The sequence below is a fragment of the Superficieibacter electus genome, from assembly GCF_002915575.1.
Classification (GTDB): domain Bacteria; phylum Pseudomonadota; class Gammaproteobacteria; order Enterobacterales; family Enterobacteriaceae; genus Superficieibacter; species Superficieibacter electus.
This window is the reverse complement of sequence record NZ_PQGD01000018.1, coordinates 1-57,671: the sequence shown is the minus strand read 5'-3', so window position 1 is coordinate 57,671 and position 57,671 is coordinate 1. Positions and strand designations below refer to the sequence as shown.

General features: G+C 53.7%; 52 protein-coding genes and 1 rRNA gene (1 of these 53 running past the window's edge). 20 read left to right on the top strand and 33 right to left on the bottom strand.

The genetic code is table 11. From position 1 onward, the window contains the following. From iscS to trmJ, 3 genes are all read right to left on the bottom strand, one after another. Positions 1-558, bottom strand: the 5' end (the start) of a protein-coding gene (gene iscS / locus CHU32_RS20305) for a cysteine desulfurase (protein ID WP_103677684.1). The gene continues 657 nt to the left of window position 1, outside the view; only the first 558 of its 1,215 coding nucleotides appear in the window; its start codon is at positions 556-558; its stop codon lies off the left edge, out of view. Between the two features lie 149 nt (positions 559-707). After that, the gene (gene iscR, locus CHU32_RS20300; protein ID WP_103677683.1) at positions 708-1,202 is read right to left on the bottom strand and encodes a Fe-S cluster assembly transcriptional regulator IscR; all 495 of its coding nucleotides are present in this window, start codon (positions 1,200-1,202) and stop codon (positions 708-710) included. A gap of 474 nt (positions 1,203-1,676) precedes the next feature. Then, on the bottom strand, positions 1,677-2,408 hold the full coding sequence (gene trmJ, locus CHU32_RS20295) for a tRNA (cytosine(32)/uridine(32)-2'-O)-methyltransferase TrmJ (RefSeq protein WP_103677682.1): 732 nt from the start codon (positions 2,406-2,408) through the stop codon (positions 1,677-1,679). Positions 2,409-2,528: 120 nt separating this feature from the next. Here trmJ and suhB point away from each other — a divergent pair, with 120 nt between their 5' ends. Together suhB and CHU32_RS20285 are read left to right on the top strand one after the other, a co-directional pair. Then, positions 2,529-3,332 (top strand): inositol-1-monophosphatase, encoded by an 804-nt coding sequence (gene suhB / locus CHU32_RS20290; RefSeq protein WP_103677681.1) that lies wholly within the window; start codon positions 2,529-2,531, stop codon positions 3,330-3,332. A gap of 53 nt (positions 3,333-3,385) precedes the next feature. After that, positions 3,386-4,234, top strand: a complete 849-nt coding sequence (locus CHU32_RS20285) for an alpha/beta hydrolase (protein ID WP_103677680.1) — start codon at positions 3,386-3,388, stop codon at positions 4,232-4,234. On the opposite strand, the gene CHU32_RS20280 is transcribed toward CHU32_RS20285, so the two are convergent. Then, positions 4,231-5,211 (bottom strand): nickel/cobalt transporter, encoded by a 981-nt coding sequence (locus CHU32_RS20280; RefSeq protein WP_103677679.1) that lies wholly within the window; start codon positions 5,209-5,211, stop codon positions 4,231-4,233. The genes CHU32_RS20285 and CHU32_RS20280 overlap by 4 nt on opposite strands. Beyond that, positions 5,196-5,840 carry a DUF1007 family protein gene (locus tag CHU32_RS20275; protein ID WP_103677733.1) on the bottom strand — a complete coding sequence of 215 codons (645 nt, stop codon included), beginning with the start codon at positions 5,838-5,840 and terminating at the stop codon, positions 5,196-5,198. The genes CHU32_RS20280 and CHU32_RS20275 overlap by 16 nt, the downstream gene beginning before the upstream one ends. Positions 5,841-6,075: 235 nt before the next feature. Here CHU32_RS20275 and csiE point away from each other — a divergent pair, with 235 nt between their 5' ends. Next, a complete protein-coding gene (gene csiE / locus CHU32_RS20270) occupies positions 6,076-7,353 on the top strand; it encodes a stationary phase inducible protein CsiE (RefSeq protein WP_103677678.1) in 1,278 nt (425 codons plus the stop codon). On the opposite strand, the gene CHU32_RS20265 is transcribed toward csiE, so the two are convergent. Next, positions 7,332-8,489, bottom strand: coding sequence for a 3-phenylpropionate MFS transporter (locus tag CHU32_RS20265; protein WP_103677677.1), 1,158 nt, complete (start codon positions 8,487-8,489; stop codon positions 7,332-7,334). The genes csiE and CHU32_RS20265 overlap by 22 nt on opposite strands. A gap of 144 nt (positions 8,490-8,633) precedes the next feature. Between CHU32_RS20265 and CHU32_RS20260 the strand changes: the two genes are divergently transcribed. Next, positions 8,634-9,155, top strand: a complete 522-nt coding sequence (locus CHU32_RS20260; protein ID WP_103677676.1) for a DUF4274 domain-containing protein — start codon at positions 8,634-8,636, stop codon at positions 9,153-9,155. A 120-nt stretch (positions 9,156-9,275) separates the two neighbouring features. On the opposite strand, the gene glyA is transcribed toward CHU32_RS20260, so the two are convergent. Beyond that, positions 9,276-10,529, bottom strand: coding sequence for a serine hydroxymethyltransferase (gene glyA / locus CHU32_RS20255; protein ID WP_103677675.1), 1,254 nt, complete (start codon positions 10,527-10,529; stop codon positions 9,276-9,278). Positions 10,530-10,801: 272 nt separating this feature from the next. Here glyA and hmpA point away from each other — a divergent pair, with 272 nt between their 5' ends. The 5 genes from hmpA (at position 10,802) to CHU32_RS20225 (ending at position 19,096) form a co-directional block, all read left to right on the top strand. Continuing rightward, positions 10,802-11,992, top strand: coding sequence for an NO-inducible flavohemoprotein (gene hmpA / locus CHU32_RS20245; protein ID WP_103677674.1), 1,191 nt, complete (start codon positions 10,802-10,804; stop codon positions 11,990-11,992). A 157-nt stretch (positions 11,993-12,149) separates the two neighbouring features. Then, positions 12,150-13,649 (top strand): lysine decarboxylation/transport transcriptional activator CadC, encoded by a 1,500-nt coding sequence (gene cadC / locus CHU32_RS20240; RefSeq protein WP_103677673.1) that lies wholly within the window; start codon positions 12,150-12,152, stop codon positions 13,647-13,649. A gap of 352 nt (positions 13,650-14,001) precedes the next feature. Beyond that, complete coding sequence (gene cadB / locus CHU32_RS20235) at positions 14,002-15,327, top strand: cadaverine/lysine antiporter (RefSeq protein ID WP_103677672.1); 1,326 nt, start codon at positions 14,002-14,004, stop codon at positions 15,325-15,327. A gap of 87 nt (positions 15,328-15,414) precedes the next feature. Further along, the gene (gene cadA / locus CHU32_RS20230) at positions 15,415-17,559 is read left to right on the top strand and encodes a lysine decarboxylase CadA (RefSeq protein ID WP_103677732.1); all 2,145 of its coding nucleotides are present in this window, start codon (positions 15,415-15,417) and stop codon (positions 17,557-17,559) included. Positions 17,560-17,650: 91 nt separating this feature from the next. Beyond that, a complete protein-coding gene (locus CHU32_RS20225) occupies positions 17,651-19,096 on the top strand; it encodes a POT-type proton-dependent oligopeptide transporter (protein WP_103677671.1) in 1,446 nt (481 codons plus the stop codon). 173 nt (positions 19,097-19,269) lie between these two features. On the opposite strand, the gene glnB is transcribed toward CHU32_RS20225, so the two are convergent. From glnB to purL, 5 genes are all read right to left on the bottom strand, one after another. Further along, positions 19,270-19,608 (bottom strand): nitrogen regulatory protein P-II, encoded by a 339-nt coding sequence (gene glnB / locus CHU32_RS20220; RefSeq protein WP_002438074.1) that lies wholly within the window; start codon positions 19,606-19,608, stop codon positions 19,270-19,272. Positions 19,609-19,692: 84 nt separating this feature from the next. Then, positions 19,693-21,027 (bottom strand): two-component system response regulator GlrR, encoded by a 1,335-nt coding sequence (gene glrR, locus CHU32_RS20215; RefSeq protein ID WP_305144193.1) that lies wholly within the window; start codon positions 21,025-21,027, stop codon positions 19,693-19,695. After that, positions 21,017-21,775, bottom strand: a complete 759-nt coding sequence (gene qseG / locus CHU32_RS20210; protein ID WP_103677669.1) for a two-component system QseEF-associated lipoprotein QseG — start codon at positions 21,773-21,775, stop codon at positions 21,017-21,019. The genes glrR and qseG overlap by 11 nt, the downstream gene beginning before the upstream one ends. Next, entirely contained in the window at positions 21,772-23,205 is a 1,434-nt protein-coding gene (gene qseE / locus CHU32_RS20205) for a two component system sensor histidine kinase QseE/GlrK (RefSeq protein WP_103677668.1), read from the bottom strand. The genes qseG and qseE overlap by 4 nt, the downstream gene beginning before the upstream one ends. Positions 23,206-24,068: 863 nt before the next feature. After that, on the bottom strand, positions 24,069-27,956 hold the full coding sequence (gene purL, locus CHU32_RS20195; protein WP_103750921.1) for a phosphoribosylformylglycinamidine synthase: 3,888 nt from the start codon (positions 27,954-27,956) through the stop codon (positions 24,069-24,071). A 258-nt stretch (positions 27,957-28,214) separates the two neighbouring features. On the opposite strand from purL, the gene mltF reads away from it, so the two are divergent. Continuing rightward, the gene (gene mltF / locus CHU32_RS20190) at positions 28,215-29,756 is read left to right on the top strand and encodes a membrane-bound lytic murein transglycosylase MltF (RefSeq protein WP_103677665.1); all 1,542 of its coding nucleotides are present in this window, start codon (positions 28,215-28,217) and stop codon (positions 29,754-29,756) included. Here mltF and tadA read toward each other — a convergent pair. From tadA to murQ, 3 genes are all read right to left on the bottom strand, one after another. Then, positions 29,753-30,295, bottom strand: coding sequence for a tRNA adenosine(34) deaminase TadA (gene tadA, locus CHU32_RS20185; RefSeq protein WP_103677664.1), 543 nt, complete (start codon positions 30,293-30,295; stop codon positions 29,753-29,755). The two genes, mltF and tadA, sit on opposite strands and share 4 nt — an antisense overlap. 19 nt (positions 30,296-30,314) lie before the next feature. Then, positions 30,315-30,950 carry a phosphatidylglycerophosphatase C gene (yfhb, locus tag CHU32_RS20180; RefSeq protein WP_103677663.1) on the bottom strand — a complete coding sequence of 212 codons (636 nt, stop codon included), beginning with the start codon at positions 30,948-30,950 and terminating at the stop codon, positions 30,315-30,317. Positions 30,951-31,074: 124 nt separating this feature from the next. Then, positions 31,075-31,977 (bottom strand): N-acetylmuramic acid 6-phosphate etherase, encoded by a 903-nt coding sequence (murQ, locus tag CHU32_RS20175; protein WP_103677662.1) that lies wholly within the window; start codon positions 31,975-31,977, stop codon positions 31,075-31,077. 106 nt (positions 31,978-32,083) lie between these two features. Between murQ and CHU32_RS20170 the strand changes: the two genes are divergently transcribed. Both CHU32_RS20170 and CHU32_RS20165 read left to right on the top strand, forming a co-directional pair. Then, entirely contained in the window at positions 32,084-32,932 is an 849-nt protein-coding gene (locus tag CHU32_RS20170) for a MurR/RpiR family transcriptional regulator (protein ID WP_103677661.1), read from the top strand. A gap of 56 nt (positions 32,933-32,988) precedes the next feature. After that, positions 32,989-33,249, top strand: coding sequence for a YfhL family 4Fe-4S dicluster ferredoxin (locus tag CHU32_RS20165; protein WP_103677660.1), 261 nt, complete (start codon positions 32,989-32,991; stop codon positions 33,247-33,249). Here the strand turns inward: CHU32_RS20165 and acpS are convergent. The 12 genes from acpS to rseD all read right to left on the bottom strand — a co-directional run bounded on the left by acpS (position 33,246) and on the right by rseD (position 42,583). After that, on the bottom strand, positions 33,246-33,626 hold the full coding sequence (gene acpS, locus CHU32_RS20160; protein WP_103677659.1) for a holo-ACP synthase: 381 nt from the start codon (positions 33,624-33,626) through the stop codon (positions 33,246-33,248). The genes CHU32_RS20165 and acpS overlap by 4 nt on opposite strands. Continuing rightward, on the bottom strand, positions 33,626-34,357 hold the full coding sequence (gene pdxJ / locus CHU32_RS20155) for a pyridoxine 5'-phosphate synthase (protein WP_103677658.1): 732 nt from the start codon (positions 34,355-34,357) through the stop codon (positions 33,626-33,628). Before pdxJ ends, acpS begins: the two co-directional genes overlap by 1 nt. Before the next feature lie 45 nt (positions 34,358-34,402). Then, positions 34,403-35,110, bottom strand: a complete 708-nt coding sequence (gene recO / locus CHU32_RS20150) for a DNA repair protein RecO (RefSeq protein WP_103677657.1) — start codon at positions 35,108-35,110, stop codon at positions 34,403-34,405. An 11-nt stretch (positions 35,111-35,121) separates the two neighbouring features. Continuing rightward, positions 35,122-36,027 carry a GTPase Era gene (gene era, locus CHU32_RS20145; RefSeq protein ID WP_103677656.1) on the bottom strand — a complete coding sequence of 302 codons (906 nt, stop codon included), beginning with the start codon at positions 36,025-36,027 and terminating at the stop codon, positions 35,122-35,124. Then, positions 36,024-36,704: a ribonuclease III gene (gene rnc / locus CHU32_RS20140; RefSeq protein ID WP_103677655.1), complete on the bottom strand. Its 681-nt coding sequence runs from the start codon at positions 36,702-36,704 to the stop codon at positions 36,024-36,026. The genes era and rnc overlap by 4 nt, the downstream gene beginning before the upstream one ends. Before the next feature lie 225 nt (positions 36,705-36,929). Further along, positions 36,930-37,904 (bottom strand): signal peptidase I, encoded by a 975-nt coding sequence (gene lepB / locus CHU32_RS20130; protein ID WP_103677654.1) that lies wholly within the window; start codon positions 37,902-37,904, stop codon positions 36,930-36,932. 16 nt (positions 37,905-37,920) lie between these two features. Further along, positions 37,921-39,720: a translation elongation factor 4 gene (gene lepA / locus CHU32_RS20125; protein ID WP_103677653.1), complete on the bottom strand. Its 1,800-nt coding sequence runs from the start codon at positions 39,718-39,720 to the stop codon at positions 37,921-37,923. 139 nt (positions 39,721-39,859) lie between these two features. Then, entirely contained in the window at positions 39,860-40,318 is a 459-nt protein-coding gene (gene rseC, locus CHU32_RS20120; protein WP_103677652.1) for a SoxR-reducing system protein RseC, read from the bottom strand. After that, positions 40,315-41,268 (bottom strand): sigma-E factor regulatory protein RseB, encoded by a 954-nt coding sequence (gene rseB, locus CHU32_RS20115; protein ID WP_103677651.1) that lies wholly within the window; start codon positions 41,266-41,268, stop codon positions 40,315-40,317. Before rseB ends, rseC begins: the two co-directional genes overlap by 4 nt. Beyond that, on the bottom strand, positions 41,268-41,912 hold the full coding sequence (gene rseA / locus CHU32_RS20110) for an anti-sigma-E factor RseA (protein WP_103677650.1): 645 nt from the start codon (positions 41,910-41,912) through the stop codon (positions 41,268-41,270). The genes rseB and rseA overlap by 1 nt, the downstream gene beginning before the upstream one ends. Positions 41,913-41,942: 30 nt before the next feature. Further along, positions 41,943-42,518 (bottom strand): RNA polymerase sigma factor RpoE, encoded by a 576-nt coding sequence (rpoE, locus tag CHU32_RS20105; RefSeq protein WP_103677649.1) that lies wholly within the window; start codon positions 42,516-42,518, stop codon positions 41,943-41,945. Beyond that, positions 42,515-42,583 carry a rpoE leader peptide RseD gene (gene rseD, locus CHU32_RS28635; RefSeq protein WP_245880248.1) on the bottom strand — a complete coding sequence of 23 codons (69 nt, stop codon included), beginning with the start codon at positions 42,581-42,583 and terminating at the stop codon, positions 42,515-42,517. Before rseD ends, rpoE begins: the two co-directional genes overlap by 4 nt. Positions 42,584-42,936: 353 nt before the next feature. Here rseD and nadB point away from each other — a divergent pair, with 353 nt between their 5' ends. Next, the gene (gene nadB, locus CHU32_RS20100; protein ID WP_103677648.1) at positions 42,937-44,553 is read left to right on the top strand and encodes an L-aspartate oxidase; all 1,617 of its coding nucleotides are present in this window, start codon (positions 42,937-42,939) and stop codon (positions 44,551-44,553) included. Here nadB and trmN read toward each other — a convergent pair. Beyond that, entirely contained in the window at positions 44,538-45,275 is a 738-nt protein-coding gene (trmN, locus tag CHU32_RS20095) for a tRNA(1)(Val) (adenine(37)-N(6))-methyltransferase TrmN (protein WP_103677647.1), read from the bottom strand. The genes nadB and trmN overlap by 16 nt on opposite strands. A gap of 131 nt (positions 45,276-45,406) precedes the next feature. Here trmN and srmB point away from each other — a divergent pair, with 131 nt between their 5' ends. After that, the gene (srmB, locus tag CHU32_RS20090; RefSeq protein WP_103677646.1) at positions 45,407-46,750 is read left to right on the top strand and encodes an ATP-dependent RNA helicase SrmB; all 1,344 of its coding nucleotides are present in this window, start codon (positions 45,407-45,409) and stop codon (positions 46,748-46,750) included. 45 nt (positions 46,751-46,795) lie between these two features. Here the strand turns inward: srmB and grcA are convergent, their stop codons facing one another. Continuing rightward, positions 46,796-47,179 (bottom strand): autonomous glycyl radical cofactor GrcA, encoded by a 384-nt coding sequence (gene grcA, locus CHU32_RS20085; protein ID WP_103677645.1) that lies wholly within the window; start codon positions 47,177-47,179, stop codon positions 46,796-46,798. Positions 47,180-47,492: 313 nt separating this feature from the next. On the opposite strand from grcA, the gene ung reads away from it, so the two are divergent. Next, on the top strand, positions 47,493-48,182 hold the full coding sequence (gene ung, locus CHU32_RS20080) for a uracil-DNA glycosylase (protein WP_103677644.1): 690 nt from the start codon (positions 47,493-47,495) through the stop codon (positions 48,180-48,182). A gap of 50 nt (positions 48,183-48,232) precedes the next feature. Here the strand turns inward: ung and CHU32_RS20075 are convergent, their stop codons facing one another. Further along, positions 48,233-49,315 (bottom strand): tRNA/rRNA methyltransferase, encoded by a 1,083-nt coding sequence (locus tag CHU32_RS20075; RefSeq protein ID WP_103750920.1) that lies wholly within the window; start codon positions 49,313-49,315, stop codon positions 48,233-48,235. A gap of 205 nt (positions 49,316-49,520) precedes the next feature. On the opposite strand from CHU32_RS20075, the gene trxC reads away from it, so the two are divergent. From trxC to CHU32_RS20050, 5 genes are all read left to right on the top strand, one after another. After that, positions 49,521-49,940, top strand: a complete 420-nt coding sequence (gene trxC / locus CHU32_RS20070) for a thioredoxin TrxC (protein WP_103677642.1) — start codon at positions 49,521-49,523, stop codon at positions 49,938-49,940. A 69-nt stretch (positions 49,941-50,009) separates the two neighbouring features. Next, on the top strand, positions 50,010-50,708 hold the full coding sequence (locus CHU32_RS20065; protein WP_103677641.1) for a tRNA-uridine aminocarboxypropyltransferase: 699 nt from the start codon (positions 50,010-50,012) through the stop codon (positions 50,706-50,708). Between the two features lie 35 nt (positions 50,709-50,743). Continuing rightward, complete coding sequence (locus tag CHU32_RS20060; RefSeq protein WP_103677640.1) at positions 50,744-53,404, top strand: bifunctional acetate--CoA ligase family protein/GNAT family N-acetyltransferase; 2,661 nt, start codon at positions 50,744-50,746, stop codon at positions 53,402-53,404. Between the two features lie 114 nt (positions 53,405-53,518). Further along, on the top strand, positions 53,519-54,874 hold the full coding sequence (pssA, locus tag CHU32_RS20055) for a CDP-diacylglycerol--serine O-phosphatidyltransferase (RefSeq protein ID WP_103677639.1): 1,356 nt from the start codon (positions 53,519-53,521) through the stop codon (positions 54,872-54,874). Between the two features lie 42 nt (positions 54,875-54,916). Then, entirely contained in the window at positions 54,917-55,240 is a 324-nt protein-coding gene (locus tag CHU32_RS20050; RefSeq protein WP_103677638.1) for a YfiM family lipoprotein, read from the top strand. Here CHU32_RS20050 and CHU32_RS20045 read toward each other — a convergent pair. From CHU32_RS20045 to rrf, 3 genes are all read right to left on the bottom strand, one after another. After that, on the bottom strand, positions 55,237-56,538 hold the full coding sequence (locus tag CHU32_RS20045) for an MFS transporter (RefSeq protein WP_103677637.1): 1,302 nt from the start codon (positions 56,536-56,538) through the stop codon (positions 55,237-55,239). The genes CHU32_RS20050 and CHU32_RS20045 overlap by 4 nt on opposite strands. Positions 56,539-56,642: 104 nt before the next feature. Further along, on the bottom strand, positions 56,643-57,098 hold the full coding sequence (locus CHU32_RS20040; protein WP_103677636.1) for a DUF4385 domain-containing protein: 456 nt from the start codon (positions 57,096-57,098) through the stop codon (positions 56,643-56,645). Positions 57,099-57,292: 194 nt separating this feature from the next. Next, positions 57,293-57,408: ribosomal RNA gene (gene rrf / locus CHU32_RS20035) — 5S ribosomal RNA — on the bottom strand. Positions 57,409-57,671: the final 263 nt, after the last annotated feature.

Genomic DNA, 57,671 nt, shown 5'->3' with positions numbered 1-57,671 from the left:
GCCCACGCTCTGGGTGGCATCAACGTGATAGATAATCCCACGCGCACGGCACATTTCACCGATGGTGGCGATATCCTGCACCACACCGATTTCGTTGTTTACGTGCATGATGGAAACGAGAATGGTGTCGTCACGCATCGCCGCTTCGAGTTCTTTCAGATCGATAATGCCGTTGCGCTGCGGTGCCAGGTAAGTGACTTCAAACCCTTCGCGCTCCAGTTGGCGGCAGGTGTCCAGCACGGCTTTGTGTTCGGTTTTGCTGGTGATGATGTGCTTGCCTTTTTTCTGATAAAAGTTGGCTGCACCTTTGATCGCCAGGTTGTCAGATTCGGTCGCCCCAGAGGTAAAGACGATTTCACGCGGATCGGCACCGACCAGATCGGCAATCTGGTTACGGGCGATATCTACCGCTTCTTCGGCCTGCCAGCCGAAACGGTGTGAACGGGAGGCCGGATTACCAAAGGTCCCGTCTAAGGTCAGGCACTGCATCATTTTCTCGGCAACACGCGGGTCCACCGGCGTGGTTGCGGAGTAGTCGAGATAAATCGGTAATTTCATTGCTCTTAAGCTCCGTACATCACTCATCAATGCAAGGAATCAGGCAACCGGCGAGATAGTTGACCGTGTTACGAGGTTTCACGACCCCGGCCTGATTCAGAAAACTTTTTAGCTCCGTCGGTCAGCACACTGCCGACGGGCTATTTTTATTAGGCGCGTAACTTAACGTTGATCTGGTCCTGCGAACGGGCCGTACGCGGCGCGTCATGGGTGTGCTGCTGACGATCGGACACATCCAGAATTTCCTGGTTATTCACCAGTTCACCCAGGGTAATATTATTCAGGAAACCGGTCAGACGGTCGCTCAGATCGCGCCACAATGCATGGGTCAGGCACTTCTCACCGCCCTGGCAGCCGCCTTTACCCTGACAACGGGTGGCGTCAACGGATTCATCAACGGCGCTAATCACTGCACCCACAGCGATGCTGCTCGCATCTTTACCCAGCAGATAGCCACCACCCGGTCCACGCACGCTGGAAACCAGACCATTTTTACGTAGACGGGAGAAGAGTTGTTCCAGATAAGAAAGGGAGATCCCCTGACGTTCAGAAATATCAGCCAACGGTACCGGGCCGGATTCGGAGTTGAGCGCAACGTCCAGCATTGCGGTCACGGCATAGCGCCCTTTAGATGTCAGTCTCATGTCTTACTTAACCTCAAACCTGGCCCTGCCTGGGCATTTTTATTAAAATGGGATGTGTTGCATAGCAGAGCCAAGTCTGTCATTCCTGACTAAAACAGTCAACTATTTACTTGACTGTTTTAGTCAGGTATTTAAACGTTCCGTGCGTTTGACTTCTTTACCTTATCCGATGGCGCTGTCACGGAGCCTGAAATGCCGGGTGGCGCTGCGCTTACCCAGCCTACATACTTATCCGATGGCGCTACCACGGAGCCTGTGATGCCGGGTGGCGCTTCGCTTACCCGGCCTACATACTTTCCGATGGCGCTACCACGGAGCCTGAAATGCCGGGGGGCGCTTCGCTTGCCCGGCCTACATACATTATGTACGATCCAGCATTACGTATGGTAATCCACCCTCCGTAGGCCCGTGCAAGCGCAGCGCCGCCGGGCAAAGCAACGCAGGAGCCGCGTTCTGTTGCCGGGCCGACAAATATTACTCGTCTTTATGCTTTTGCTCTATCGACGCCAGCACGCCGCGCAGGATGTTTAATTCCTGGCTTTCCGGACGGGCGCGGGTGAACAGACGGCGCAGTTTATTCATGACCTGCCCGGGATGGCTTTCACGGATAAACCCGGTCGCCAGCAGCGTTTGCTCAAGATGACCGTAGAAACGTTCAAGATCGTCCACCAGCGGATAAGGCGTTTCTTCTGGCTGCACGTTCGCGCCCTTCTCCTCGGCGGCAAGCCACGCCATGCGAACTTCATAAGCGATAACCTGTACCGCCATCGCCAGGTTCAGCGAGCTATACTCCGGGTTGGCGGCGATCGCTACGTGATAGTGACACTTTTGCAGTTCGTCATTGGTCAGCCCTACGCGCTCACGACCAAACACCAGCGCCACCGGCGCATGTTCGGCCTCCGCCACGCTTTTCAGACCGCACTCACGCGGGTCAAGCATCGGCCACGGCAGCGTACGCGAACGGGCGCTGGTACCGACCACCAGGCTACAGCCAGCCAGCGCGTCATCCAGCGTATCAACGATGTTGGCATTGCCAATCACATCGCTTGCCCCGGCCGCCAGCGCGATGGCCTGCGAGTCTGGCTTGACCAGAGGGTTGACCAGCCACAGGTTAGTTAAGCCCATGGTTTTCATGGCACGGGCCACAGAGCCCATATTGCCGGTGTGAGAGGTTTCCACCAGCACAATTCGAATATTTTGCAGCATTGTCTTTCTTCGGTTAAAGATTATTCGGCTATATTATCATAAAGCGAAGACATAATCCGAATTCGCTGCTATGATATGCGCCGATTTTCCCCGTTCTTTAACATCCAGTGAGAGTAACCGATGCATCCGATGCTGAACATCGCCGTGCGCGCAGCGCGCAAGGCGGGTAACCTGATTGCCAAACATTACGAAACGCCTGATTCCGTTGAAGCCAGCCAGAAAGGCAGCAATGATTTCGTAACTAACGTCGATAAAGCCGCTGAAGCGCTGATTATCGAAACCATTCGCAAATCATACCCGCAACACACCATTATCACCGAAGAAAGCGGTGAACACGCCGGCACCGATCAGGATGTTCAATGGGTTATTGATCCACTGGATGGCACCACCAACTTTATCAAACGTCTGCCGCACTTCGCGGTATCCATCGCCGTGCGCATTAAAGGCCGCACTGAAGTCGCGGTAGTTTACGATCCAATGCGTAATGAACTGTTCACCTCTACACGTGGTCAGGGCGCGCAGCTGAACGGCTACCGTCTGCGCGGCAGCAGCGCGCGCGATCTGGATGGCACCATCATCGCTACCGGCTTCCCGTTCAAAGCAAAACAGCATGCCCCTGCTTATATGAACATCCTCGGTAAAATGTTTACTGAATGTGCTGATTTCCGCCGCACTGGCTCCGCTGCGCTGGATCTGGCCTACGTTGCCGCTGGCCGCGTGGACGGTTTCTTTGAAATCGGCCTGAAGCCGTGGGATTTCGCCGCCGGTGAACTGCTGGCCCGTGAAGCAGGCGCACTGGTGTGCGACTTTACTGGCGGTCACAACTATATGATGACGGGTAATATCGTTGCCGGTAATCCGCGCGTTGTTAAAGCCATGCTGGCTAACATGCGTGATGAACTGAGCGAAGCGCTGAAGCGTTAATTGCCAGACCGGGCCCCTGCACTGTCAGGGGCCTGTTTATTCTCTTCAACGGTATGGATACCATGAATATGACAAAGCACTGGAAGCGTTTTTTTATTCTTTTTATTCTTGTGATATGCGTCTGGCTCCTGCCGCGCGTGGCCCTCAATTTCTTTTACTATCCTGATAATCACTTTTACGGCTATCGTCCGGATATTTTCGAGCGCGTGGACTTCACCGCGAAGGACGGCACACATCTGACCGGCTGGTTTATTCCCTCCACTCAATCCAACCCCCATGATGCTATCGCGACAGTGATCCATGCCCATGGTAACGCCGGAAACATGACCGCGCACTGGCCGCTGGTCAGTTGGCTACCCGACCGTGATTTTAACCTCTTTATGTTTGATTATCGCGGCTATGGCGATTCAGAAGGAACACCGACGCCGGAAGGCTTGTGCGATGATACTGACAGCGCGATTAACTACGTGCGCCAGCGGGAGGATGTCGATCCCAATCGTCTGGTTCTGTTGGGACAAAGCCTCGGTGGGAATAACATGATTGCCGCCGTCGGGCGTGGCAATCGCCAGGGCATTAAAGCCATTGCCATTGACTCGACTTTTCTGTCGTATTCAGCAAGCGCCAATGATGCCGTTCCTGGCATTGGTTATCTGCTGCACAATGATTTTAGCGCGGAGCGATACATTGCCTCACTAAGCCCCATCCCGCTATTGTTACTGCATGGTACTGATGACCATGTCATCGCCACCTGGCATACTGAAAAGCTCTTTGACCTTGCCAGCGAACCGAAGCAAAAAATCATTATTCCAGGCGGTAAACATATTGATGTTTTCACCTCACGCCATGGCGATCTTTACCGGGACAAGCTGGTCGAGTTTTATCGCTCCGCCCTGAAACCCTAAAAAGGGCGGAGCCCCTGAGCCACTGGCTGCGCACTGAGCCACATGACCAGCGCGGCAATGACCAGCACGCCGCCGCCAGCCAGTGCCAGTGTCGCCCAGCCCACTTGCCGCCATAGCACGGGGGTTTTCGTGCCGCTCAGTTTCACTGCCAGCGTACGAAAGCTATGAACCAGCAGCGCCAGAGAAGATATTGTGATTGAGGTTCCTGCCGCCATCGCCAGTGCTGAAAACACACCCCAGCTAAACACGCCGATAACCTTACTGAACAGCAGCATCATTATTGCCCCTGAGCAAGGGCGCATGCCCATTGAGAGAATAATCATCAGCCTGGCACGCCAGTCGTCGCCCGCCTGCTGTTGTTCAGGTGTTGGCATGTGCTGATGCCCACAGCCACAATGGGCATGGTGCTGATGATGTGGGGTAAAAGCAGTAAATTTGGGGCGACGTAACAACGCGCGTAATTTTTTCAGCGCCCGCCAGCAGAGCAACACACCCAGTATCCCAACCAGCGCATAGCTGCTTTTCTCCAGCCAGAAGCTACTGAGGTGCAGTTCTCTGGCGGGTAATTGCAGCACAGTGAGGACAATAACCACCAGCACAATAGCCACCAGCCCCTGAAGTAACGACGCCGCCAGCGTCAGCATCATGCTCGATTTTAGCCGGGACGGATGGGTCGCAAGCCAGGTGGTAATCACGATTTTACCATGCCCGGGCCCCAGTGCATGGAGTACACCGTAAGTAAAACTAAACAGCAGCAATGAGACTCCCGCGCGTACCGGGCTGGCGGCAACCGCCTGCAACAGGCCACTCATACGCAGGTTCATTTCGCGCTGCCAGAAGATACTTTTTATCATGATTTGCGGCCAGTCGTACCATAGCCACAATGCTCCTGCCAGCGCAAGCAGGAGAAAAAGCGGTAGCGGCCAGAACTGAAGCCAGCGGCGACGGTGGCGAACGGAATTTATGATGAGGGACATTGCAAAATAACCTTTTGCGCAAACTGTTTACCTAAATCCATATCTTCCGGCGGCGCATCCGCTTTATCCAGCGACAGTGCGTAAGCCGTCATTTTTTCATTGGGTTTCGGCGTCTGCAGTGCCAGTGTGCAGTGTGACGGATTATTGCCTGCGAAAGTCACATCCCCCTCCCCGTCATAATGCATATCCACAAAGTAAGTGGGATCAAACGTCGAGACGGTATACGTTTGTCCTGACAATGGTTGCGGCTCTGCCAGCGGAAGTATAAAGGTCAGCACCGCTTTATGCCCTTCTCTGGCAAGCTGATATTCTGATGGGCGGTTCATAAACTTTACCTTTTGCCCGTTATGCCAGACTTCGGTGAAATAGTGCTGACCAAGGACGTTTGCCATGACTTCTGCCGCCAGCTTTTTCCATATTTCATCCCCCGGTTTTGCATTACCTGCGTCGTACAGTAAGTCTGCGGAGGTGATTTCGTCCATCGTCCAGCGCATTTTAAGCGCAGTAAACTGACCGTTAGCGGTAATGGTTTCGCTGCGCATACTGATAAAACTGTGAGGATGCGCTGCTACAGGTAGCGATAAAAATGTGAAAACAAGCGCGAGAGCGCAAGCATTGCCCCTGTTCATGAGCTTATTACATGAAAAATTCTGTGACATTCCCCAGCATTCCTTATGGAAAGACCTCCGGCTGCGCTTTCGTACTACGATCCTTTAGCTATTCTTATACAAAAATCCTTCAGGCTGCATCAGGGCGCACACTACCACTATCCCTGAAACGTACATGAATACATTGCGCAGGTAAATGCACGCGATGCAATTTGCCGGCGGTCTGGAACATTAACCTTTAACTGGAACCTGACAGATGATGACACTTACCACCCCGCCATCTGTGCTTTCCAGTCCACAGCGCCGTTGCCAGGTGCTTTTGATGCTGTATCTGCCAGGGCAAAGCATTACTGCCGAATTTATTGGCAGAGTGAATAACGTAGAGCACGCCGTCACCCGGCAGGATATCGCCGAAGCGGATCATGAAATCCGACGTTATCATCGCCTCACCATCATCACGCAGTCGGACGGCAGCTATCGGATTGAAGGCTCGACTCTGGACCAGCGTTTATGCCTGCTACATTGGTTACGCCGGGCGTTTCGCCTGTGCCCGCAGTTTATTGAGCAGCATTTTACCCCAGCGCTGAAAACAGAGCTAAAGCAACAGGGCATTGCGCGAACACTTTATGATGAAACTAATCTGCAGGCGCTGGTCAATCTTTGCGCCCGGCGGCTGGCAAGGGAATTTGAATGTCGCGACCGACATTTTTTGCGTCTGTATTTGCAGTATTGCCTGCTGCAGCATCAACTGGGGCTGTCGCCGGAGTTTAATCCGGCTCAGCAACTGTGGACGCAGGCTCGTGCTGAATATCTCGCCACCACGGATATTATCCGCCACTGGCAGAGGCGGGTGACCCAGGCTTTGCACAGCAATGAACATCTGTTTCTCAGTTTGCTGTTTATGGTGTTAAGAACGCCGGACCCGGTTCATGATGCACATCAGCAGGATTGCCGCCTGCGGTTGATTATCAGCCAGCTCATCGCCCGTTTTCAGCAGCTGGCGGGCCGACATTTTAGCGATGAACAGGGGTTAAGCCGCCAGCTTTATATTCATCTGGTGCAGGCCCTGGATCGCAGCGTATTTGGTATTGGGATTGATAACAGTCTGCCGGAAGAAGTGCATCAACTCTATCCGCGATTAATGCGCACCACCCGGCAGGCGCTGTGCTGTCTGGAAGAGGATTACGATCTGCGCTTTACCGATAATGAAGCGGGCCTGATTGCCGTGATTTTTGGTGCCTGGCTAATGCAGGAGGAGGATTTGCATGAAAAACAGGTATTGCTGCTAACGGGCGGTGACACCGCCCTTGAACAGGATCTCGAGCAGCAGTTACGCGAATTAACGCTCCTGCCGCTTAATATTAAATACCTCACTCTGCACGCCTTTCAGAAACAAGGTGCGCCAAAGGACGTGACGCTGGTGGTGACGCCTTACCTCACGCCCCTGCCGCTTTTTTCTCCACCTCTGATTCACGCTGAACAACCGCTCAGCGTGAATCAGCGCGAACATATTCAGCAGATGCTGGAATCCTGACGCTGCGCCGCCACTCTGGGGCGCAGCAGCATCGCAGGGAGAGCCAGAAGCGCCATCACCCAGAAAACACCTTGCTGAAGATGCTGATAGAGGAAGCCTGCGAAGACGGTCATGACAGCAATACTGCCCCCCATTGCGATGGCAGAATACATCGCCTGCAAGCGGATCACTTCGCCGCCCTGACGGGCTGAAATGTAGCGCATCGCCGCCAGATGACAAACGGTGAAGGTACCGCAGTGCAGAATTTGCGCCACGATAAGCCACGGCAACGCCGTAGTTGCGCCGAGAATTCCCCAGCGTAGCAGGCCGCATAGCGCAGAAAGCAGCAGAAGATCGCGCGCGCTGAACCGGCGGAATACCTTTTTACTTAATGCGAAAGTGATCACTTCCGCGACCACACCCAGCGACCATAAATACCCCACGGCGGAAGCGGAATAGCCAGCGCCCTGCCAGTAAATCGCGCTGAAACCATAATAAGCCGCATGCGCGCCCTGTAAACATGAGACGCAGGCCAGAAAGCGCCAGTGGTGGAAAATGAGACTACGCCAGGCGCTCCACCCGGCCGTCTCCTGCTGGCGCGTCTCTCCTGCTGGCATCACCGAAGGACGCAGCAGCATACCGAGCAGCATTGATGCCACCCCCAGCGTGAGCAGCGCCAGAATGGCCTGCGAGTTGTACAGGCTGACCAGCTTGCCAGTCAGCGCGGAGCCAATCACAAAAGCAATCGATCCCCACAACCGCACGCGGCCATAGTCCATGGTAATTTGCTTTTGCCAGGTATTCGCCAGCGCATCGGTCAGCGGCACCAGCGGCGAGAAAAAGAGGTTGAAGCCTACCATCACTACCATCAGCCAGGCGACATGCGTTCCAGACCAGAAGGCCAGCGCAAAGATCAGCGTTAGCAGCGCCAGCACACGTAATGCCATAATCAGACGAGAAGGATCGCTCACCCGGGGAGCAATAATAAGACTGCCAAGAAAACGCGCGACTAATCCGGAGCCGAGCAGCAGACCAATGGTTTCCGGCGTCAGCCCGGTGCCTTTAAGCCACACGCTCCAGAAAGGCAGAAAAATGCCGTAGCTAAAAAAATAGGTGAAATAACTGAGCGCCAGCCAGCGCGTCGAGTGCAATACCATGATCCCCTCCCGTTGGAGGCGATAGTCTGGCGAGAAACGCGGATGAGCGCAAGGTCGTCGTACCATGAAATAACGGGCAGTTGCAGAAAGCGCTGGTGATTTGCTAACGTCCTGTTCTTAATCGAATACATAAGGCGGAAATCGATGACAGAAACAGAGGCAGGAATGGATGCCAGGGAATGGCAGATCTGGCAGCAATTCCTTGCTCAGGCCGACACCAAAGCGCTGTTCTTTTCCGTAGTCACACTCAATTACGATAGTGGCTCAGGAACGCATCCGCTGGTGCAAAAAATCTTAACCGACCCATCGACTGATTTGGCCGTTGTCAAAGCCTTATATTTTCGTCTGGGGCCACGCTTTCTTAAACAATATGCCAGTCAGGACGATGCGCCGGAGTATTTGCAGGATGCTTACCGCCTGGTTGAACAACTGGAGCAAAAGGTGGCCAATGGCTTCTATCGCCAGAATGCGTATTACTATGATCCTGCCAGCGATTTCGGCGAGAACTGGTTAAAGGATTATGCGGATATCGCGGTACAAAATGAGATCCCACAGAACATGACGTCGGCCCTGAACGGCGAGGCGGATCTGGTTATTGATGAGCCATGGGAAAGCTTCGAAGATGGCCTACCGTTCGAACTTGCAGAAAAACTTTTCGACGATTAAGCCGCTGGACATGGTAAGCGGACTTTTTCGCTACAGGACGATGGTATTTGTCATTCACTTTACCAGACAGCCATGAAAAAAGGCCGCATCGCGCGGCCTTTTTTATGCAGATTCAGAGCGTTACGCGTAAACCGGGAAGCGCGCGCAGATATCCAGCACTTTACCTTTGATGCGCTCAATGACCGCCTCATCATTGATGTTGTCCAGCACGTCACACATCCAGCCCGCCAGCTCTTTCACTTCCGCTTCTTTAAAGCCGCGGCGGGTCACTGCCGGAGAACCGATACGGATACCGGAAGTGACAAACGGGCTTTTCGGATCGTTCGGTACGCTGTTTTTGTTAACGGTGATGTTCGCACGGCCCAGCGCGGCGTCGGCTTCTTTACCGGTCAGGTTTTTGTCCACCAGATCCAGCAGGAACAGGTGATTTTCCGTACCGCCGGACACCACTTTGTAGCCACGATTCAGGAACACTTCCACCATCGCTTTGGCATTTTTTGCCACCTGCTGCTGGTAGATTTTGAACTCTGGCTCCATCGCTTCTTTCAGCGCCACCGCTTTCGCCGCGATCACGTGCATCAGCGGGCCGCCCTGCGCGCTTGGGAAAACGGCAGAGTTCAGTTTTTTGTACAGCTCTTCATCACCGCCCTTCGCCAGGATAAGGCCGCCACGCGGACCCGCCAGCGTTTTATGGGTGGTGGTGGTTACAACGTGAGCGTGTGGAACCGGGTTCGGGTAAACGCCCGCGGCAATCAGACCGGCGACGTGCGCCATATCAACGAACAGATATGCGCCAATGCTGTCGGCGATTTCACGCATTTTTGCCCAGTCAACCACGCCAGAGTAGGCCGAGAAGCCACCAATGATCATCTTCGGTTTGTGGGTCTGCGCCTGCTTCGCCATATCGTCGTAGTCGATTTTACCGGACTCATCAATACCGTACGGAATGATGTTATACAGTTTACCGGAGAAGTTAACCGGAGAACCGTGGGTCAGGTGACCACCCTGTGCGAGGTTCATCCCCAGCACCGTATCACCCGGTTGCAGCAGCGCGGTGTAGACCGCAAAGTTAGCCTGTGAACCAGAATGCGGCTGGACGTTGGCGTAATCCGCACCAAACAGTTCTTTGGCACGGTCAATCGCCAGTTGTTCAACGACATCAACATACTCGCAACCGCCGTAGTAGCGCTTGCCCGGATAACCTTCAGCATATTTGTTGGTCAGCTGAGAGCCCTGCGCCTGCATAACGCGCGGGCTGGTATAGTTCTCGGAGGCGATCAGCTCAATGTGCTCTTCCTGACGTACTTTCTCTTGCTCCATCGCCTGCCACAGCTCGGCATCATAATCGGCAATGTTCATTTCACGCTTTAACATCCGCATCTCCTGACTCAGCTAACAATTAAAATTGGGCAACGGCGGACAGTATAACCGATTGCCATCGCGATAACAGGTCTTGACAAACGATTTTACGCAAACGATTGGCATGGCGTCATATCTGGCTTTGTGGAATAAAAAGCTTACGTCCAGCAATGGAATTCTTTTCAGGTTATGGATGCAGGATTTTCACGTCGCAAAGAACCATTTACAACATAGGGTTATTTTTATAAGATGCATTTGAAATACATATTATAAAGAAGGACGTTGCTATGCTCGATTCACAAACCATCGCTACGGTGAAAGCCACCATTCCCCTGCTGCTGGAAACGGGTCCCAAACTGACTGCGCATTTTTACGATCGGATGTTTGCGCATAATCCGGAGCTTAAAGACATTTTCAATATGAGCAATCAGCGCAATGGCGATCAGCGCGAAGCGCTGTTCAACGCCATTGCCGCCTACGCCAGCAATATTGACAACTTACCCGCGCTGCTGCCTGCGGTTGAAAAAATCGCGCAGAAACATACCAGTTTCCAGATCAAGCCGGAGCAGTACGATATTGTTGGCGAGCATTTGCTGGCCACGCTGGATGAAATGCTGAGTCCGGGACAGGCGGTGCTGGATGCCTGGGGTAAAGCCTACGGCGTGCTGGCAGGCGTGTTTATTAATCGTGAAGCCGAGCTGTATCAGGAAAATGCCCATAAAACCGGGGGCTGGGAAGGCACACGTGCGTTTCGCATCGTTGATAAAACACCGCGCAGCAGCCTGGTGACCAGCTTTGAATTTGAGCCGCTCGACGGTGGCCCGGTCGCCGATTATCTGCCGGGGCAGTATCTTGGCGTCTGGCTGAAGCCGAAGGATTTTCCGTATCAGGAAATTCGTCAATACTCATTGACGCGCAAAGGCGACGGCAAACGCTACCGTATTGCGGTAAAACGCGAGGCGGGCGGACAGGTCTCGACCTGGTTGCATAATGAAGCACACGTGGGTGATGTGGTGTATCTCGCCGCACCAGCCGGTGATTTCTTTATGCACGTCGCGCCGCAAACGCCGGTAACCCTGATTTCTGCAGGCGTCGGGCAAACCCCGATGCTGGCGATGCTGGACACGCTCGCCCAGAGCAAACATCCCGCCCCGGTAAACTGGTATCACGCCGCGGAAAACGGTGACGTTCATGCCTTTACCGACGAGGTAATGGCGCTGGGCAACGCCCTGCCGCAGTTTACTGCCCATATCTGGTATCGCCTGCCAACCGAGGCCGATCGTCAGGCCGCACGCTTTAACAGTGAAGGCCTGATGAATTTACGCCAGTTGCAAGGCACGCTGAACGATCCTCAGAGCCAGTATTATCTCTGCGGGCCGGTGGCGTTTATGCAGTTTGCAGCGCAGCAGTTAATTGAGCTGGGCGTCAGCAAAGATCGTATCCATTACGAATGCTTTGGCCCGCATAAAGTCTTGTAACCCCCTGTGTAGCGGATATCGTTAGCGTCATGGTATCCGCATCCAGCGTGTTCTTCCTGCATTGATTTCTGGGTACTTAATCCCCCTTGTGGCGTAAATCAGGCGCTGCAAAACCGTGTTATGATTAACGCAACTATGAATAAGTCAGAGCGTATGTATGCAACATTCGGTTGTCCGCGTCGGGGAATGGCTGGTTACACCTTCCGTTAATCAAATCAGCCGTCAGGGACGGCAAATTACCCTCGAACCGCGTTTAATCGATCTGCTGATGTATTTTGCCCACCATCCGGATGAAGTGCTTAGCCGCGATAACATTATCGATAATGTCTGGATGCGGACCATCGTGACCAATCATGTGGTCACCCAGAGCATTTCTGAGTTACGTAAATCACTCAGAGACGGTGACGAGCAAAGTCCTGAATATATCGTTACCGTTCCCAAACGAGGCTATAAACTGACCGCTACGGTGGTCTGGCCCGACGAAACGGAAGCCGTGGCTCCCGTCGCTGCGCCTGCATCCGGCCACCTGACGCCCGCGCCTGTCGCTGCGCCACCGCTTATCAACACTCCTCGCAGCAAAAGCGGAAAAGCGAGCATCGGTACCTGGATTTTATTCCTGCTCTCGCTAAGCGCACTGGCAGCCATGATTTTACTGTCCGTCATTCATCATCAACCGACAGTGACAAAATCACGGCTGCTGCTGAATCCACGTGATATTGATGTGCGCTTTGATGGCGGCAACTCCTGTAATAACTGGGTCTCGCAAAAATCCTATGCGATAGGTCTCGGCGGGCTTATCACCACCTCGTTGAACACCTTCTCGACCTATATGGTGCATGACAAGACCAATTACAGCGTTAATGAACCCAGTAGTTCGGGAAAAACCCTGACCATCAGTTTTGTCAATCAGCGCCATTATCGCGCGCAACAGTGTTTTATGTCGGTGTTGCTTGTTGATAATGCCGACGGCTCGACCATGCTCGATAAGCGCTATTTCGTGACCGACATTAATCAGATTGCGATTCAGGACGATCTGTTTAACAGCCTTTCCGTGGTGTTGACCCAGCCGTGGCCGGAAAAAATGCAGGCGCAGCTCGCTCAGTTCCACATTGCGCAGGCGTCATCGCTGGCCCATTTATATGAAGCACGACAACTGGCGTTTGGTGGCGATATCCAGTCGCTGAATAAAGCCAGCGCACTGTTGGATACCATTATCAAAACCTCACCTGAGTTTGCCTATGCCTATGAAGGTAAAGTGCTGGTGGATGTTTTACGTCAGTCTCAGCAAACTTTCGGCCAGCAACAAATGACAACGCTTGCGGAAGAATTAACTAAGCTGGAACAAATTCCCGGTATTCAGCAAACCTCCGTATTTTATAAAACACAAACCATTTACCTGTTGGGTAAAGGTGATGTCGACGGTGCCTTTAACGCGGTTAATAAAAGTATTGAGTTAGAAATGTCGTGGCTGAATTATGTTCTGTTAGGAAAAGTATATGAGATGAAAGGTCAAAACCGACTGGCGGCAGATGCCTATCTGACCGCGTTTAATTTACGTCCCGGCGAAAACACCCTGTACTGGATTGAAAACGGTATTTTTCAGACTTCGGTCGATAAAATTGTCCCTTACCTCAAGGTTTTTCTCGCCAAAAATTAAATCCAGTACGTTAACAGCATCCGCTTCAGGCAAAAAGTTTATTGTCTGAGGCGGGCTTTATTCGTTAAATAAATGTTATAAAAAACGCCCTCACGCTAGTTCACCCGTCGCAAGAACACCTTGCAACCCATTGAAAATAAACAATGTTTATCCTTTCCTGACATTTTTGTTTATCTTTTTAAAATTCCCTGAAAAAGCTCAAGTTATCACTTTTATGCTGTTTGTGTTTATTTCACCTTTCCTTTAGGACTTTACTTAGCCTGCTCAGTAATCTTGTCGGCAGTTGGACGGATCAATGACGATTTATGATTTACCGATCCGGTTCTCAAAATACCGCTGAGGAGAAATAAACATGAGTTCTGCCAAAAAAATCGGGCTATTTGCCTGTACCGGTGTAGTTGCCGGGAATATGATGGGGAGCGGGATCGCATTATTACCTGCGAACCTCGCCAGCATCGGAGGCATTGCTATCTGGGGATGGGTAATATCCATTATCGGGGCGATGTCTCTGGCCTATGTATATGCCCGACTGGCGACCAAAAACCCACAACAGGGTGGCCCTATTGCATATGCAGGTGAATTATCACCGGCATTCGGTTTCCAGACCGGCGTGCTTTATTACCACGCAAACTGGATTGGTAACCTGGCCATCGGCATCACCGCCGTTTCCTATCTTTCTACCTATTTCCCGATTTTAAATAACCCGATCCCGGCAGGCATCGCCTGTATCGCTATCGTCTGGTTCTTTACCTTTATTAATATGCTGGGCGGAACCTGGGTAAGCCGTTTAACCACCATCGGGCTGTTCCTCGTGCTGATCCCGGTCGTATTGACTGCGGTTGTCGGCTGGCACTGGTTTGATATCGCTACTTATCACGCAAACTGGAATACCTCAACCACGACCGATCCTCACGCGGTCATTAAAAGCATCCTGCTTTGCCTGTGGGCGTTTGTCGGTGTGGAATCTGCCGCCGTCAGTACCGGGATGGTGAAAAACCCGAAACGTACCGTCCCGCTGGCAACCATTCTGGGTACAGCGCTGGCAGGCATCATTTATGTCGCCGCGACTCAGGTGATGACCGGGATGTATCCGGCCTCGCAGATGGCGGCATCAGGTGCGCCGTTTGCCCTTAGCGCGTCAACCATTCTGGGTGGCTGGGCTGCACCGCTGGTCTCTGCTTTCACCGCCTTTGCATGCCTGACGTCACTCGGCTCGTGGATGATGCTGGTCGGTCAGGCGGGGGTTCGCGCCGCCAATGACGGCAACTTCCCGAAAGTGTACGGCGAGCTGGATAAAAACGGCATTCCGAAGAAAGGCCTGCTGCTGGCCGCGCTGAAAATGACCGGGCTGATGATCATCATCACCATCATGAACTCAAACGGCGGCAAAGCCTCCGACCTGTTCGGCGAGCTGACCGGTATCGCGGTACTGCTGACCATGCTGCCGTACTTCTACTCCTGCGTAGACCTGATTCGCTTTGAAGGCATCAATGTTCGCAACGCAGTAAGTCTGGTGTGTTCGGTTCTCGGCTGTGGCTTCTGCTTTATCGCCCTGATGGGTGCCAGCTCCTTCGAACTGTCCGGCACCTTTATCGTCAGCCTGATTATCCTGATGTTCTACGGTCGCAAAATGCATCAGCGCCAGAACAACGAAGACGGTACTGCCGAAGCACTTTAATCACTACTCCCTAATTTCAAGGCTCTTCTCTTCACCTGCCACATCGTCGCGGGAAGGGCCTCCTTTATCTGGAATAAGACTATGTCTATGAACGTTATTGCCATCATGAATCACATGGGTGTCTATTTCAAAGAAGAGCCTATTCGTGAACTGCACCGCGCGCTGGAAGGCCTGAATTTCCGCATCGTTTACCCAAACGATCGTGAAGACCTGCTGAAACTGATTGAAAACAACGCCCGCCTCTGCGGTGTGATTTTCGACTGGGATAAATACAATCTTGAGCTGTGTGAAGAAATCAGCGCCCTGAATGAGTACATGCCGCTGTATGCTTTCGCTAACACCTACTCTACGCTCGACGTCAGCCTGAACGATCTGCGCATGCAGGTTCGCTTCTTCGAATATGCGCTTGGCGCGGCCGCCGATATCGCGGCAAAAATCCGCCAGAATACTGACGAATACATCGACACTATCCTGCCGCCGCTGACCAAAGCGCTGTTCAAATATGTTCGCGAAGGCAAATACACTTTCTGTACGCCGGGCCATATGGGCGGTACCGCCTTCCAGAAAAGCCCGGTTGGTAGCATTTTCTATGATTTCTTTGGCCCGAACACCATGAAATCCGACGTGTCGATTTCAGTGTCTGAGCTGGGTTCTCTGCTGGATCACACCGGCCCGCACAAAGAAGCCGAAGAGTATATCGCGCGCGTTTTTAACGCCGAACGTAGCTATATGGTGACTAACGGCACCTCAACTGCCAATAAAATTGTCGGCATGTACTCCGCCCCGGCAGGCAGCACCGTACTGATTGACCGTAATTGCCATAAGTCGCTGACCCATCTGATGATGATGAGCGACATTACGCCAATCTATTTCCGCCCGACGCGTAACGCCTACGGTATCCTTGGCGGTATTCCGCAGAGTGAATTCCAGCGCGCGACCATTGAAAAACGCGTCCAGGAAACCCCGAACGCCACCTGGCCAGTCCACGCGGTGATCACTAACTCCACCTATGACGGCCTGCTGTACAACACGGATTACATTAAGAAAACGCTGGATGTGAAATCCATTCACTTTGATTCCGCGTGGGTGCCCTACACCAACTTCTCGCCGATTTATGCCGGTAAATGCGGGATGAGCGGCGGTCGCGTTGAGGGCAAGGTTATCTATGAAACCCAGTCCACGCACAAACTGCTGGCGGCGTTCTCTCAGGCATCCATGATCCACGTTAAAGGTGACGTTAACGAAGAGACGTTTAACGAAGCCTTCATGATGCACACCACCACCTCTCCGCATTACGGCATCGTGGCCTCCACCGAAACTGCTGCGGCGATGATGAAAGGTAACGCCGGTAAGCGCCTGATCAACGGCTCGATTGAGCGGGCGATCAAATTCCGTAAAGAGATCAAACGCCTGAAAGGGGAATGCGACGGCTGGTTCTTTGACGTCTGGCAGCCGGAGCATATCGATGGCCCCGAATGCTGGCCGCTGCGCTCTGACAGCGCATGGCACGGCTTTAAAAATATCGATAACGAGCATATGTACCTCGATCCGATCAAAGTCACCCTGTTAATGCCGGGCATGAAGAAAGACGGCACCATGGACGACTTCGGTATTCCGGCAAGCCTGGTGGCAAAATACCTCGACGAGCGCGGCATCATTGTGGAAAAAACCGGCCCGTACAACCTGCTGTTCCTGTTCAGCATCGGTATTGATAAAACCAAGGCGCTGAGCCTGCTGCGCGCGCTGACCGAATTCAAACGCGCGTTTGACCTCAACCTGCGGGTGAAAAACATCCTGCCTTCGCTGTATCAGGACGCGCCGGAATTTTATGAAAATATGCGCATTCAGGAACTGGCGCAGGATATTCATAAATTGATCGCTCATCACGATCTGCCGGATCTGATGTTCCGCGCGTTTGAAGTGCTGCCGTCAATGGAAATGACCCCGTATGCCGCTTTCCAGAAAGAGCTGCACGGTGAAACCGAAGAGGTATACCTCGAAGAGATGGTCGGCCGGGTGAACGCCAACATGATCCTGCCGTATCCTCCTGGCGTTCCACTGGTCATGCCGGGCGAGATGATCACCGATGCCAGCCGTCCGGTGCTTGAGTTCCTGCAAATGCTCTGCGAAATCGGCGCGCATTATCCGGGCTTCGAAACCGATATCCACGGCGCATATCGTCAGGCGGATGGACGTTATACGGTTAAGGTACTGAAAGAGAATACAAAATAAGCTGAAAACGAAAGGGAAGCGGCCTGCCGCTTCCCTTTTTATCGACCATAACTTTTTCACCAGCAAGCATGTCAGGGTACAAGGAGACGACATGAAAACACCCTCACAACCGCGCGCGATTTATTACATCGTGGCGATTCAAATCTGGGAATACTTTAGCTTTTACGGCATGCGCGCCCTGCTCATCCTTTATCTCACTCATCAACTTGGCTTTACGGACAGCCATGCGATTGATCTCTTCAGCGCTTACGCCTCTCTGGTTTACGTGACCCCTATTATTGGCGGCTGGCTTGCCGACCGTGTGCTCGGTAATCGCACAGCGGTCGTTATTGGCGCATTACTCATGACGCTCGGCCATATTGTGCTCGGGCTGGGGTCAAATTCAGCGCAGAGTTTGTATCTCGCGCTGGCGATTATTATCTGCGGCTATGGCCTGTTTAAATCCAACATTAGCTGCCTGCTTGGCGAGCTGTATGCCCCGGATGATGCCCGGCGTGACGGCGGATTCTCACTGCTCTATGCTGCCGGGAATATCGGTTCTATCGCCGCCCCCATCGCCTGCGGGCTGGCGGCACAGTGGTATGGCTGGCATACCGGCTTTGCGCTGGCGGGTATCGGCATGTTCATTGGCCTGATGGTGTTTATCAGCGGCCATCGTTATTTTCGCCATACGCAGCAGGTTAACCGACCGGCGCTGCGTACGGTTAAATGTTCCCTGCCGGTCTGGAGCTGGCTGCTGCTGGCCCTGTGCATCGCGCCGGTGCTGTTTACGCTGCTGCTGAAATATAACGCCGCAGGTTATTTGTTAATGCTGGTCTGCGTTATTGCGACCGGGATCGTGACGCGGATTATGTTCACCTTTCCACAGCACCGGCGCGCGCTGTGGCAAATCGTTGCGCTGATGTTGACCGGCACATTGTTCTGGGTGCTGGCGCAGCAGGGTGGCAGCTCCATTAGTTTGTTTATCGATCGCTTCGTGGATCGTCACTGGCTAAATCTTGAGGTGCCGACAGCGCTATTTCAGTCGGTGAATGCGGTCGCGGTGATGGTCGCTGGTGGGGTTCTCGCCTGGCTGGTCAGCCCCGAATCTTCCGGTCTTCGCGTATGGCTAAAATTTGCGCTCGGGTTGGTGCTGATGGGCGCGGGTTTTATGCTGCTGGCGCTGAATGCGCACAGCGCTCAGTTACAAGGGCAGGCATCAATGGGCGTCATGATTGCCGGGCTGACACTGATGGGCTTTGCTGAACTGTTTATCGATCCGGTAGCCATGGCACAAATCACCCGGCTGAATTTGCCCGGCGTAACGGGCGTGCTGACGGGAATTTATATGCTGGCAACCGGGGCGGTCGCCAACTGGCTGGCGGGTGTTGTCGCTCAACAAACCACCGAATCACAAATCAGCGACGTTGCGGTGGCCGCTTACGGACGCTTTTTCGCACAGATGGGCGAGTGGACGTTGATTTGCGTGGTAGTAATGATTGCGGTCGTCGGCATCCGCTGGATTGGGTGCCGTGCGGTGCGGGTCCGCTGCCAGTAGCTATGGCGTGGCTATGCCCGGTGGCGCTGCGCTTACCGGGCCTGGATATTGCGACAACGCATTGATATAGCAGATTTTGTATGCCGGGTAAGGCGAAGCCGCCACCCGGCATAGTGCTTCGCAGCAAGAGTCAGGTGGTGGACAATGACTCTCGCCTTCCATCTGGCCACCTGTCAGATCGCTGCGTCGTCTTCTTCGCCGGTACGAATACGTACTACACGCGCTACGTCAAAGACAAAGATTTTACCGTCACCGATTTTACCGGTCTGCGCCGTGCGAATGATGGTGTCCACGCAGGTATCGACGATGTCATCGGTAACAACGATTTCAATTTTCACCTTCGGCAGAAAATCCACCATGTATTCCGCGCCACGGTAGAGTTCGGTATGGCCTTTTTGACGCCCAAACCCTTTGACTTCCGTGACGGTCATTCCGGTAATGCCGACTTCTGCCAGCGCTTCACGTACATCATCCAGCTTGAAAGGTTTGATTATCGCATCGATCTTTTTCATGGCGTTCCCTGAAAACGTTGTCTGATTTATTCGCGTAAACGGTTGCTCACCGTATCATATCTTAGTCCTGTAAAGCGCGACAAATTACTCTTTAAAATCGTTGGCATCCAGTTCATGCCGCGAGAGCAGTTTATAAAATTCAGTGCGGTTACGCCCGGCCATGCGTGCGGCATGGGTAACGTTACCTTTGGTAATTTGCAGTAGCTTACGCAGGTAGTTGAGTTCAAACTGGTTACGCGCATCGGCAAAGGTGGGTAGCGCCGTGTTTTCGCCTTCCAGCGCCTGTTCCACCAGCGCATCGCTGATCACCGGCGAAGAGGTCAGCGCCACACACTGTTCAATCACATTGACCAGTTGACGTACATTCCCGGGCCAGCTTGCGGTCATTAACCGCTTCATGGCATCGGTGGAGAAAGCGCGTACAAACGGCTTATGGCGATCGGCAGACAGCCGCAGCAAATGGTTCGCCAGTAGCGGAATGTCTTCGGTACGGGCAGCCAGCGTCGGGATCTTAAGGTTCACCACGTTCAGGCGGTAAAAGAGATCTTCACGAAACTCGCCGCGCGCCATCGCTTTTGGCAGGTCGCGATGGGTGGCGGAAATAATCCGCACGTCAATATCAAGATCGCGGTTGCTACCCAGCGGGCGGACTTTACGCTCCTGAAGCACGCGCAGCAGTTTGACCTGTAACGGGATGGGCATATCGCCAATTTCATCCAGGAACAGTGTTCCCCCCTCTGCCGCCTGGAACAGACCTTCACGATTGCTTACCGCGCCAGTAAACGCGCCCCGCGCATGGCCAAAAAGTTCAGACTCCAGCAGTTGTTCCGGCAGCGCACCGCAGTTAATCGCAATAAACGGTCGGCTACTGCGTGGGCTGGCGTTATGAATCGCCTGGGCAAAAACCTCTTTCCCGGTGCCGCTTTGACCGTTAATCAATACGCTCACGTCCGACTGGGCGACCATTCGCGCCTGTTCCAGCAGACGTAGCATCACCGGGCTACGAGTAACGATTGATTCCCGCCACCGTTCGTCGGTCGCGGGCGCTGAGTGCGCCAGCGCGTCGTTAATCGCTTTATACAGCGCGTCTTTATCTACCGGCTTGGTCAAAAAGCTGAACACCCCCTGACGGGTAGCGGCGACCGCATCGGGAATTGAGCCATGCGCGGTCAATATAATCACCGGCATGCCTGGCTGAACTTTCTGGATGCCAGCAAAGAGCTGCATGCCGTCCATCTCATCCATCCGCAGATCGCTAATCACCAGATCCACGTTCTCCCGATTAAGGACGCGTAATCCTTCCTGACCGCTTTCCGCCGTGACCACGCTGTACCCTTCGCTGGTCAGACGCATGCCCAGCAGTTTGAGCAGACCGGGATCGTCGTCGACCAGTAAAAGATGTGCAGGTTTACGGCTTATCATGGTTATCCTCGTCAGCAGACTGATTCTCTTTAGGCGCGACAGGTTTATCACCCGTATGGCTGGCGTCAGAATTAAGGTTGCCTGCAGGCTTACGGGAGGAGAGTTGACGTTCGATATCGGTCAGACTTTCCAGTTTACGGGCCGTTGTATCCAGCTGGCTTTGTAAATACTGCTGCTGTTGGCGCAGAGTATCCAGTTCTCCGTCGGTGGTTTGCTGCAGTTTACTGTAACGGTAACGCTCTTCTGAAAGCTGCAATTGCAACGCCTGGCTGTCGCGCCACAGTTGATACAAGGGTCGCACCTGGACCGGAATTTGCGGGCTGAGCGCATCCAGCCGGGTGACGCTATCGCGCCGTTCTACCGGGGTGATTTTAGCATTTGCTAACATGATGCCCCGCCTGAACGCATCCTGCCAGGTGTCATCGGAATAGGTTCGTGCTTCGGCTCTCGCCTGCTGTGGCGAGAGCCGCTCTGCGCAATCAATGCCGCGCAGCCAGTAAAGTGGATTCTTGTCGCTTTCTGCATTGCCTGTGCTCCAGATGTTGGGGCAATCCGTGGATAAAAAATCAGCGACCTGATGTTGAGGCGTTTTTTCCTCTGCTTTATCCGGAGTCCGGTGCGGTAAATGTGCAGAACACCCCGCCAATAGCAGACAAGATAACGGTAAAGCCCAAAAGTGACGGGTAAAAACGACGTGATTAAGACGTGCCAGAATGTGTGACATATTCACCAGATTTATATTCATTTTAGGTTGTCCGGCCCCGACACGGGAAGCTCAATGCGAAAACAGACGTCTCCCGTATTGTCATCGACGAGATGAAGCTCGCCATGCATTCTGCGAATACAATCGCGCGCGATACTTAGCCCCAGGCCGCTCCCTTTAACCGCGCCTTTACGCTGATGGCTGCCCTGATAAAAAGGCTCAAAAACCATTGCTTTTTCAGCCTCTGGGATCGGCGAACCCGTGTTGCAGACTTCAATACGTACCCGATGATCATAGCGTTGGCTACGAATACAAATGTTACCGGATTCATTACCATAGTGCACCGCATTCGAATAAAGATTATCCAGAACGGTGGTCAATAGCCCAGGTTCAGCCAGACAGGTGGGCGCATTGAGCATCACGCTGGTTGACATCATTTTTGCTCTCGCCGGAAGACTGTGCGCCGAGACCACTCTATCAACCAGTGGAGCAAGCTCTACATTGTCAAGTTCGATAGCGCTGTCTGCCAGCTGACGGTTGTAGTCAAGAAGCTGCTCAATCAGCTTTTGCAGGTTGCGGCTGCTGGCATCAAGGATATTAACCACTTCGGCCTGTTCAGCGGTCAGCGGCCCGACGACCTGATCCGCCAATAATTCGGTTCCTTCACGCATGCTGGCCAGCGGCGTTTTCAGTTCATGCGACAGATGGCGAAGAAACTGATGACGCTGCGCCTCCAGCCAGGACAGGCGCTCGCTCAGCCAGATAATTCGCTGGCCGACAGAACGTAATTCACGTGGACCATTAAACATCACCACATTATCCAGCGAACGCCCCTCCCCCAGACGATTGATCATACGCTCAATCCCTTTCACCGGTCCAATAATCATCCGGGTGAATAACAGCACCATCAGTAAACTGAGCAGAAATAAAATCAGCGCCTGCCAGCCAAAAAATTGTCCGCGTTCGGCGATTTCCTGCTGGAGTTGCTGACCGCGGGAAAATACCACGGCCCGCGTGGCTTGCACCATATCGGTATTGGCATTCGCAAAGGCCTCTAACTGACGGGCAGATTGAGTCGTTGGCCCGTTATTGAGGCACTGTAACTGAGCGAGTAGATTAAGATCCTGGCGCAGGATCTGATAAAGCTTATCATCAGGCAACACACCGGCGTGGGCATCCAGCATGTCGATATAGCGTTTACGCTGTCCCTGGTATACGCGCGCAAGCGTGGGATCGTCCAGCACGCAGTACTGGCGATAACTGCGCTCCATTTCCAGTGCTGCATTGGTCATTGCCTCACTGCGACGCGCATCAATTAACGTTGTACGGTTCGTTTGCGCGGCTTGTGCACTCAGCGCGTTCAGGCTTTGCCATGCCTGCCAGGCCAGCACCAGCAAGGGCAGCAGGATCAGCAGAAACGCCAGCATAACCAATTGTCGCAGAGAACGGGGAAAAATGGACCAGCGCTTCAAGATGTTACTCTCATCAGACCTGAATAAGGCGATGCTAACTGAGGCAGAAGGCAGATACAATAAAGCCGGGTATTAACCCGGCTTTATTATTAAATTAGGCGGTGCCTAACTCGACGTTTCGCCCGATGGTTGATAAAGCAATGCAATTATCAGTAGCTGGACGGCAGGCACCTTGTTGTGCGTCATTCGAGGTTTATGTAGCGCTTCCCGAAGGGGCTGACATAAGAAGGTGAATGAGCCACTGATGTATATTATGCAGCATGCGTGCCACATTTAAAATTTATTTGTTATTGTTATGTTTTAAAAGGGATTTATATCAAATACATGAATGCATCAGGATGATGCTTTTCCACGCAAAGTGTCGTCAAAAGACAACACGCATTTGTATCATTTTTTTAACACTATAAAATCAATAGGTTAAGTGTCGCCATTAAGCGACAGGCTTTAAACGCAATGTCGGGTTTTACAGACACCTTTTGCCGATCGAACTCACACTAAAAAGCCGGAAACAAGGTCCGGCTTCGGTTTGATAAGAGCGCTGATTATTGTAAAGTCCGGCGACGCGCTGTCGGGCAGGCGGCACCGACCACCCTCACCCCAGCCCTCTCCCTGAGGGAGAGGGAGCACTCCGTACATCCCCGTCGGCCCGGTAAGCGCAGAGTCGCCGGGCAGAGCGGCAATGACCACCCTCTCCCTGAGGGAGAGGGACCCCTCTCTCCCCCCCCCCGGCCGGCCCACGCGACGCCCCGCCGGGCAGGCGGCACTGGCCACCCTCACCCCGGCCCTCTCCCTGAGGGAGAGGGAGAACTCCGTCCCCCCCGTAGGCCCGTGCAAGCGCAGCGCCGCCGGGCAGAGCATTCAAATCACCCGAGCTGCTTACGCGCGTTGCGGAAAATACGCATCCACGGGCTGTCTTCGCCCCAGTTTTCCGGGTGCCAGGAGTTGCTGACGGTGCGGAAAACGCGTTCCGGGTGCGGCATCATCACGGTAACGCGACCGCTTTCGCTGGTGACGGCGGTGATACCGTTCGGCGAGCCATTCGGGTTTGCCGGATAGCTCTGCGTCACCTTACCGAAGTTGTCCACATAGCGCAGCGCAACCAGCCCTTTGCTTTCAAGCTGAGCCAGATGCGTCGCATCGCGGACTTCCACGCGCCCTTCCCCGTGTGAGACGGCAATCGGCATCTGCGAACCTACCATGCCCTGCAGCAGCAGCGACGGACTTTGCGTGACCTCCACCAGGCTGAAACGTGCTTCAAAGCGATCGGAATGGTTACGCACAAAGCGCGGCCACAGTTCGCTACCGGGGATCAGTTCGCGCAGGTTTGATATCATCTGGCAGCCGTTGCAGACGCCAAGCGCCAGCGTCTGCGGACGATGGAAGAAGGTTTCGAACTCATCACGCACGCGGCTGTTGAAGAGGATGGATTTCGCCCAGCCTTCACCGGCACCCAGCACATCGCCGTAGGAGAAACCACCGCAGGCAACCAGCGCCTGGAAGCTCTCCAGACCGGTACGCCCTGCCAGTAGATCGCTCATATGCACATCGATCGCATCAAAACCGGCGCGGTGGAAGGCGGCCGCCATTTCCACGTGGGAGTTAACGCCCTGCTCGCGCAATACCGCGATCTTAGGACGTGCGCCTGTCGCAATGTATGGCGCGGCGATATCATCATTGATATCAAAGGAGAGCTTAACGTTGAGGCCCGGATCGCTGTCGTTGCCTTTGGCTTCGTGTTCCTGATCGGCACATTCCGGATTGTCGCGCAGGCGCTGCATCTGCCAGGTCGTTTCTGCCCACCAAAGGCGCAGCGTGGTGCGGCTTTCGCTAAATACAGCCTGTTCACCAGAGGTGATGACAAACCGATCGCTGGCCACCGCCTGACCCAGATAGTGAACGCAATCACCGAGGCCATGGGCGTGTAGCACGCCTTCCACTGCCTCGCGCTCTGCTGCACGGACCTGAATGACCGCCCCCAGCTCTTCGTTGAACAGGGCAGCCAGTCGATCTTCACCCAGCGCGGCAATATCTGCCTCAACGCCACAGTGCCCGGCAAAGGCCATTTCCGCCAGCGTCACCAGCAATCCGCCGTCGGAGCGGTCATGGTAAGCCAGCAACTGGCGCGCCGCGACCAGCGCCTGAATGGCATCGTAAAAACCTTTAAGCTGCTCGACGCTGCGCACGTCGGCTGGCGTATTGCCCAGCTGACGATAAACCTGCGCCAGTGCCGTCGCGCCCAGTGCATTGTTACCTTTACCCAGGTCGATCAGCAGTAGGGCATTCTCTTCCACGACAAGCTGCGGCGTGATGGTCTGACGCACATCATCCACGCGGGCAAAGGCGGTGATCACCAGCGACAACGGTGAGGTCATTTCTCGCTGTTCACTGCCTTCCTGCCAGCGGGTTTTCATCGACATGGAGTCTTTACCCACCGGAATGGTCAACCCCAGCGCCGGACACAGCTCTTCGCCCACCGCTTTGACCGCTTCATACAGACCCGCGTCTTCGCCCGGATGTCCGGCGGCGGCCATCCAGTTGGCGGAGAGCTTGATGCGCTTGATGTCGCCAATTTGCGTCGCCGCAATGTTGGTCAGCGCTTCGCCAACCGCCAGCCGCGCAGAGGCGGCGAAATCCAGCAGCGCCACCGGCGCACGTTCGCCAAGCGACATGGCTTCGCCATAGTAGCTGTCGAGGCTGGCGGTGGTTACTGCGCAGTTAGCAACCGACACCTGCCAGGGGCCGACCATCTGATCGCGCGCGACCATGCCGGTGACGGTACGGTCACCAATGGTCACCAGGAAGGTTTTCTCGGCCACGGTCGGCAGATGAAGCACACGTTTTACCGCATCTGCAACGGTAATGCTCTGCCTGTCGAAAGCATCGCCTGCGGCTTTACGGGTCTGCACATCGCGGGTCATTTTCGGCGTTTTGCCCAGCAGAACGTCCAGCGGCAGATCGATGGGCTGGTTGTCAAAATGGCGGTCGTTCATGGTCAGATGCTGTTCGTCGGTTGCTTCCCCGATGACGGCATAAGGTGCACGCTCGCGCTGACACAGTGCGTCAAATAACGCCAACTGGTCAGCCGCTACCGCCAGCACATAGCGTTCCTGTGATTCGTTGCACCAGATTTCCAGCGGGCTCATTCCTGGCTCATCGCTGAGAACATCCCGCAGTTCAAATTTTCCGCCGCGCCCGCCATCGCTTACCAGCTCCGGCATGGCGTTAGACAAACCGCCCGCGCCGACATCATGAATAAAGAGGATCGGGTTGGCATCACCCAGTTGCCAGCAGCGGTCAATCACTTCCTGACAGCGGCGTTCCATCTCCGGGTTATCACGCTGTACGGACGCGAAATCAAGATCGGCATCAGACTGGCCGGAAGCCATAGATGAAGCTGCGCCGCCGCCGAGGCCGATGTTCATCGCCGGACCGCCGAGGACGATCAGTTTCGCGCCGACGGCGATCTCACCTTTCTGTACGTGATCGGCGCGGATGTTGCCGATCCCACCGGCCAGCATGATCGGCTTATGATAGCCGCGTAGCTCTTCACCGTTGTGGCTGTTGACCTTCTCTTCATAAGTACGGAAGTAGCCGTTCAGCGCCGGGCGACCAAATTCGTTGTTAAACGCCGCCCCGCCCAGCGGACCGTCGGTCATGATATCCAGCGCGGTGACAATGCGTTCCGGCTTGCCAAAATCTTCTTCCCACGGCTGTTCGAAGCCCGGAATACGTAAGTTTGAGACAGAAAACCCTACCAGTCCTGCTTTGGGTTTTGCACCTCGCCCGGTCGCGCCTTCATCACGGATCTCGCCGCCAGATCCGGTTGCCGCACCGGGCCACGGAGAAATGGCCGTCGGGTGGTTATGGGTTTCGACCTTCATCAGGATGTGTGCCGCTTCCTGGTGGAAGTCATAACGCCCGTTGTCGTGATCGGCGAAAAAGCGCCCGACATCGGAGCCTTCCATGACCGCGGCGTTGTCCTTATACGCTGACAGCACGTGATCCGGCGTCTGCTCAAAGGTATTTTTAATCATCTTAAACAGTGACTTAGGCTGCGCTTTACCGTCAATTACCCAGTCAGCGTTAAAGATTTTATGCCGGCAGTGCTCAGAGTTGGCCTGCGCGAACATGTACAGTTCGATGTCGTTCGGATTACGACCCAGACGGGTGAACGCATCGTGCAGATAATCGATTTCATCATCCGCCAGCGCCAGACCAAGCCGCTGATTAGCCTCAGTCAGCGCCTGACGCCCCTCCCCCAGGACATCGACACGGGTAACCGGCGTCGGCTGGTGATGCGCGAACAGTTTTTGCGCCTCTTCCTGCGAGGTAAAAACAGTTTCCATCATTCGATCGTGGAGTTCTGCGGCGACTGCCTGCCACTGCTCAGCGGTCAGTGTGGATGCTTCGACGTAATACGCCACGCCGCGTTCAAGGCGCTTAATTTGCTCTAAACCACAGTTGTGCGCGATATCCGTTGCTTTCGAAGACCAGGGAGAGATGGTGCCGGGACGCGGCGTCACCAGCAGCAGTTTTCCTGAAGGGGCATGGCTATTGAGGTGCGGACCGTAAGTCAGCAGCCGGGCAAGTTGGGCGTGCTCTTCCGCATTCAGCGGCGCACTCAGGTCGGCAAAATGGACATACTCAGCGTAAAGGGTGCTTACCGGCAGGTTGAACGCCTGAAAGCGTGCCAGCAGTTTATTTATTCGGAATGCCGACAGTGCAGGCGAACCACGCAGAATTTCCATCATAAGTCTCTCGTCTTCTCAGTGTTCAGTGTGCGCAAAGGGGGGAAAACGGGCGTCATTATAAAGAATAAGCCGTCATGACGAAACCGTTTGCGTAGAAATTAAATGTCTTTCAATTTTTAACATTCAGTGTGGCACAGGCGCTGAAAAAGTTGCCAGACGGCGCAATGTTAAGCAAAATGCCGCTCTTTCTGAAACATTCGTTCATATTATAAAGACCGTGAAGCAGCAGAAGAACACACGGAAAAGAGAACTAACTATTTGAAAAAATTAAAAATCAGTCATCCTTTTTGGGGCATTGCCACACTGCTACTGTTTGTCGCCCTGTCAGCCATGTTTATCTGGCATCACCGGCCGGAAAACCGGATTGCTGCCATTAAAGCGCGTGGGGAATTGCGGATTAGCACCATCACATCGCCGATGACCTACATCAACATTAACGGCAAGGTCGAAGGTTTTGATTATGAGCTGGCGCACCAGTTTGCCGACGAGCTTGGTGTCCGGCTGAAAGTGACGGTCAGACCAACGCCCGGGCAACTGTTTGACGATCTGGACAACGGCAGGGCCGATATCCTGGCGGCAGGCCTGGTCTGGAACAGTGAGCGGGCAAAACATTATCAGCCCGGTCCCCACTACTCTTCTGTTTCACAGCAACTGGTATACCGAGTGGGAAGTACGCGTCCGCGCTCACTGGCAGCCATCGCTGCTCACCAGTTGACTGTCGCACCGGGCCATGCGGTCATCAACGATCTGCGGGCATTAAAAGCACAGAAATTTCCGGACCTTAACTGGACGGTCGATGATAAACGGAATACGCAGACGCTTATGGAGGACGTGGTTGCCGGACGGATTGATTATACCATCGCCGATTCCAGCGCCATCAGTCTTTTCCAGCGCGTTCATCCGGAGCTGGCGGTCGCGCTGGATGTTACCGATGAGCAGCCCGTTACCTGGTTTAGCGTACAGGATGATGATAAAACGCTCGCCAGTGCCATGAAGATGTTCTTTAGCAAACCGGGGACGGAGGGCACCATCGCCCGGCTGGAAGAGAAATATCTCGGCCATGGTAAGGATTTTGACTATGTTGATACTCGCTCATTCCTGCGGGCAATTGACAGCACCCTGCCGGATTTCCAGCCGCTGTTTGAGAAGTATGCTGACAGTATTGACTGGCGCTTGCTGGCTGCCATTGCTTATCAGGAATCACACTGGGACCCGCTGGCAACGTCACCGACCGGCGTGCGTGGAATGATGATGCTGACCCGTAACACCGCGCAGAGCCTTGGCTTAAGCGATCGCACCGACGCCGAACAAAGCATCAGCGGCGGCATGCGCTACCTGCGGGAACTGATCGCCAAAGTACCGGAAACGGTGCCTGAAAATGAACGCATCTGGTTTGCGCTGGCCGCTTATAATATGGGCTACGCACATATGCTGGACGTCAGGGCACTCACCGCAAAGCAAAAGGGCAATCCGGATAGCTGGGCAGACGTCAAACAGCGCTTACCGTTGCTGACGCAGAAGTCCGTTTATAGCAATCTGACCTACGGATATGCGCGGGGGCATGAAGCCTACGCCTTCGTGGAAAATATCCGTAAATATCAAATCAGCCTGGTAGGCTATTTGCTGGAGAAAGAGCAGATAACGGAAAAAGCGCTTCAACTTGCGCGGGCGTATCCGGTCGTTGCTCCTGATACGCTGACGCAGGAAGTGCCGCCGGTCGTCCCGTTCTTATCGATGCTCAACGACGGGAACGGTCCTCACTCAAAAACACCGTTACTGACAGAAGGTGTGCGGCGTTAATCCTGGCTTTTTTCCGCCTGCCTGAGCGCTTTTTTGACCTGCCGACGATGGCGAAAAAAATCGCTCAGGAGCGCGGCACACTCTTCTCCCAGTACGCCTTCGGTAAATTCAACCCGGTGATTCATGCCGGGGTGGTGCAGCACATCGATGAGCGATCCGGCCGCACCGGTTTTGGCGTCCCGCGCGCCAAAAACCAGTTGCCCGATACGGCTATGGACCATTGCCCCGGCGCACATCACGCAGGGCTCCAGCGTTACGTACAGCGTGGTATCAATCAGACGATAGTTCTGTAGTACCAGCCCGCCCTGGCGCAGGGCCATGATTTCGGCATGCGCGGTGGGATCGTGACGGCCTATCGGACGGTTCCAGCCCTCGCCGATGACCCGATTGTCATGCACCAGTACCGCGCCGACCGGCACCTCGCCCTCATCCCAGGCGCGTTGAGCCAGCGTCAACGCATGGCGCATCCAGTGTTCATGGTTCAATTCGTGGTTGGACAAAGCGGGTACTCCTGCGAGAAAACGGGGCGCATTATACACAGCCGTTATCCTTTACACATCATTCGAGTTGCTGAAGTGTACCCAGTGGCGTCACGCGCCAGCGATGCTGGCAGAAATAGAGTAACGGGTTATCCTGCTTACTGTCGCTATAGCCGCTGTAAAGACGCAGCGGCGTGCCGATGCGGCGCTCAAGCTGGGCGACCTTTTCATGGCCCAGGCAGCGCATCGTCAGCACCCAGCCGCCGTTACGTCGGGTGATCTGACTGGCAATAAGATTAACACGCGGTAACCACGGCGTATCAATATAAACCTGCTCCACCAGCGGCTGCGGCGACCCGGTGATTAGCCAGACGTCAGCATCGGTACTGGTCAGGTATTCCGTTAATCGATTATGTACCACCGGAAATGCCGTGACATGCTGGCGAAACCAGGCGACAAACTGGCTCTCGAGGCGTTTCAGACGTGCTTCACTGTGACCAAAGGTGCAGCCCCATAACAGCAGACTCATCGGCCAGCGGGCGGCACGGCCTTTAACCAGTAGCGCGACGCCAATAACAGGAAGTAAAGGCAGGACGAGCAGCGCGTTTAACGGTTGATGCCGCAACAGGTAGCGCAGAAAGCTGCCGAACATATCCTGCTGATGCAGCGTTCCATCAAGATCAAAAAATACCACACGACGCTCGTTAGTTGCCAAACCTTACTCCTCAGGATGTTAAGCTCCGATCGCCTGGCCGTACTATGCCAGGCGGTTATTACTTTATTTAGCCTAACAGATAGATTCTGATTTTTCCGGTCCCGGGCGTCATAACGTCCTGCACTCAGTCATGTGCGGCTTCCAGCGCGGCGCGTAAAAAGCCATGATGCTGGTCGAGTCTGGCGCGCGCGCGCGGTGCGTCAAGACCGGTCAGCACCATCAGAATCGCCGGTTTGACATCATGATCGGTCTGCTGGAGCACCTGTTCTGCCTGCTCACGTTCAATACCGGTGGCTTCCATCAGCATCCTGCAGGCGCGATCGACGAGCTTGATATTGGTCGCTTTCATATCCACCATCAGGTTCTGATACACCTTACCGAACTTCACCATTGCTCCGGTGGAGATCATATTCAGCACCATTTTTTGCGCCGTACCGGACTTAAGCCGCGTGGAGCCGGTCAGCGCTTCCGGCCCGACCAGCGGTGAGATAGCAATAGCTGCCTCGCTGGCAATCGGCGAGGCCGGGTTACAGGAAACCGCCACGGTCGTGCACCCGCTGGCGTTTGCAAAGCGCAGCCCGCCAATCACATACGGTGTACGACCAGAGGCAGCAATACCGACGACCAAATCTGCTGGGGTTAAATGGAGCGCTTTAAGGTCATCCTCGCCGAGCTGGAGGCTGTCTTCTGCCCCTTCGACCGCTTTCAACAATGCGCCAGGCCCACCGGCAATCAGCCCCACCACCAGACCGTGCGGTACACCGAAGGTCGGCGGACATTCGGAGGCATCCAGCACCCCCAGCCGTCCACTGGTACCCGCGCCCATATAAATGATGCGTCCTCCGGCCTGTAACGCGGCGGCGGCGGCATCAACCGCCTTTGCCACGTCGTCCAGCACCGCGGCCACTGCCGGGGCCACCCGCGCATCTTCCTGATTGAGTAACTCCACCATTTCACGCGTGGAGACTCCATCCAGCGCCATTGTCCGCGCATTGCGCGTCTCAGAAATCAGTGAGCCAAGATTCATTTTGTCCCTCCAGAATATTTAATTCATAATAACCTGATTATTTTGGAATATAATATTCGTACAGGCGAGCTTTTTTGTCTGCGTTATCCTGACTGCTGGAGAAGTTATGCACTGTTTGAGCCGTATCCGTCAGCGTTATCCGGCACTGGCCCAAAGCGATAAAAAACTGGCGGATTTTTTACTCTCCCGGCCTGAAGAGGCCCGCCATTTCAGCTCACAGCAACTTGCGCAGGAGGCGGGGGTCAGCCAGTCCAGCGTAGTTAAATTCGCGCAAAAAATGGGTTATAAGGGTTTCCCGGCACTTAAACTGGCTATCAGCGAAGCGCTGGCCAGTCACCCTCCTGCGCGTTCATTACCGGTTCATAATCATATTCGCGGTGACGATCCGCTTCGCCTGGTAGGTGAAAAACTGATCGCCGAAAAACTGGCTGCCATGCATGCCTCTCTGGATATCAACAGTGAAGATAAGCTGCTGGAAAGCGTACAGATGCTGCGCGATGCACGGCGGATCATTGTGACGGGTATTGGCGCATCCGGTCTGGTGGCAAGAAATTTCGGCTGGAAGCTGCTAAAGATTGGTCTTAACGCCACAATAGAGCTGGATATGCATGCCCTGCTTGCGGTGGTTCAGGCCATGTCGCCCGACGATCTTTTACTCCCAATTTCTTACAGCGGCGAACGGCGCGAAATTTGCCTTGCCGCTGACGAAGCCCATCGTGTCGGTGCAAAAGTATTTGCTATTACCGGTTTTACATTGAATACGCTTCAGCAACGTGCGTCTCATAGCCTTTATACCATCGCAGAAGAACACGCCACCCGCAGCGCCGCTATTTCTTCGACCAGCGCGCAGATGCTGCTGACCGATTTGCTGTTTATGGCGCTGGTGCAGCAGGATCTGGAGCATGCCCCGAATCACATTCGTCAGAGCGAGGCGCTGGTAAAAAAACTGGTTTGAGCAAAAGATCGGCGTATAATGCCCGCCCTGTTTGTGTTGCTTCTGAGAATTTCCTGATGGCGCTGTTAATTACCAAAAAATGCATTAATTGCGATATGTGCGAACCCGAATGCCCTAACGAGGCCATTTCAATGGGTGACAGCATCTATGTAATTAACAGCGAGCGCTGCACCGAATGCGTGGGGCATTATGAAACGCCCACCTGTCAGAAGGTGTGCCCGATCCCTAATACTATCCTGAAAGATCCGGCACACATTGAAAACGAAGAACAGCTATGGGACAAGTTTGTGCTGATGCACCACGCGGATAAAATCTAACGTTCAATGATTACCGTGGCACAGGCGTAATGACGTTCATCGGCAAGCGTCACATGCGTTGAGGTGACGCCCATTGCCTCAGCAAGGCGTAGTGCTTCTCCCCATAATCGCAAACGCGGTTTTCCCAACTCGTCGTTGTAAACTTCAAACTGATTAAATGCCAGACCATTGCGAATGCCGGTACCAAAAGCCTTCGCCGCGGCTTCTTTGACCGCGAAACGCTTAGCCAGAAAACGCACCGGTTGCTGGTGCGCCTCCCAGATAGCCCACTCGTTATCGCTAAGTACGCGTCGTGCCAGACGATCGCCACTACGGGAGATAACGGCTTCAATACGGGCTATCTCTACGATATCCGTGCCTAAGCCAAGAATAGCCATTACCGGCGCGCTTCCTGCATCAGGCGTTTCATTTCCGCCACCGCGTCTTTAAGCCCACTCATTACCGCACGGCCAATAATCGCGTGACCGATGTTAAGCTCATGCATTTCCGGCAGCGCGGCGATGGCCTGCACGTTGTGGTAGGTCAGCCCATGACCGGCGTTAACTTTCAGGCCCAGGCTGGCGGCATAGGTTGCCGCGCGGGCGATACGCTCAAGCTCCCGAGCGCGATCAGCGTCATTCTCCGCATCGGCATAGCAGCCGGTATGAATTTCAATATAAGGTGCGCCAACTTCCGCTGCGGCTTTGATTTGCTCATTGTCGGCATCAATAAACAGGGAGACCTGAATGCCGGCACTGGCCAGGCGCTGGCAGGCGTCACGCATTTTGTCACGCTGTCCGGCAACGTCCAGCCCGCCTTCGGTAGTCACTTCCTGGCGTTTTTCCGGCACCAGGCAGCAGAAATGCGGCCTGGTTTCACAGGCAATGGTCAGCATCTCTTCGGTGACGGCCATTTCCAGATTCATACGGGTATCAAGCGTCTGACGCAGTAGCCGGACGTCGCGGTCGGTAATATGGCGGCGATCTTCGCGCAGATGAACAGTAATGCCGTCCGCCCCCGCCTGCTCGGCAATAAATGCCGCCTGAACAGGGTCCGGATACGCCGTGCCGCGCGCGTTACGTAATGTGGCAATGTGGTCAATGTTGACGCCTAATAGTAAATCAGCCATGACAGAGTCCTTAATTTTCTTCCAGTCAGAATCTTTACAAGGTCGTTAGCGCTTCGGCATAAACTGGCGAAACAGCTCCCGGCTTTTTAACGGTTTGCCGCCAAGATACGGCTTGAGCGCCATGCGGGTAAAGCGTTTCGCAGCGCGCAGGGTATCGGCATCAGGAAATTCCCGGCTGGCCAGCGCTCTAAGATGGTGGCCGGTAAAGGTATTGTTATCAATGACCACGCTGGCAATAAAGCCTTTTTCTTCCCGGTAGCGGTAGGTCATGGTTTCTTCAACCGGTTCTCCCGTCCCCGCGCAGTGCAGAAAATCCAGGCCGTAGCCCAGGTGGCCGAGCAGCGCCAGTTCAAAACGCCGCAGCGCGGGTTCAGGCGACCCGGTCGCGCCCGCCAGCGCCTGGAGGCAGTGCAGGTAATCAAAGAAGAGTTCAGAGAAGCGCGTTTCCTGTTCCAGCACGCGCGAGATAAGCTCATTAACGTACAGGCCGCTATAGAGCGTGATACCGCTTAAGGGAAGTGCCAGAGAGACCGCTTCGGCGCTGCGCAGGGTTTTGACGTCACCCCGGCCGCCAAAGCGCACCAGCAGCGGGGTAAAGGGTTGAAGCGCGCCTTTGAGACTGGAACGCTTCGCGCGCGCGCCTTTAGCGACCAGACGCACGCGGCCCGATTCTTCCGTGAAGACGTCCAGCATCAGGCTGGTTTCGCTCCAGGGACGACTATGCAGAACAAATGCGCGCTGCCAGCCTTCCATCGGGTTAGCTCTTACAGGTCGTCCACGTAGCCGAGGCTACGCAACGCGCGCTCGTCATCGGCCCAGCCGGATTTCACTTTCACCCACAGTTCAAGATGTACTTTGGCTTCAAACATCTCTTCCATGTCTTTACGGGCTTCGATACCGATGGTTTTGATTTTGGCCCCTTTGTTGCCAATAACCATCTTCTTCTGCCCTTCGCGCTCAACGAGGATCAGACCGTTGATATCATAGCCGCCACGCTCGTTGGTAATAAAGCGCTCGATTTCTACCGTTACCGAGTAAGGCAGTTCGGCACCGAGAAAACGCATCAGTTTTTCACGGATGATTTCCGAGGCCATAAAGCGCTGCGAGCGATCGGTGATGTAATCTTCCGGGAAGTGATGAATGGCTTCCGGCAAATGTTTGCGCACGATCCCGGCGACGGTATCAACGTTCATGCCGGTTTCTGCGGACATCGGCACGATGTCGAGGAAATTCATCTGGCTGGCGAGGAATTGCAGGTGCGGCAGCAGATCGGCCTTTTCCTGCACGTTATCTACTTTGTTCACCGCCAGAATGACCGGCGCTTTACCGTCACGCAGCTTGTTAAGGACCATTTCGTCATCCGGCGTCCAGCGCGTGCCTTCCACCACGAAAATCACCAGTTCCACATCGCCAATTGAACTGCTGGCCGCTTTGTTCATCAGGCGGTTGATGGCGCGTTTTTCTTCCATGTGCAGACCGGGAGTATCGACATAAATTGCCTGATACGGCCCTTCAGTATGGATACCGACAATGCGGTGACGAGTGGTCTGCGCCTTGCGGGAGGTGATCGAAATCTTCTGTCCCAGCAAGTTGTTTAACAGCGTCGATTTGCCAACGTTCGGACGGCCTACGATGGCCACAAACCCACAATAACTTTTTTCTTCGCTCATTCCAGCTCCAGTTTTTTCAGCGCCTGTTCGGCGGCAGCCTGCTCCGCCTTACGACGGCTGGAACCTGTGCCAACCACCGGTTCACTCAGGCCGCTGACCTGGCAGTGGATAGTAAATTCCTGATCGTGGGCTTCGCCCCGGACCTGTACCACCAAATAAGACGGCAGAGGTAAGTGACGGCCCTGTAAATATTCCTGTAAACGCGTTTTTGGATCTTTTTGCTTATCGCCTGGGCTGATTTCGTCCAGACGAGTCTGGTACCAGCTCAGAATCAGTTTCTCGACGTTCTGGATATCGCTATCGAGAAAAACCCCGCCGATTAATGCTTCGACCGTATCTGCAAGAATAGATTCCCGACGAAAGCCGCCGCTTTTCAGCTCGCCCGGCCCCAGACGCAGGCATTCGCCCAGTTCGAATTCACGGGCAATTTCAGCCAGCGTATTGCCGCGCACAAGCGTGGCACGCATCCGGCTCATATCACCCTCATCCACGCGGGGAAAGCGGTGATAAAGCGCGTTAGCAATGACGTAACTTAAAATAGAGTCGCCAAGAAATTCCAGACGCTCATTGTGTTTACTACTGGCGCTACGATGCGTTAACGCCTGCTGCAACAATTCCTGATGATGAAAAGTGTAGCCCAGCTTCCGTTGAAGCCGATTAATTACGATGGGGTTCATGCGATACCAATAAATGAATGCGTCAACAATTCAGCACACGAAATCGACCTGAGGAGGGAATCAACGCGTTTTCGTGTGCTGTCGCCCCCTTGCGGGAGACAACCTGAAACTTCGGGGGAATATTCTATACACAACGACAGGGGATGTCGTTAGTTTGAAGGGATTTATATATTAAATAATTCACCTTGCCGCCAAAATGGCGGCAAGGTGCACTTTAAATGCTGATTAATGGATACCGCCAATGCGACTTAAGCGCACGCCGGTCGGCCATTCACCTTCCTGTTTCTCAAAGCTCATCCAGATAGCCGTCGCGCGACCAACCAGATTAGCCTCCGGTACGAAGCCCCAATAGCGACTGTCCGCGCTATTATCACGATTGTCGCCCATCATAAAGTAATGTCCAGGCGGAACAATCCAGGTCGCCAGTTGCTGGCCCTGCTGCCGGTAATAAATGCCGAGCTGATCCTGAGCAATAGGCGCGGTCAATATACGGTGCGTTACATCACCCAGCGTTTCTTTACGCTGATCCAGACGAATGCCGTCATCTTTTGACTCGTTCTGCGGAAGCTGGAAGAAGCCGCTGGTCGCTTCAACGCCGTTACGCCGGGCAAAGGTCTGCACGAAATCACTCGGCTCTACGTCAGAATAAGTGACCGGCAGTGCACTGCCACAGGCCTGGCCTGAACTGCATCCTGGCTGGATAGTCACCTGCTTAGCAACGGGATCGTAAGTCACTTTATCACCCGGCAGACCCACCGCACGTTTGATGTAATCCAGACTCGGGTCCTGCGGGTATTTGAATACCACCACGTCGCCGCGCTTCGGATGCCCGGTTTCGATAAGCGTTTTTTGATAGATCGGATCTTTAATGCCGTAGGCAAACTTTTCCACCAGAATAAAATCGCCGATCAGCAGCGTCGGCATCATCGACCCTGACGGGATCTGGAAGGGTTCATAAATAAATGAACGCACGATCAGCACAATCGCCAGCACCGGAAAGATAGATGCGCCCGTTTCCAGCCAGCCCGGTTTCGGGCCAACTTTTTTCAGCGTTTTTTTGTCCAGTGTATCGCCCGTAGCAACCTGTGCTGCCGCCTGACGCTCCCGACGTTTAGGCGCAAAGATAAATTTATCGATGCACCATAAAATGCCCGTTACCAGTGTGGCAATCACCAGAATCAGGGCAAATTTATTCGCCATGCCAACTCCTTAAGAATTATTTACCGTCTTTACCGACATGCAGAATGGCGAGGAAAGCTTCCTGCGGCAGTTCAACATTACCAACCTGCTTCATTCGCTTCTTACCTTCTTTCTGCTTTTGTAGCAGCTTTTTCTTACGGCTGATATCACCGCCATAGCATTTTGCCAGTACGTTCTTACGTAACTGTTTCACCGTCGAGCGGGCAATGATATGGGTGCCGATAGCCGCCTGGATAGCGATATCAAACTGCTGGCGTGGGATCAGATCTTTCATCTTCTCCACCAGCTCGCGACCACGGTACTGAGCATTGTCAGCGTGGGTGATAAGCGCCAGCGCATCCACACGTTCGCCGTTGATCAGCACGTCCACACGCACCATCCGTGAGGCCTGGAAACGTTTAAAGTTGTAATCAAGCGACGCATAACCACGGGAGGTCGATTTCAGGCGGTCAAAGAAATCGAGCACCACTTCCGCCATCGGAATTTCATACGTCAGCGCTACCTGATTGCCGTGATAAACCATGTTGGTCTGCACACCGCGTTTTTCAACGCACAGGGTGATTACATTACCCAGGTATTCCTGCGGCATCAGCATATGGCACTCGGCGATAGGCTCGCGCAGTTCATAGATGTTGTTCACTGGCGGCAGCTTGGACGGGCTATCGACGTAAACCACTTCTTTCGCGGTGGTTTCAACTTCATACACCACGGTCGGGGCGGTAGTGATCAGATCCAGATCATATTCACGCTCCAGACGCTCCTGGATGATTTCCATGTGCAGCAGGCCGAGGAAGCCGCAGCGGAAACCGAAGCCCAGCGCTGAGGAGCTTTCAGGCTCATAGAACAGAGAAGCATCGTTCAGGCTCAGTTTGCCAAGCGCATCGCGGAAGTTTTCGTAGTCGTCAGAGCTGACCGGGAACAGACCCGCGTAGACCTGCGGCTTCACTTTTTTAAAGCCGGGCAGCGCTTTTTCCGCCGGATTGCGTGCCAGCGTCAGGGTATCGCCCACCGGCGCGCCGAGAATATCTTTAATCGCGCAAACCAGCCAGCCTACTTCGCCGCACTTCAGTTCAGTGCGATCGATCTGTTTTGGCGTGAAGATGCCGAGGCGATCGGCATTATAGGTCTGCCCGGTGCTCATCACTTTGATTTTATCACCTTTGCGCAGGGTACCGTTTTTCACGCGTACCAGGGAGACAACGCCAAGGTAGTTATCAAACCAGGAGTCGATGATCAACGCCTGTAGCGGAGCGTCAGGATCGCCCTGCGGGGCAGGAATATCGCGCACCAGACGCTCCAGCACGTCCTGCACACCGATACCGGTTTTCGCCGAGCAGCGTACTGCATCGGTGGCATCAATGCCGACGATATCTTCGATTTCTTCCGCTACGCGATCCGGATCGGCGGCAGGAAGGTCAATTTTGTTGAGGACCGGCACCACTTCCAGGTCCATTTCCATCGCGGTATAGCAGTTTGCCAGCGTTTGCGCTTCAACACCCTGCCCGGCGTCGACCACCAGTAGCGCGCCTTCACAGGCCGCCAGCGAACGGGACACTTCATAGGAGAAGTCAACGTGGCCGGGCGTGTCGATAAAGTTCAGCTGATAGGTTTCGCCATCAGCGGCTTTAAAATCGAGCGTAACGCTTTGTGCTTTAATGGTAATACCGCGTTCACGTTCCAGATCCATAGAGTCCAGAACCTGAGCTGCCATTTCACGGTCGGACAGCCCGCCGCAAATCTGGATAATACGGTCAGACAGCGTCGACTTACCGTGGTCAATGTGAGCAATGATCGAAAAGTTACGTATATTCTTCATATATGGAGATTATTTTGCCTTACGGATACCAGGAGGCCGCGATACTAAGCCTGACGTTTTTTAGTCTGAAACGCCGCATTCTACACTACAACATGAACGCGAGGAAATGCTCATCCTGTAAGAGGAAAGAAGGAAGGTCTTACTCGGCGATACGTAGTTCGTCTGGAGGAAGCCCGACGCTTAAGATTACTGGTTGCCAGGCTTCGCGCGTCGCCAGATTTGCCGAGAAGCCCCGGGCAATCAGGAAACCGCCGACCCCACCGAGAATAGCGCCACATAACGCGGCCACGTCGCTGGAAAACAGCACCTGAAAAACAGAGGCAACAATAAACAATCCCACCAGCGGCGACATGTAGACCAATAATGCTGACGTTAGTAAGCTGGCCTCAGCGATCCCCAGCTCCACCTTTTGACCCGCAATCAGCGGTTGTGCGCTGGGGACGACGATCGTATGACTGGTCTGCGGCCCAAGTTTGTTCAGTACCCGGCTACCGCAACCGGCACGGGATGCGCAGCTATTACACGAGGATTTAACGTCGCAGTGGACCTGCGCGAGACCGTTTTGCCATGAGACAACGGTCGCCCACTCTTTAATCATTGGACGGCCTTAAATTTGACACTGTCAGCGATACGCTTCGCGGTTTGCGGAGGCAGCTCGCCAACAATGGTGATTTCGGTGTTATCGCGCAGCGTGGTGCTGACGGTACGTCGCCCGGTGCGCAACATTTGATCGCTGCTGGCAGGCGTTGCGCGGCTCACATTAACAGAGAAACTGAATAGCCCGTCAGAATAAAGACGTGATTCAATGGGCACATCTACCGTTGGCAGCGAGCGGCGGCTGCTGGATACTTCGCTAAAACCTTGTGGCAACCAGGATGGATTCCAGTTAAAAGCGGCTTTATCGCCTGCCGGAACTGAGAGCAGAGGAGGAAGATTGGCCTTCGCCAGGCTCTGCATATTGCCGGCAACAGTATCGTTCATAGTGAAAGCAATGACCCGAAACTGCTCCAGCGTTTCACCGTCACGATCGAGCAGATCAACGCGCATTGGCAGCTTGGTTTCTGAATCCAGCCAGACGATATAGCTGTATCGAGTACCGTCTCGAGCCACCACCCGGATCACTTCACATAGTCGGTCCGCAATACGCGTTCTGCCGACAGAGATGAAATCGTACCACGGGGAAAGACGTTTAAAGTTGGTGTAAACCAGCGATGGCAACGAATCCACAATGTAATCGCCATTAAGCGTAAAGGGGTCAAGGCCCGGCTCAAAATAGCTGATTTCATTACCGCGTTGTACCACTTCCCGGCGTGGACCGTCCATCTGCAGTAGCTGCGCCAGCGTCTGATTGTCCAGCCGCGCGTGGCGATAACGCAGCGATTCGACGCCTTGCTTATTAATGCTGATAAAAGACAGCTCGTAATTGAGTGACTGGCTGGCCAGGTTCATCTGCTGCAACAACGCCCCGGACGAAACATCAGCCGAGGCGTTGACAGAGAAAAACAGGCTACCTGTCACGAGTGACATGGCACACCAAAGTTGCTTCATTACTGCGATTGTGTTCCTAAAGTCTGATTACCCGGCACCTGTACCGCAGCCTGCTGCGTTTGCGCTTGTTCAAACTGAAGCTGTTCAGAATGCAGACGGCGCTGGAGTTCATAGTCCTGCAACATCGCGTTAATGCGACGACGCTGTTCCTGAACCTGCTGCTGCTGACCGCTGTTGGCGGCAACAGAAGACTCTGCCGGCACGCCCAGGCTTACCGGGCTTGCTTTACCCATCATCGGCAACGTATTAAAAACCGGCGTTTCAGGCTGCTGGGTGGCTTCACCCTGGTCATTATAGTGCTGGACGCCGACGATAACTGCAAGCGACACGCAGGCGGCGACGCCCATTTGAGTTAGCTGGCTGGCCCAGGGGCGAACTTTATGCCAGAACGGCATTTTCTGCCACTGATGCGGCGCAGGCTGCGCTTCCGGGATGAGGGTCGCAGGTTCATTTTCAATAGCGGCCATCACGCGGGAAGAGATATCGAAATGGAGAATATCACTCGTTTCGCCTCGCAGCGAATCACGAATAAGATGATAACTCTCCCAGGTTTTTTGCATTTCTGGAGAGCGAGACAGCGCGTTAAGCAGCTCCCCATCCAGCATTTCGCCATCCATTAAAGCGGAAAGTTTTTCTTTCTGCATGCCTAATACCCTTTCAGTATCCCGCTATCGTCATCGCCTGATAAGCGGTTGAACTTTATTATCAATAGCTTCCCGAGCACGGAAGATGCGTGAACGCACTGTACCTACTGGACAATCCATGATGACGGCTATCTCTTCATAGCTCAGGCCATCCAGTTCCCGCAGGGTAATAGCCATGCGTAAATCTTCCGGAAGCATCTCTATGGTTCGAAAAACGATCTGTCTCAGTTCTTCTGACAACATTAAGTTCTCAGGGTTCGAAATTTCTTTCAATGCGCCGCCACTTTCGAAGTTTTCCGCTTCATTGGCATCCACATCGCTGGACGGTGGACGACGCCCCTGAGCAACCAGGTAATTTTTGGCCGTATTGACCGCAATGCGGTACAGCCACGTATAGAAAGCGCTATCTCCCCGGAATGAATCCAGTGCGCGATAGGCTTTGATAAACGATTCCTGCACCACATCAGGCACATCGCCTGAAGGCACATAGCGGGAGACAAGGCTCGCGACCTTATGCTGATAGCGCACCACCAGCAGGTTGAAAGCTTTTTGATCTCCCTTCTGGACCCGTTCAACCAGCATTTGGTCCGTTAACTGCTCGCTCATCCGAGGTAATGTCTCCTCAAACCCAATATCCACGCGTAATCGAAACGCCACTCTATACACTGCACTATGAGCAAGCAGAAGGTTAGAGTGTCAGTTTTCTGTAAAGTTCCGTCACACCATTGTTTTAGTGAATGTCTACCGACCGTTCGTTATCACTCATTATAAGTCTGTTAGACGCGTACTACGCCCTTTCCGTGAGCAAATGCTGTAGCACGCCAGCAGAGTAGCGTAACACAGGGATGATTTCACCATAAAATCCGTAACTAACGATCTGCTTCGCAAAATATTTTCGCGATTTTACGTTAATTCTGCATCCGCGATTATGTTTAGCCACTGCAACAAAAAGTAAAAAAATAGTGCCGCTATTGCGCTACCAGTGTTATTGTCAAACAACAATGTTTAGTAAATTAAACAAAAAATGAATATTACGCCTGAATACTCTTGTGATGTGCTCATTATTGGTAGCGGGGCTGCCGGTTTATCACTGGCATTGCGGCTCGCTGAACACCGCTCAGTGATTGTATTAAGTAAAGGGCCGATGAGCGAAGGATCGACGCTATATGCTCAGGGCGGCATCGCCGCCGTTTTTGACGAGACGGACAGTGTCGACTCGCATGTCGAAGATACGCTAATCGCAGGTGCCGGGCTCTGCGAGCCCCACGCTGTGTCATTTGTCGCCAGTAATGCAAGACATTGCGTACAGTGGCTTATCGATCAGGGTGTGTTATTTGATACTCAGCTTCAGCCGAATGGTGAAGCAAGCTTCCATTTGACACGCGAGGGCGGCCACAGCCATCGCCGGATATTACATGCTGCCGATGCGACCGGTAAAGCGGTTGAGACTACGCTGGTCGGTAAGGCACTGGCTCATCCCAATATTCGGGTTCTTGAACGCAGGAATGCGGTTGATCTGATTGTATCGCATAAAATTGGCCTGCCAGGCCCCCATCGGGTGATGGGCGCATGGATCTGGAACCGCGATCTGGAAAAAGTGGAAACCTGCCGGGCGGCTTGCGTAGTGCTGGCGACAGGCGGAGCTTCGAAGGTTTATCAATATACCACTAATCCGGATATCGCCTCCGGCGACGGTATTGCGATGGCGTGGCGCGCAGGCTGTCGGGTCGCCAACCTCGAATTTAATCAGTTTCATCCTACCGCGCTGTTTCATCCGCAGGCGCGAAATTTTCTGCTGACAGAAGCGCTGCGCGGCGAAGGCGCATTATTAAAGCGCCCGGACGGTTCGCGCTTTATGCCTGACTTTGACGAGCGTGCTGAGCTGGCCCCGCGGGATATCGTCGCGCGAGCCATCGATCATGAGATGAAACGCCTTGGGGTCGATTGCCTGTATCTTGATATCAGCCATAAGCCGCAAGCGTTTATTCGTCAACACTTCCCGATGATTTACGAAAAATTGCTGGGGCTGGGCATCGATCTGACAAAAGACCCCGTACCAGTTGTGCCTGCTGCTCATTATACCTGTGGTGGCGTGATGGTTGACGAGGCAGGCCGCAGCGACGTTGATGGGCTTTATGCTATCGGCGAGGTCAGCTACACCGGTCTGCACGGTGCTAATCGCATGGCATCAAATTCTCTGCTGGAGTGCCTGGTCTATGGCTGGTCAGCCGCGGAAGATATTAAAAAACGGCCTCCGGTAACCGATTGTGTGCCCCTACCCGCCTGGGATGAAAGCCGTGTTGATAATGCCGATGAACGGGTGGTTATCCAGCATAACTGGCATGAGCTGCGGTTATTAATGTGGGATTACGTTGGGATTGTGCGCACCACTCGCAGGCTGGAGCGCGCGCTACGGCGGATCACCATGCTGCAACAGGAAATTGATGAGTACTATGCGCATTTCCGCGTCTCCAATAATTTACTGGAGTTACGTAACCTGGTGCAGGTCGCCGAACTCATTGTCCGCTGCGCGATGCAGCGCAAAGAGAGCCGCGGCCTGCATTATACTCTCGATTATCCGCAGCCGTTGTCGGACGCTGGCCCTTCTGTCCTGACGCCACCGCTTTACATAAAGAGATAAAACATCCGGGTCAGGGCGGTATAGCTCTCTGAATACTGCTGCTCTGGCCCACGGATCGCCAGCCGATCGCAATAATACTCCCCCGCCTGCGGTGAAAAGGCCAGCAATACGCGATGGGGTAGCCGGGTTTCCGTTTCTGCAATATCAGTGCGTAACCGCAGATGCCAGCCACCGGTCTCTGCCTGCTGCATAAAGGTTATGCCAACCTCGACCGGCAGCACGACGCAGAAAAAGCCGTCTTCGGTAATACATTCTGCCGCGCATGCCAGTAGCGCGGTGTGATCCAATGTCGTGGTATAGCGGGCCTGCTCACGCTGTTCGCTACGACATTCCACGCCTTTTTCAAAGTACGGTGGATTGCTGATAATCAGTTGATAGCGCTTGTGCTGGGCACTCACCCATTGCTGAATGTCCGCCGTATACACGGTGATACGTTCAGCCCAGGGGGTATGGCTGATGTTCTCCTGCGCCTGCGCCGCCGCCTGCTCATCAAGTTCAACAGCATCAATAACCACATCATCTGCCGTCCGCTGAGCCAGCATTAAGGCCAGCAAGCCACTTCCTGTGCCGATATCCAGAATACGCTGCACCTGGGCTACCGGTGCCCACGCACCGAGTAAAATACCGTCGGTCCCCACTTTCATCGCGCATCGATCGTGCGCCACAAAAAACTGTTTAAAGGTGAATCCATTCCGACGCAGCGCGGATTTAGACTGAGACATCGTAAGCACTCTTCCTGATATCATCTTAATAGCTTAAGGTTATGAACAATACCGGAGAACAGATAGCCACACAAACAGATGAACATTGTGGCCTTAACGTCTATAATCAGCGCCCCACACTGAGGTAGAACATGACTGTAACGACTTTTTCCGAACTTGAACTTGACGATAGCCTGCTGGATGCACTCCAGGAGAAAGGCTTCACACGCCCGACCGCCATACAGGCTGCCGCAATTCCGCCTGCGCTGGAGGGCCGTGACGTCCTCGGTTCTGCGCCGACAGGCACCGGTAAAACGGCGGCATATCTGCTGCCCGCGTTGCAGCATCTTCTCGACTTTCCGCGTAAGAAATCCGGGCCGCCGCGTATCCTAATCCTCACGCCGACGCGTGAACTGGCGATGCAGGTCGCCGACCACGCGCGCGAGCTGGCCAAAAATACCCATCTGGATATCGCTACCATCACCGGTGGCGTGGCCTATATGAACCACGCGGAAGTGTTCAGTGAGAATCAGGACATCGTGGTCGCGACCACTGGTCGCCTGATGCAATATATAAAAGAAGAGAATTTTGATTGTCGTGCGGTTGAAACGCTGATCCTTGATGAAGCCGATCGCATGCTGGATATGGGCTTTGCCCAGGATATTGAGCATATTGCCGGTGAAACCCGCTGGCGCAAGCAAACGCTGCTGTTCTCGGCCACGCTGGAAGGCGATGCGGCAATTAAGGATTTTGCCGAACGCTTGCTAGACGATCCGGTGGAAGTGTCTGCCACACCGTCCACCCGTGAGCGTAAGAAAATTCATCAGTGGTACTACCGCGCGGATGATGTTGAACATAAAACGGCCCTGCTGGTTCATCTGTTGCAACAGCCGGAAGTCTCACGCTCAATCGTCTTTGTGCGTAAACGCGAGCGGGTGCATGAGCTGGCAAACTGGCTGCGCTCGGCAGGTATCAATAACTGCTATCTTGAAGGCGAGATGGTGCAGATCAAACGTAACGAAGCGATTAAACGTCTGACTGATGGCCGGGTAAATGTGCTGGTTGCCACCGACGTCGCTGCCCGCGGCATTGATATTCCTGACGTGAGTCATGTATTTAACTTTGATATGCCACGCAGCGGCGATGCCTATCTGCACCGTATCGGCCGTACTGGTCGTGCGGGACGTAAAGGGACGGCGATTTCGCTGGTAGAAGCGCACGACCATTTATTGCTTGGCAAAGCGAGTCGCTATATCGAAGAGCCACTGAAAGCACGCGTGATTGATGAGCTGCGTCCGACGACCCGCGCCCCGAGCGAAAAATCGACCGGCAAGCCGTCGAAAAAAGTGCTGGCGAAACGTGCCGAGAAGAAAGAAAAAGAGAAAGAAAAACCGCGCGTGAAGAAACGCCATCGCGACACCAAAAACATTGGTAAGCGACGTAAGCCGAGCGGGGCGGATACAAACGCTCAGCAATCTGAGCAGACAGAGAAATAAAAACGCCGGGCATAAGCCCGGCGTTTTTTTACCTGCCGCCAAATATTACAGGCTTTCGGTAAAGGTACGTGCAATAACGTCGCGCTGCTGTTCCGGGGTCAGCGAGTTAAAGCGCACCGCATAGCCAGAAACACGAATAGTCAGCTGCGGGTATTTTTCCGGGTGCTCAACCGCGTCCATCAGCGTTTCACGACGCAGTACGTTGACGTTCAGGTGTTGACCACCTTCAACGCGAACTTCCGGCTGTACGTCCAGCGGAACTTCACGATATTCAATTTCACCCAGTTTTGTTACCGGAACGATGTCATCTTCGGCAAATCCCGCTTTTGCACATACGCAGCGTGCTTCACCTTTTTCGTTATCCAGCAACCAGAAAGAGTTTAGCAGGTCGTCATTCGCGGCTTTTGTGATCTGGATACCTGTAATCATGTGATGCCTCCTTGGGCTACATTTCATTTCTTGTCGGCCAGCGTTGGCCAATTGGTAAAACCATTGTTGCTTGAGTGTATATATAACAGTCAATGTTCCGGTGTTCTTTGATTTAAATCAACAAAAACCACACTTCAAAAATGGTCAAACTGGAAATTATTGTTTTATATCAATTTTAATCACGAGTAACGTCTAAATAATTTCGTAAATTTTAAACTTTTTTTATACCCGGAGATTGATCTGGCAATGTCGTATTTTGTGATGTGCAAAGAAGCAGTTAAGCTATCTGCATCACCCTTTGCAGGAGAGCAACATGACCACGTCCTTAACCTGGCATGACGTACTGGCGGAAGTGAAAGAGCAGCCCTATTTTGTTAACACGCTCCAGACCGTTGCCGCTGAACGTCAGGCTGGCAATACTATCTATCCACCGCAAAAAGATGTCTTTAACGCCTTCCGCTTTACGGAACTCGGTGAGGTTAAAGTAGTCATTTTAGGACAAGATCCTTATCACGGCCCGGGCCAGGCACATGGGCTGTCGTTTTCAGTACGTCCGGGGGTTGCTATCCCACCGTCGTTATTGAATATGTACAAGGAGCTTGAGGGAACCCTTCCCGGGTTTACACGCCCTGCCCATGGTTATCTGGAAAGCTGGGCGCGCCAGGGTGTTTTATTACTTAACACGGTACTGACCGTGCGGGCAGGCCAGGCACACTCTCATGCCAGTCTTGGCTGGGAAACCTTTACGGATAAAGTCATTAGCATTATTAATGAGCATCGTGAAGGCGTGGTATTTTTGCTGTGGGGTTCGCATGCGCAGAAGAAAAGTGCGCTAATTGATGGCAAACGCCATCACATCCTGAGAGCGCCACATCCTTCCCCGCTCTCCGCACACCGGGGCTTTTTTGGCTGTAATCACTTTGTGCTGGCGAATCAGTGGCTGGAACAACATGGTGAAAAACCCATCGACTGGATGCCGGTGCTGCCTGCTGAATCAGAATAAAAAAAAGTCCGGGCTATATGCATAGCGCCGGACTTTTTTCAGCAGCGGGATCAGATCTTATTCTGTCGCCACCACTCAGCGAGCATTACCCCTGCCGCCACTGAAACGTTCAGGCTTTCGACATTACCGGTGCCGTCAATCGCGATGTTCATATCTGCGACTTCATGCGCGGCATCAGAGACGCCATCGCGCTCCTGACCGACCACCAGCACCATCTTAGGCGGCAGCTCAGCCTCAAACAGCGGCGTGCCAGTGTTGCCGCAGGTGGCCACAATGGTGTAGCCCGCCTGACGAAACGCTTCAAGCGCATCAATAACGCTGTCACCGGTAATAGGCTGGACGTGCTCTGCACCACCTTCCGCCGTACGGATTGCCGCGCCAGATTCAAGCACGGCGGCATCATGAACCACCACGCCTTTGATCCCGAAGTGAGCACAGCTACGGACAATGGCACCCAGGTTGTGAGGGTTAGCGATATCTTCCATCGCCAGCACACAATCGGTCTCACCCGCCTGCGCCACCCACTGCTTCACGGAAGTACCGTTACGTTTTTTAATCAAAAAACACACGCCGCCGTGATGATCGGTACCGGACGCTTTCGCCAGTTCTTCGTCATCCACCACGTGATACGCTTTGCGGTTCGCTGCCATCCAGCGTAGCGCTTCTTTAAAACGCGGTGTGACGCTCTGGATAAACCATGCGCGGACGATGGAATCCGGGCGGCTCTGGAACAGGGCCTGACAGGCATTCTCACCATATACACGGGTTTCCTCCGCACGCTGGCGGCGCAGCACTTCCGGATCGATAAAGCTTTTACCGCTGATGCCACCATGATCGGGCTTCAGCGGCGCATCATCGGCAGGCGCGCGGGAATCGGTACGCCACGGTGACGAGGAATCGCGGTCACGATCACGGTCACGGTCACGGTCACGGTCACGGTCACGGTCACGACTGCGATCCTGCGAACCACGATCCTCGCGGGAAGGACGACGACCACCTTCGGCACGGGACGATCCCGGACGGCCACCGCCTTTCCCGGTTCGCGGGTTGTAAGTACGCTTATCCGAGTCGTCGTCGCTACGGACGTACATTACCTTTACCTTGCCGCTTTTATTCTTAAATTCGTCGTTCATGCTTTCCTCCACCAGCGCTGCGCGAAGCGCGCAGATTACCTGATGTACACCCGCTTCGCCATGTTTTCGTTCAAAAGCCTGTGTCTATTGTACTCATCGAATAAAACACGTTGTTGTTTAAAACAGGCTCACTAATAATATGTAACATTAAAGAAACATTCCGGCATTATTGCCTTTTGTCCCCCTTCCTACCCTGAGGTTAGTTATGAATACCGTTTGTGCCAGTTGCCAGGCGCTTAACCGCATTCCGGACGATCGAATGGACGATATTGCGAAATGTGGACGCTGCGGCCACGACCTGTTCGACGGCGATGTGATCAATGCGACCGGTGAGACACTCGATAAACTGCTTAAGGATGATCTGCCCGTGGTCGTAGATTTTTGGGCACCGTGGTGCGGCCCCTGCCGTAATTTCGCGCCGGTGTTCGAAGATGTAGCAGAGGAACGCAGCGGCAAAGTGCGTTTTGTAAAAGTGAATACCGAAGCCGAGCGTGAGTTAAGCGCCAGATTCCGTATTCGCAGTATTCCGACAATCATGATTTTCAAAAAAGGTGAAGTTGTCGATATGCTCAATGGCGCAGTGCCGAAAGCCCCTTTTGACAGCTGGCTAAACGAATCCCTCTAAGTTAAGCAGGGCACGACTTGTGCCCTGCTCTCAGCTCTGCGACAATGGCGTTTTTTCTGTACCCCGCTCATGACTGATAACGCCGTACTTCGCCTTCGCGCTGAGCGACTCGCTCGTGCAACTCGCCCTTTTCTTGCTCGTGGTAATCGCGTTCGCCGCTGTCAGCGCTGCCTTCTGCCGCTAAAAACCTGCCTGTGCACTACCATCGTACCCACTCAGGCGCAAAGTCGGTTTTGCCTGGTCATGTTTGATACCGAGCCGATGAAACCCAGCAATACTGGACGGTTGATCGCCGACATTCTGCCGCAAACGACCGCTTTTCAATGGTCGCGCACCGAGCCGCCGCAGGCACTGCTGGATCTGGTCGCCAATCCTGATTATCAGCCGCTGGTCGTTTTTCCAGCCTCTTATGCGGGTGCGGAACGCCAGGTATTATCTACACCGCCGTCGGGTAAACCACCGCTGTATATTATGCTGGACGGCACGTGGCCTGAAGCACGGAAAATGTTTCGCAAAAGCCCGTGGCTGGACGCGCTGCCGATAATTTCTGTCGATCTTTCACGCGTTTCATCTTATCGCCTGCGTGAAGTTCATGCCGAAGGCCAGTATTGCACCGCTGAGGTCGCCATCGCCTTGCTGGATCTGGCAGGAGATGTTGACGCAGCAACCCGCCTCGGCGCTCACTTTTCCCTTTTCCGCGAGCGTTATCTGGCAGGAAAGTCTGCACATCAAAGCAACATCACAGCAGCATTGCCAGAAAGCGTTTAAAATCATTCGGTCACTTCTGCATAAGGAAGACGGGAATGAGTCAGCGAGGACTGGAAGCGCTACTGCGGCCGAAATCAATCGCGGTCATCGGCGCGTCAATGAAGCCGCAGCGGGCTGGTTATTTGATGATGCGCAATCTACTGGCCGGCGGCTTCAGCGGGCCGGTACTGCCCGTTACGCCGGCCTGGAAAGCCGTACTGGGCGTGCTGGCCTGGCCGAATGTTGCCAGTTTACCCTTTACACCTGACCTGGCAGTATTGTGCACTCACGCGCGGCGCAATCTGATGTTACTTGAGGCGCTGGGTGAAAAAGGATGTAAAACCTGCATTATCCTCTCGTCTCCTCCGGAACAATTTGCCGAACTCCAGGCCTGCGCCCGACGTTATCAGATGCGGCTTCTTGGCCCCAACAGCCTCGGCCTTCTGGCTCCCTGGCAGGGGCTTAATGCCAGTTTCTCTCCGGTACCGATCACGCGCGGTAAGCTGGCATTTATATCGCAGTCGGCGGCGGTGTCCAACACGATTCTTGACTGGGCGCAGCAGCGGGAGATGGGTTTTTCCTATTTTATCGCGCTCGGTGATAGCCTGGATATTGACGTGGATGAACTGCTGGATTTTCTCGCCCGCGACAGTAAAACCAGCGCCATTCTGCTTTATCTGGAGCACTTAAGCGATGCCCGCCGTTTCGTTTCGGCGGCCCGTAGCGCGTCACGTAATAAGCCGATTCTGGTGATTAAAAGCGGACGCAGTCCGGATGCGCAGCGCTTACTACATGTAAATTCCGGAATGGACCCGGCCTGGGATGCGGCCATCCAGCGTGCGGGTCTGCTGCGCGTGCAGGATACTCACGAGCTTTTTTCTGCCGTTGAAACGCTCAGTCATATGCGGCCACTGCGCGGCGAGCGCCTGATGATCATCAGTAACGGCGCGGCTCCGGCCGCACTGGCGCTGGACTCGCTGTGGCTGCGCAATGGTAAACTGGCTTCGCTCAGCGAGCAAACCTGCCAGCAGCTACGCCAGGCGCTTCCCGATTCAGTTGAGGCGGCTAATCCGCTTGATTTGCGTGATGATGCCAGCAGCGAGCATTATCTTGCCGCGCTTAACATTCTCTTGAACAGTCAGGATTTCGATGCGCTGATGGTTATCCACTCCCCCAGCGCCGCCGCCCCTGGTACTGAAAGTGCGCTTGCGTTGATTGATGCGATTAAACGTCACCCGCGTGGAAAATACGTGACGGTACTGACTAACTGGTGTGGTGAATTTTCTTCCCAGGAAGCCCGCCGACTGTTCAGCGAAGCCGGGCTGCCCACCTATCGCACGCCGGAAGGTACCATCACCGCGTTTATGCATATGGTCGAGTACAGGCGCAACCAGAAACAACTGCGGGAAACGCCCGCCTTGCCGGATAACCTTGCGGCCAATACCGCCGAAGCGCATAACGTCCTGCAGCAGGCACTTGCGGAAGGGGCCTCTTCGCTGGATACCCATGAAGTACAACCTGTTCTACAGGCCTATGGCCTGCATACGTTGCCAACGTGGATCGCCAGTGACAGCGCGGAAGCGGTGCATATTGCCGGGCAAATTGGCTATCCGGTAGCGCTAAAACTGCGCTCGCCGGATATTCCACACAAATCAGAAGTTCAGGGTGTCATGCTATACCTGCGTACCGCAGCGGAGGTACAGCAGGCCGCTGATGCCATCCTCGATCGGGTAAAAATGGCCTGGCCGGGGGCGCGTATTCATGGGCTGCTGGTACAAAGTATGGCCAATCGCGCCGGAGCACAGGAATTACGGGTCGTGGTTGAGCACGATCCGGTTTTTGGTCCGGTAATTATGCTCGGTGAAGGTAATGTTGAGTGGCGCGCGGACGATCAGGCCGCCGTTGCCCTGCCGCCCCTCAATATGAATCTTGCCCGTTATTTGGTGATCCAGGCGATCAAAGGGAAGAAAATCCGTGGCCGCAGTGCACTGCGGCCCCTTGATATTGCTGGCCTTAGTCAGTTGCTGGTGCGGGTCTCTAACCTGATTGTTGACTGTCCGGAAATTCAACGGCTGGATATTCATCCGCTGCTGGCCTCGGGAGATGAATTCACCGTGCTGGATGTCACTCTCGACATTGCGCCATTTGAAGGCGACCGTGAGAGTCGACTGGCGGTGCGCTCGTATCCGCAGCAGTTAGAGGAGTGGGTTGAACTGAAGAATGGCGAACGCTGTCTGTTCCGGCCAATCCTGCCGGAAGACGAACCGTCTCTCCAGCGCTTTATTGCTCAGGTCACCAAAGAAGATCTGTACTATCGCTACTTTAGCGAGATCAACGAATTTACCCATGAAGATTTAGCGAACATGACACAGATAGACTACGATCGGGAAATGGCGTTCGTGGCCATTCGTCAACGGGATGAAGGTGAAGAGATCCTCGGTGTCACCCGTGCCATCTCAGATCCGGACAATATCGATGCTGAGTTTGCCGTGCTGGTTCGTTCAGATCTTAAAGGGTTAGGACTGGGTCGACGCCTGCTGGAGAAACTCATTCATTATACCCGCGACCACGGACTGGAGCGGCTAAATGGGATTACGATGCCGAATAACCGCGGTATGGTGGCCCTGGCGCGTAAGCTGGGATTTGATGTCGATATCCAACTCGAAGATGGCATCGTTGGTCTGACGCTATTGCTGGCTAAGTCCGGGAATACATAAGTAAGCTGCTGGAAATGTTGATCACTTTGGCAGGCAACGGTGATATGATTGCTCGCTTAAGTCGTCTGCCTGGTACAGAGGACCCTTCAATAAACAGAGAAGAACCGCACTGTGATGTTGTCAAAATTTAAGCGTAATAAACATCAACAACACCTTGCCCAACTACCTAAGCTTTCTCAGTCAGTTGATGATGTTAAGTTCTTTTACAGCCCCGCTGATTTTCGGGAAGCGTTGCTGGCTGCTATCGCTCGCGCCACGCGCCGGATATGCGTCATCGCACTCTATCTGGAGCAGGATGATGGCGGTAAGGGTATTTTGTCGGCGTTGTATGAAGCCAAACGTCAGCGTCCTGAGCTGGACGTTCGCGTTCTGGTCGACTGGCATCGCGCTCAGCGAGGCCGCATTGGGGCTGCTGCATCGAATACCAATGCTGACTGGTACTGCCGTATTGCGCAGGAAAACCCTGGCGTAGACGTTCCTGTTTACGGCGTACCGGTTAATACCCGTGAAGCGCTGGGCGTCCTGCACTATAAAGGTTTCATTATTGATGATGCCGTACTTTATAGCGGTGCCAGCCTCAATGACGTCTATTTACATCAGCACGATAAGTACCGCTACGATCGCTACCAGAAAATCCGTAATGCCCGGATGGCCGATATTATGTTCGACTGGGTGGATCAAAATCTGATCCAGGGTCGGGGTGTAAATCGTCTTGATAACGACGCCCGCCCGAAAAGTCCGGAAATCAAAAATGACGTTCGTCTTTATCGGCAGGAGCTGCGCGATACCAGCTATCATTTCCAGGGTAATGCGGATAATGAGCAGCTTGCGGTGACCCCGCTGGTCGGTCTGGGTAAATCCAGCCTGCTCAACAAGACGATTTTCCATCTGATGCCCTGTGCAGAGCAAAAGCTGACCATTTGTACGCCTTACTTTAACCTTCCGGCCGTGCTGGTACGCAACATTATCCATTTACTGCGCGAAGGGAAAAAAGTCGAAATTATTGTTGGTGATAAAACGGCTAATGATTTCTATATCCCTGAAGATCAACCGTTTAAAATCATTGGCGCGCTACCTTATCTTTACGAGATCAATCTGCGTCGGTTCCTCAGCCGTCTACAATACTATGTGAATACCGATCAGTTGATCGTTCGTCTGTGGAAGGACGACGATAATACTTATCATCTCAAAGGCATGTGGGTGGACGACGAATGGATGTTACTAACTGGCAATAACCTTAACCCGCGCGCATGGCGTCTGGACCTCGAAAATGCAATTTTGATCCACGATCCACGTCAGGAACTGGCTGCTCAGCGGGATAAAGAGCTGGAACTGATCCGCACTCACACAACGGTGGTTAAACACTATAGCGATTTACAGAGTATTGCTGAGTACCCCGTGAAAGTGCGTAAGCTTATCCGTCGTCTGCGACGTATCCGTATCGACAGGCTGATAAGCCGTATCCTGTAGTATTAAGCCCCGCAGTGTCGGGGCTTTTTTATGAGGCCTGCCATGCGCTATTTTTTGCTTTGCAGTATTTTGCTCCTCTCTGCCTGCAGTCATATGGCTGACGATAGCTGGCACGGGCAGGATAAAGCGCAGCACTTTATCGCCTCCGCGATGCTTTCCGCTGCGGGTAATGAGTATGCGCAGCATCAGGGAATTAGCCGTGACCGCAGCGCAGCAATTGGCGTGATGTTCTCATTGGGACTCGGCGCATCGAAGGAGCTATGGGACAGCCGCCCGGCAGGGAGCGGCTGGAGCTGGAAAGATTTTGCGTGGGATGTAGCCGGTGCCACCACCGGTTATACGGTATGGCAACTGGCCCAGCATTAAAGGCGCAGACCCTTGCCTTTTTTGTGCAACATGAGCGAGACCAGGAAAGCGATGGCCCCCAGCGCGGTGACATACCAGAAAAAGGCGCTCTCTGAACCCATGGATTTCAGCGACAGTGCGACATACTCTGCCGATCCACCAAATAACGCGTTAGCGACAGCATAAGAAAGTCCAACCCCAAGTGCCCTGACCTGTGCCGGAAACATCTCGGCTTTCAGAATGCCGCTAATCGAGGTGTAAAAACTGACAATAACCAGAGCACACATCACCAGAGCAAAGGCAGCATAAGGCGAAGTGACATTTTGCAGCGCGGTCAGGATGGGAACAGTAAACAGTGCAGTAAGCCCGCCAAAACAGAGCATTGAAGCTCGTCGTCCTATTCTGTCAGACAGGGCACCTATCACCGGCTGTAGCAGCATAAAAATAAACAATGCGGCGGTCATGATGGCGCTGGCCACATTGGCATGCATACCTGCAGTGTTCACCAGATATTTCTGCATATAGGTGGTAAAGGTATAGAACGCCAGGGAACCGCCAGCCGTGAAACCAAGGACCATAATAAAAGCTTTGCGATTGCGCCACAGTCCTTTAAACGAACCTGCTTCCTTCAGAGCACGGGTTTCATGTTTTGAGGTTTCATCAAGCTGGCGACGTAACCAGAGGGCAACGACAGCCAGCACTGCCCCCAGCGCAAAAGGAATTCGCCAGCCCCAGGCGCGAAGTTCAGCATCATCAAGCACCTGCTGCAAAATCACGACGACCAACAACGCCAGCAACTGCCCGCCAATCAGCGTGACATACTGGAATGACGCGAAAAATCCTTTACGCCCTTCAAGCGCAACTTCACTCATATAGGTTGCACTGGTTCCGTACTCACCACCCACAGACAGCCCCTGAAACAGCCTTGCGATCAACAGCAGCGCTGGTGCCCATGTACCGATAGCGTCATAGCCCGGCAGACAGGCAATCACCAGAGAACCCAGACACATCATGCATACTGAAATCAGCATTGAGGTTTTTCGCCCGCGCCGATCGGCGATACGGCCGAACAGCCAGCCACCAATAGGTCGCATTAAGAAACCAGCCGCAAAAACACCCGCCGTTTGCAGTAATTGAGTAGTGGTATTGCCAGAGGGGAAGAAGATATGCGCAAAATAGAGTGAGCAGAAAGAGTAGACATAGAAATCAAACCATTCTACCAGGTTTCCGGAAGACGCGCCTACGATGGCCCATACCCGACGTCGTACTTCCGGAGCATCAGCGTTTGTTTTATCTGTGCGCTGAATAATATCTGCCATAGTGTTCTCCTTGTTATGCGGCTTGTTCAGCCTTTAGTTTTGGAGATTCAGATTACGCGGGCTGAAAAAGTAAATAAAGTGTTAATTATTTGTTGGCTAATTTTTTATCCCCACTTCGCCTGGTGCGCGCGTTTTCGTTTAAGGTAATCCTCATCTCCACGGATTTTATCCCACCATCCCTTAAAAACTGTCGCCGCTGCCGCTTTGGTAGGATCGTTGCCTCGTGTATTCAGGCTGCCGTCCTGCGCATACTTTTTGCCACCTTTATAGTTGGCGTAGCGTCTGGCACGGGTATATCCCATTTGAATAAATTTCCGTGCCATGTCCATGCCAACGAAATCATCCTGCTTGCGGTAATCCTCAAATAGCTGGTAGATCTTTTCAGCCGATTTAATCGCCGAGGCTTCGTCTTTGTAACGCCAGAAGGGAAGAATTTCGCCTTTATACGGCTCGACCAGCAATACGCCCTGTTCTCCTCGCCCAACCTGATACAGCTCAGGATGCTGGCGAAAGTTGATGTCGGAAAAGTCCTGCTGGTAATTGAAGGGTTTGATAGCCAATTGAGATCCTCTCTGCTTACAAGGGCAGTATAAGGATAGTTCATTGGATCGGGTCCGGTGGGATTTCACTCTGGCTTCCAGGGCTAAAGAAATCTTAACTGGTTTGCCCGGTAACGCCGGGCTTTGCATTTCTGCGACAGAATGCAGAAACGCAAAAAGCCCATCCTGACGGATGGGCTTTTCACTTATTTGATGCCTGGCAGTTCCCTACTCTCGCATGGGGAGACCCCACACTACCATCGGCGCTACGGCGTTTCACTTCTGAGTTCGGCATGGGGTCAGGTGGGACCACCGCGCTACTGCCGCCAGGCAAATTCTGGTGCATGAAACGAATCTTTTTCACTGATGCTGCGTTGGCTGCGCTCGTCAGGTCAGTCACATACTTCAGTATGCTCCTTCCCTGCCTTCTCTTGCCGCCTTGCCTCAGCGCAAAATCTTTCGTTTCCGCTAATCTGTATCAAAGCTGAAAATCTTTCTCTCAAATCCGCCAAAACATCTTCGGCGTTGTAAGGTTAAGCCTCACGGTTCATTAGTACCGGTTAGCTCAACGCATCGCTGCGCTTACACACCCGG

Bases quoted from the DNA above. Each gene is read 5' to 3' on its own strand.
- iscR (WP_103677683.1), bottom strand. From the start codon at position 1,202: ATGAGACTGACATCTAAAGGGCGCTATGCCGTGACCGCAATGCTGGAC.
- trmJ (WP_103677682.1), bottom strand. From the start codon at position 2,408: ATGCTGCAAAATATTCGAATTGTGCTGGTGGAAACCTCTCACACCGGC.
- suhB (WP_103677681.1), top strand. From the start codon at position 2,529: ATGCATCCGATGCTGAACATCGCCGTGCGCGCAGCGCGCAAGGCGGGT.
- CHU32_RS20285 (WP_103677680.1), top strand. From the start codon at position 3,386: ATGGATACCATGAATATGACAAAGCACTGGAAGCGTTTTTTTATTCTT.
- CHU32_RS20280 (WP_103677679.1), bottom strand. From the start codon at position 5,211: ATGTCCCTCATCATAAATTCCGTTCGCCACCGTCGCCGCTGGCTTCAG.
- CHU32_RS20275 (WP_103677733.1), bottom strand. From the start codon at position 5,840: ATGAACAGGGGCAATGCTTGCGCTCTCGCGCTTGTTTTCACATTTTTA.
- csiE (WP_103677678.1), top strand. From the start codon at position 6,076: ATGATGACACTTACCACCCCGCCATCTGTGCTTTCCAGTCCACAGCGC.
- CHU32_RS20265 (WP_103677677.1), bottom strand. From the start codon at position 8,489: ATGGTATTGCACTCGACGCGCTGGCTGGCGCTCAGTTATTTCACCTAT.
- CHU32_RS20260 (WP_103677676.1), top strand. From the start codon at position 8,634: ATGACAGAAACAGAGGCAGGAATGGATGCCAGGGAATGGCAGATCTGG.
- glyA (WP_103677675.1), bottom strand. From the start codon at position 10,529: ATGTTAAAGCGTGAAATGAACATTGCCGATTATGATGCCGAGCTGTGG.
- hmpA (WP_103677674.1), top strand. From the start codon at position 10,802: ATGCTCGATTCACAAACCATCGCTACGGTGAAAGCCACCATTCCCCTG.
- cadC (WP_103677673.1), top strand. From the start codon at position 12,150: ATGCAACATTCGGTTGTCCGCGTCGGGGAATGGCTGGTTACACCTTCC.
- cadB (WP_103677672.1), top strand. From the start codon at position 14,002: ATGAGTTCTGCCAAAAAAATCGGGCTATTTGCCTGTACCGGTGTAGTT.
- cadA (WP_103677732.1), top strand. From the start codon at position 15,415: ATGAACGTTATTGCCATCATGAATCACATGGGTGTCTATTTCAAAGAA.
- CHU32_RS20225 (WP_103677671.1), top strand. From the start codon at position 17,651: ATGAAAACACCCTCACAACCGCGCGCGATTTATTACATCGTGGCGATT.
- glnB (WP_002438074.1), bottom strand. From the start codon at position 19,608: ATGAAAAAGATCGATGCGATAATCAAACCTTTCAAGCTGGATGATGTA.
- qseG (WP_103677669.1), bottom strand. From the start codon at position 21,775: ATGAATATAAATCTGGTGAATATGTCACACATTCTGGCACGTCTTAAT.
- purL (WP_103750921.1), bottom strand. From the start codon at position 27,956: ATGATGGAAATTCTGCGTGGTTCGCCTGCACTGTCGGCATTCCGAATA.
- murQ (WP_103677662.1), bottom strand. From the start codon at position 31,977: ATGAATCTTGGCTCACTGATTTCTGAGACGCGCAATGCGCGGACAATG.
- CHU32_RS20170 (WP_103677661.1), top strand. From the start codon at position 32,084: ATGCACTGTTTGAGCCGTATCCGTCAGCGTTATCCGGCACTGGCCCAA.
- CHU32_RS20165 (WP_103677660.1), top strand. From the start codon at position 32,989: ATGGCGCTGTTAATTACCAAAAAATGCATTAATTGCGATATGTGCGAA.
- acpS (WP_103677659.1), bottom strand. From the start codon at position 33,626: ATGGCTATTCTTGGCTTAGGCACGGATATCGTAGAGATAGCCCGTATT.
- pdxJ (WP_103677658.1), bottom strand. From the start codon at position 34,357: ATGGCTGATTTACTATTAGGCGTCAACATTGACCACATTGCCACATTA.
- recO (WP_103677657.1), bottom strand. From the start codon at position 35,110: ATGGAAGGCTGGCAGCGCGCATTTGTTCTGCATAGTCGTCCCTGGAGC.
- era (WP_103677656.1), bottom strand. From the start codon at position 36,027: ATGAGCGAAGAAAAAAGTTATTGTGGGTTTGTGGCCATCGTAGGCCGT.
- rnc (WP_103677655.1), bottom strand. From the start codon at position 36,704: ATGAACCCCATCGTAATTAATCGGCTTCAACGGAAGCTGGGCTACACT.
- lepB (WP_103677654.1), bottom strand. From the start codon at position 37,904: ATGGCGAATAAATTTGCCCTGATTCTGGTGATTGCCACACTGGTAACG.
- lepA (WP_103677653.1), bottom strand. From the start codon at position 39,720: ATGAAGAATATACGTAACTTTTCGATCATTGCTCACATTGACCACGGT.
- rseC (WP_103677652.1), bottom strand. From the start codon at position 40,318: ATGATTAAAGAGTGGGCGACCGTTGTCTCATGGCAAAACGGTCTCGCG.
- rseB (WP_103677651.1), bottom strand. From the start codon at position 41,268: ATGAAGCAACTTTGGTGTGCCATGTCACTCGTGACAGGTAGCCTGTTT.
- rseA (WP_103677650.1), bottom strand. From the start codon at position 41,912: ATGCAGAAAGAAAAACTTTCCGCTTTAATGGATGGCGAAATGCTGGAT.
- rpoE (WP_103677649.1), bottom strand. From the start codon at position 42,518: ATGAGCGAGCAGTTAACGGACCAAATGCTGGTTGAACGGGTCCAGAAG.
- nadB (WP_103677648.1), top strand. From the start codon at position 42,937: ATGAATATTACGCCTGAATACTCTTGTGATGTGCTCATTATTGGTAGC.
- trmN (WP_103677647.1), bottom strand. From the start codon at position 45,275: ATGTCTCAGTCTAAATCCGCGCTGCGTCGGAATGGATTCACCTTTAAA.
- srmB (WP_103677646.1), top strand. From the start codon at position 45,407: ATGACTGTAACGACTTTTTCCGAACTTGAACTTGACGATAGCCTGCTG.
- grcA (WP_103677645.1), bottom strand. From the start codon at position 47,179: ATGATTACAGGTATCCAGATCACAAAAGCCGCGAATGACGACCTGCTA.
- ung (WP_103677644.1), top strand. From the start codon at position 47,493: ATGACCACGTCCTTAACCTGGCATGACGTACTGGCGGAAGTGAAAGAG.
- CHU32_RS20075 (WP_103750920.1), bottom strand. From the start codon at position 49,315: ATGAACGACGAATTTAAGAATAAAAGCGGCAAGGTAAAGGTAATGTAC.
- trxC (WP_103677642.1), top strand. From the start codon at position 49,521: ATGAATACCGTTTGTGCCAGTTGCCAGGCGCTTAACCGCATTCCGGAC.
- CHU32_RS20065 (WP_103677641.1), top strand. From the start codon at position 50,010: ATGACTGATAACGCCGTACTTCGCCTTCGCGCTGAGCGACTCGCTCGT.
- CHU32_RS20060 (WP_103677640.1), top strand. From the start codon at position 50,744: ATGAGTCAGCGAGGACTGGAAGCGCTACTGCGGCCGAAATCAATCGCG.
- pssA (WP_103677639.1), top strand. From the start codon at position 53,519: ATGTTGTCAAAATTTAAGCGTAATAAACATCAACAACACCTTGCCCAA.
- CHU32_RS20050 (WP_103677638.1), top strand. From the start codon at position 54,917: ATGCGCTATTTTTTGCTTTGCAGTATTTTGCTCCTCTCTGCCTGCAGT.
- CHU32_RS20045 (WP_103677637.1), bottom strand. From the start codon at position 56,538: ATGGCAGATATTATTCAGCGCACAGATAAAACAAACGCTGATGCTCCG.